Here is a 57,671-nt window from a genome sequence, read left to right as displayed (position 1 = left end):
GTGAAAACATAGTTGGACTTTCACCAAGAGATATTATTAAAAAAGGTATAAGCATGAGTTTTGTACCAGAGGATAGACTTGGTATGGGACTTATAGGTTCAATGGATATAGTGAATAATCTTCTCTTGAAATCCTACCATAAACAAAAAGGATTTTTACTTAGAAAAAAAGAAGCTGAAGAAAAGGCAATTAACATAAAAAAAGATTTTGATATAAAAACTCCTAGTATATATTACCCAGTGAAAAATCTTTCAGGAGGAAATATTCAAAAGATACTTTTAGGAAGAGAATTAGATTTGAAGCCAAAACTTCTTATAATGGCTTATCCAGTTAGAGGGCTTGACATAAATACATGTTATACCATATATAACTTAATTGATGAACAGAAAAAGAGCGGAGTATCTACGTTATATGTAGGTGAGGATATAGATGTTCTTATAAATTTATGCGATAGAATCATTGTACTTTGTAATGGAGAAGTTACAGGGGAGCTTAAAGGCACAGAAGCTACAAGGGAAAAGATAGGATATCTAATGGCAGGAAATAAAATAGAAGGCGAGGAATACGAAGTTGTTTAAAATAATTAAGGTAGAAGAAATTACAACTAAAAGAAGTATACTCATAACATGTATTTCTATAATATTAGCCTTTTTGGTAGTAGCTGCATTTATAAGCATTTTAGGGCTAAATCCTATTGAAGTATATGGAGCAATGATAAAAGGATCCTTTGGCTCTTTATATAGTACCAAAGAAACCATAGTAAAGGCTATTCCTCTTATAGTAACTGCCCTTGGAGTTTCTATAGCATTTAAAATGCAGTTTTGGAATATTGGAGGAGAAGGTCAAATAGTTATGGGAGCCCTCTTTTCATCATATTTTGCATTGAATTTTTCTGATATGAATAAGTTTTTACTATTAACCATTATGGCTATAGCAGGTATGGTAGGTGGAGCGATATGGGCATATATTCCTTCAATTCTGAAGTTTAAATTTAATACCAATGAAACAATAGTGACTCTCATGATGAATTATATAGCTTTAAAGTTTGTTACTTATCTTCAGTATGGACCATGGAAGGATCCTAAAGCTCAGGGCTTTCCTAAGATAGCTAGCTTTAGTGATAATGCAGTGCTTCCTGAAGTTATGGGAGTACATTTAGGATGGATTATAGCTTTAATACTAATTATAGCTGTGCATATTTTTATAAATCATACTAAAAAGGGCTATGAAATATCAGTTCTTGGAGAAAGTGAAAAGACAGCTATTTATGCAGGAATCAATATAAAACGAACACTTATTGTAGCAATGCTTTTAAGTGGAGGATTATGTGGGCTTACAGGGATGATTCAAGCTTCTGCAGTAAGTGGAACTTTATCCGTAGAAGTATCAGGGGGAGTTGGATATACTGCTATAATAGTAGCTTGGCTTTCAGCTTTAAAAGCGCCAGTTATACTAATCGTTGGTGTATTATTTGCGGCTCTTTTAGAAGGAGGAGCATTTATACAAACAGCCTTTGGAATACCTGAAGCTGCAGCGTTAATATTACAATCAACTATACTTTTCTTTGTTCTAGGAAGTGAATTTTTTATAAAGTATAAGGTGTTGAGAAAAAATACAGCGAAAGTACTTAAGGAGGCAGCTTAATATGGATATGATAATTTCTTTACTTCAAGCTTCCATAGTAGCTGGAACTCCACTCCTATTTGCAACTTTAGGAGAACTTATTTCAGAGAAATCTGGTAACTTAAACCTTGGAGTAGAAGGCATGATGCTAATGGGGTCGGTTATAGGATTTATGGTTGGAATTAAAACACAAAATCCTATAATTGCAATGCTAGGTGCAATGATGGCAGGAGCTTTAGGAGCACTTATATATTCATTTTTAACAGTATCTTTAAGAGCAAATCAAGTAGTATCAGGTCTTACATTAACCATATTTGGAACGGGATTTTCAAGTATGGTAGGAAAAAGCTTAATAGGCCAAGTAGCGCCAGATGCTATAAAAGATTTCTTTAAACCTGTATTTGTTCCAATACTAGGACATATTCCGGTTGTAGGTGAAGTGTTTTTTAGACAGGATTCATTTGTGTATTTAGGATATATATTAGCAGTTACAATGGGAATATATATGTATTGTACTTCAAAAGGATTAAATTTAAGAGCTGTAGGAGAAAATCCAAAGTCTGCTGATGCAGCAGGGATAAATATAAATTTATATAAATATATCCATCTGCTTATAGGAGGAGCTTTATGTGGTCTCGGGGGTGCATATTTATCATTAGTGTATGTACCAGCTTGGCAAGAAGGAATAACTGCGGGAAGAGGATGGATAGCTGTAGCCTTAGTTATATTTGTATCTTGGAATCCATATAAGGCATTACTAGGGGCGTATGTATTTGGAGCATTGGATATAGTAGGCTTTAGAATGCAGGGGTTAAATATAGCTATATCTCAATATCTAATAGATATGATGCCATATGTGGTTACGATAGTTGCTATGGTAGTGGTTTCTGCTAAAAAGTCGATTAACAGTTTACCCCCTAAAGGACTTGGTGTATCATATTTCAGAGAAGAAAGATAGAAATTATACTTGACTTTTAGTGAGACAAGTGATACTCTTTTTACAAAGATAATATAAATATTTTCCTTTAAGAAAGGTCCCGTGAGACCTGGAAGGAATGGTAATTAGTATGTATAAAATTAATTATGTTATAAATTAATTTTATATTATGTGCGGACTATACCTTCCTTTTGATAAAAGGAAGGTTTTTTTATGCCTTTAAGATAGTACAGTGATACTAAAAAGGAGGAGATTAATAATGATAAATGTAAGAAATTTAATTGACCCAACTGACTTTTCAACAGATGAAATAAATGAAATTTTAGTACTAGCTCAAGATATGGAAAAAAATCCAGAGAGGTATTCAAATCTATGTAGTGGCAAAATACTTGCCGCACTATTCTATGAACCAAGCACTAGAACAAGATTAAGTTTTGAAGCAGCAATGCTAAGATTAGGAGGAAGAATTATAGGTTTTTCAGAGCCTAATTCAACTTCCGTATCAAAGGGAGAAAGTCTTGAAGATACTATAAAAATTATATCTTGTTATTCGGATATTATTGCTATAAGACATCCAAAAGAAGGCTCTGCAGAGAGAGCTTCTCTATACTCTGATGTCCCTGTAATAAATGCAGGGGATGGAGCAAATCAACATCCTACTCAAACATTAACAGATTTATCAACTATTCAAAATCTAAAAGGAAGATTATCCAATCTTACAGTGGGGCTTTGTGGAGATTTGAAGTTCGGTAGAACAGTTCATTCTCTTATAAAGGCTTTATCTAGATATTCAAATAATAAAATTATTTTAATATCACCTGATGAATTAAAAATTCCAGATTATATCAAAATGGAGGTTTTGAAAAACACTTCCATGGAAATTCACGAAGTTAAATCTTTAGAAGAAGTCATAGATAATCTAGATATACTTTATATGACTAGAATACAAAAGGAAAGATTTGATAGTGAAGATGAATACTTAAGACTTAAAGACAGTTATATATTAACTAAAGAGAAATTAAGAAATGCTAAAGATGATATGCTCATACTTCATCCTCTACCAAGAGTTAATGAAATACACCCTGACGTAGATTTAGATAAAAGAGCCACGTATTTTAAGCAAGCTAGATATGGAATGTATGTAAGAATGGCTCTTATATCAAAGCTTTTGGGGGTGATATAGCATGGAACTTTTAATTAAGGGCGCAAGAGTTGTAGATTGGAGCAGCGATTTCATAGGAGATGTTTATATAAAAGATGGACTTATATATGAGATAGGATCAGATTTGATCAAAAACTGCAGAACTATAGATGCAACAGGGAAATTACTCATGCCAGCTTTTGTGGATTTACACACTCACTTTAGGGATCCGGGATTTACTCATAAAGAAGATATGTTAAGTGGAAGCAGGGCAGCGGTAAGAGGCGGATACACTGCAGTAAATCTTATGGCAAATACAAATCCAGTATGCAGCACAAAAGAGACTATAGAATATGTACTTGATAAGGGTAATGAAGTAGGTCTAGTAGATGTACATCAAGTAGCTTCTATAACTAAAGATTTTGATGGCAATACATTAACAAAGTTAGATGAACTAGGTAGCAAGGCTAGAATGATTTCAGAAGATGGGAAAGATGTGCTGAATAGCAAAGTTATGATGAATGCAATGATAAAGGCAAAGGAAAATGGTTTTACAGTGCTTTGCCATTCAGAAGATGAAACCCTAGCCTCCACGGATTCTAGGATGGCAGAAAATTTAATGACTTGGAGGAACATAACGTTATCCAGGTATACAGGGTGTAAAATGCATCTTTGTCATGTAAGCACAAAGGAAGCAATTGATTATATTAAAGAAGCAAAGAATAAAGGAACTAAGGTAACCTGTGAGGTGACACCTCATCATATAGCACTATGGGACTTAGATTACAGTGTAAATCCACCTATCAGATCTAAAGAAGATGTGGACTATATAGTAAGCGCTATAAGGAAAGGATATGTAGATGCTATAGCTACAGACCATGCTCCACATACCATAGAGGATAAGTTAAAGGGAAGTCCAGGTATTTCAGGAATAGAAACAGCATTTTCAGTGTGTTACACAAGGCTTGTACAAGAAGAAGGATTAAGCTTAAATAAGCTATCGGAAGTTATGTCTAAAAATCCATCAAAGATAATGGGTATAAATAAGGGAGAAATAGAAATTGGAAAAGATGGAGATTTAGTTTTAATAGATGTGAACAAAAAACCAACTATAGATGCTAGTAAATTTAAATCAAAGGGTAAGAATACACCTTTTGAAGGAATGAGTGTTTATGGGGAAATATTAAAGACTATAAGATATGGGGAAATAGTTTATGAAAAGGAGAATTCTGTATGTTAATAGATAGATTATATGAAGAAGTTGAATCCAAGGGAAATGTATGCGTAGGGCTTGATACTTGTATGGAGTATATACCGAAGGATTTTAAAGATAAATATTACTTTGAACAGGACGCATTATTTAGATTTAACCAAAGAATTATAGATGCAACAGCGGATATTGCGGCTTGCTTTAAGGTGCAGATAGCTTACTATGAGGCACTAGGAATTAAGGGGCTAATGGCATATAAGAAAACCTTAGAATATATAAGAAGTAGAGGGAATATAGCCATATCTGATATAAAAAGAGGAGACATTTCCTCAACTGCAAGCATGTATGCAAAGGGCCATTTTGAAGGAGATTTTGAAACGGATTTTATAACATTAAGTCCATACATGGGAATGGACAGTATAGAACCTTACTTAAATTATGTAAAAGAAAAAGAAAAGGGTATGTTTGTACTTGTAAGAACATCTAATGAAGGTGCAAAAGATATAGAATTTTTAGACACTAAAGATGGGAAAAAAGTGTATGAAACAGTTGGAGAAAAACTTGAAGTTTTAGGTGAAAGTTTTATGGGGGACTGTGGATACAGCTCTATAGGTGGGGTAGTCGGATGTACTCATAGGGAAGATGCGGTAGAGATTAGGGAAAAATTCAATAACACCTTCTTTTTAATACCAGGTTATGGGGCACAAGGTGGTACGGAAGATGATGTAAGTTTGTACCTTGATCAGGGAAATGGAGGGGTGGTAAATTCCTCAAGAGGAATTTTACTAGCCTATAAAAAATGTGAGGATTCTTCTTTAAGCTTTGAAGAATGTTCTAGAATAGAAGCTTTAAGCATGAGAGATAAGATAAGAAAAAGCTGCTCAAGATAGTGGGATGATTCACTAAAATATGAAATGTATATAGATAAGAAGGGGTGTAGGTTTTATATATGAAAAAGATGAAGGTTTTACAAAATGAAGTTATATCTGAAGATATATATAAATTAAAATTAGAGGGAAATTTTACTGGAAAACCAGGACAGTTTTTTATGCTAAGAGCTTGGGGTCAAGAACCTATACTTAACAGACCTATAAGTATATATGACATAGATGATGAGGGGATAAGCTTCTTATATCATGTATGTGGAAAAGGAACGGAAATATTTAAAAATCTAGAGGCTAACGATGAAGTAAAGGTTATGGGACCGCTTGGTAACGGCTTCCCATTAGAAAATATAAGTGGGAAAGTTGCAGTTATAACTGGAGGAATAGGAATGGCTCCTATGAATTACGTGGTAAAAAATCTTGAAGGTTGTGATATAGACTTGTATTCAGGATTTAGAGAAGAAATATACGCAGTAGAAAAATTGAAACCTTATGTAAAAAATTTATATATATCTACTGAAAATGGTGTGCAAGGACATAAGGGATATATAACAGAAATATTTAACCCTGATGAGTATGAAACTGTACTGTGTTGTGGACCAGAAATTATGATGAATAAGGTTATTGAAATGTGTAAGGAAAAGAAAGTGCCTTTATATGTGTCCTTAGAAAAGAAAATGGCTTGTGGAATAGGAGCATGCCTTGTATGTACTTGTAAGACAAAGGATGGAAACAAAAAAAGCTGTAAAGATGGCCCTGTATTCTTAGGGTCAGAGTTGGAGGAATAGATATGAAGGTTAATATATGTGGAATTGAGTTAAAGAATCCAGTTATAGCTGCGTCAGGAACCTATGGATTTGGAAAAGAATACGGTGAGTTTTATGATGCAAGTGAATTAGGAGGAATAAGTACAAAGGGACTTACGATAAACAAAAAAGAAGGAAATGAAGGAATTAGAATACATGAAACATCTTCAGGAATATTAAACAGCGTTGGATTACAAAACCCTGGGATAGATGGTTTTATAAAAGAAGAACTACCTGAAATGAGGGAAATTGATACTGTAATAATAGCCAACATAGGCGGAGGGACCATAGGAGATTATCTTGAAGCTGTGGATAGAATTAATCAAACTGATGTAGACATGATAGAACTAAATATATCTTGTCCTAATGTGAAGGATGGAGGTATGGCATTTGGGATAAAATCTAAAGTGGCTTATGAAGTGGTGAGCAAGGTGAGAAGTATATGCAAGAAACCTCTCATTGTAAAATTATCACCTAATGCTGAAGATATAGTAGATATGGCGGTGAAGTGTCAAGAAGCAGGAGCAAATTCTATATCAATGGTCAACACATTTAAGGGGATGGCAATAGATATAAAAGCTAAAAAGCCTGTATTCAACAATGTCACTGCAGGACTTTCTGGACCAGCTATAAAGCCTATAGCCTTAAGAATGGTATATGAGGTATGCAGAGAAGTTTCTATACCTGTAATCGGAATGGGTGGAATAGTAACATGGCAAGATGCGGTAGAGTTTATTATGGCAGGATCACATGCTATTCAAGTAGGAACTGCTAATTTTATGAATCCCTATGCAGCTTTAGAAATTGTGCATGGGATAGAAGCGTATATGAATAAAGAGGGAATAAAAAGTTTATCAGAAATAAGAGGAATTATTTAAAATTAAAGGAGCGATAATTTATGAAAAGAGATATAAATGTAATAGATATATTAAAGGAATGTGAAGCCTTATTAGAAGGACACTTTTTATTATCATCAGGAAGACATAGTAATAGATATTGTCAGTGTGCAAGGCTTCTACAATATCCAGATAAAGCAGAGCAAGTTTTAAGCATTGTAGCAGATAAGCTAAAGGATATTGAGTTTGATATGGTAGTTGGTCCAGCTATGGGAGGAGTAGTTGTAGCCTATGAGCTTGCAAGACAGTTAAATAAACCTGGAATATTTACAGAAAGACAAGAAGGAATAATGACACTCAGAAGAGGATTTGAAATTAAAAAGGGACAAAAGGTAATAATATCTGAAGATGTAATAACTACAGGAAAATCTTCCTTAGAGGTAGCTAAACTAATAGGAGAATTAGGCGGAGAAGTGGTTGCACTTTGTTCAATAGTAGATAGAAGAGAAGAAGGGATGAAAGTACCTTATCCTGTATATAGTGCTATAAAGTTAGAAGTTAATTCTTATGAAAAAGAAGAATGCCCACTTTGCGGTGCAAATATACCATATATAAAGCCAGGAAGCAGAAATATAAAATAAGGGGGATGTATTTATGAAGGGATATCTATATTTAGAAGATGGAAAGGTCTATGAAGGGAAAATAGCTGGAGAAGTTAAAGAAACCTTAGGAGAAATAGTATTTAACACTTCTATGACAGGATATGAAGAAATACTTACAGATCCATCTTATGCAGGGCAGATTATAAACATGACCTATCCCCTAATAGGAAACTACGGAATAAATAGCTTTGATATAGAAAGTAATAAGATTCATGCTAAAGGCTTAGTCGTAAAGGAATTAAGTAAAACTCCTTCCCATTATTTAAATGAACAGGACTTAAATAATTTTTTAAACAATATGGGGATAACTGCACTATATGATGTGGATACAAGAGCAATAACTAAGAGAATAAGAGAAAAAGGTACTATGAAGTGCATAATATCTAATGAAATATATAGTGGAGAAAAACTTAAGGAGTTATTTCAAAAGGATTTCGGAAGTGATTTTGTAAAACAAGTAAGTACTAAAGAAGTAGTTCATATAAAAGGTGATGGTTTTAAAGTTGCTTTAATGGATTTCGGAGCTAAAGCCAATATAATTAGAAGTTTAAAGGAAAGAAAATGTGATATAACAATATTTCCATACAGTACATCTGCGGAAGAAATATTAAGTATACAGCCAGATGGAGTGCTTTTAAGTAATGGACCGGGAGATCCAAAAGAGATGATTGAAGCTGTAGAAAGTGTAAAAGGGCTTATAGGCAAAGTACCTATATTCGGAATATGTTTAGGGCATCAGTTACTTTCATTAGCATTAGGAGGAGATACATATAAATTGAAATATGGACACAGAGGCGGAAATCATGGTGTTCATGATATAGAGAAAGATAAGGTTTATATAACTTCTCAAAATCATAGTTATGCAGTAGAAGAAGAAAGTATCAAGGATAAAGATGTAGTAATTACTCATGTGAATTTAAATGATGGAACTATAGAGGGAATAAGACACAAGCACTATAAGGTTTTTTCTGTACAATTTCATCCAGAGGGATGTCCAGGACCACAGGATTCAGCATATCTCTTTGAAAAATTTTTAGATAATATGGCAAGTGGTAATAAAACAATAAGTGCATAAATAGGAGGTAAAAATTATGGCATTAGATAAAAGTTTAAAGAAGGTTTTAATACTAGGGTCAGGTCCTATAATAATTGGTCAAGCTGCTGAGTTTGATTACTCAGGAACTCAGGCTTGTACTGCTGTAAGAGAAGAAGGAATTGAGGTAGTTCTAGTAAATAGTAATCCTGCTACTATAATGACTGATACTGAAATAGCAGATAAAGTATATATAGAGCCCCTTGATGTAGAATCTATAGAAGAGATAATAGAAAAGGAAAGACCTGAAGGTATTATGGCTGGATTTGGAGGACAAACAGCTTTAAATCTTGCTATGAAACTTAAAGAACAAGGGATACTCGATAAGTTTCAAGTTAAACTTCTTGGTATAAATAGTGATGCCATAAAAAAATCAGAGGATAGAGAAGAGTTTAAAAAGTTGATGTTAGAAACAGGCCAGCCTATTCCGGAAAGTATTATAGCTACAAATGTTGATCAGTGTAAAGAATTTGTAGGGAATCATGGATTTCCTGTAATAATAAGACCAGCTTATACATTAGGTGGAACTGGTGGTGGAATTGCTTCTAATATAGAAGAGCTTGTAGAAATATGCTCAAGAGGAATAAGCATGAGTCCTATAAATCAAATATTATTAGAGCAGAGTGTTGCAGGGTGGAAGGAAATAGAATACGAAGTTATAAGAGATAAAAAGGATAATTGTATTATAGTATGTAATATGGAGAATATGGACCCTGTTGGAATACATACTGGTGATAGTATAGTAGTTGCTCCATCACAAACCTTAAGAGATAAAGAGTATCAAATGCTTAGAAAAGCATCCACAGATATAGTAAGAAGTTTAAAAATAGAGGGAGGATGTAATGTACAGCTTGCATTAAATCCTAATGATAATAAATATGTAGTAATTGAAGTAAATCCAAGGGTAAGTAGATCAAGTGCACTTGCTTCTAAAGCTACAGGGTATCCAATAGCAAAAATAGCATCAAAGATTGCGCTAGGATATAGCTTGGATGAACTCAAGAACCCTGTTACTGGGAATTCTAGTGCGTGCTTTGAGCCAGCTATAGATTATGTAGTAACTAAGATACCTAGATGGCCTTTTGACAAATTTGAAAGAGCTGATAGAAAGCTTGGGACACAGATGAAGGCAACAGGAGAAGTTATGGCACTAGCAAGAAGTTTTGAGGCATCGCTTATGAAAGCTATAGCTTCTTTAGATGGAAATATAAATTCACTTTTGGTAGATGAAATTATGAGATTGTCTTTAGATGAAATAAAAGACGGAATAAGATGTCAAGATGATAGAAGGTTATTTTTTATAGCAGAGGCTATAAGACGAGATATGTCTTTAATAGAGATAAGTGAAATAACTAAAATTGATATGTGGTTTTTAAATGGGATAAATAACATAATAAATATGGAAAGAAAACTTCAGCGTGAAGGATTAAATATATATGATTTAAAGGAAGCTAAGAAGTTAGGATTTTCAGATAAGGATATAAGTAAGATTCTAGATCTTAGTGAAGAGTATATAGAGGAAATAAGAAAAGAAAATAGTATAATACCATCCTATAAAATAGTAGATACTTGCAGCGGAGAATTTGAAGCAAGCACTCCATATTACTATTCTACTTATGATGAAGAGGATGAAAATATAATAAGTAATGAAAGAAAAATATTAATAGTAGGATCAGGACCTATAAGAATAGGACAGGGGATAGAATTTGATTATTGCTCAGTGCATGGAATATGGGCAGTAAAAAAGAATGGATACTCACCTATAATAATAAATAGTAATCCTGAAACAGTTAGTACAGATTTTGATACAGCAGATAAATTATATTTTGAACCTATAACATTAGAAAATGTTGTGAATATAATAGAAAAGGAAAAAATAGAAGGAGTCATATTGGAATTTGGAGGACAGACTTCTATAAATTTAGCTAAGGAGCTTCATAAAAGAGGGGTAAAAATACTTGGAACTTCTTTTGAGTCTATTGATATAGCAGAAGACAGAGATAAATTTGGTAAATTCCTTAAGAGCTTAAATATATATGCACCAGAAGGGAAATGTGCAAGAAATAGAGAAGAAGCAATAGCAGCAGCAGAGGAACTTGGATATCCCCTTGTACTTAGACCTTCCTATGTTATAGGCGGAAGGGCTATGGAAATAATTCATAACAATGAAGGACTAATGAAATATATAACTGAAGCTGTAAAAGTATCTAAGGATCACCCTATTCTCATAGATAGATATATAATGGGAAAGGAAATAGAAGTAGATGCACTTTGTGATGGAGAAGAGATACTAATCCCAGGAATAATGGAGCATATAGAAAGAACTGGGGTGCATTCTGGAGATAGTATAACCGTATATCCACCAGTGAGTTTAAGTGAAGAAGTAATAGAGACTTTAGTACAGCATACAAAACAAATAGCGGTAGGATTAAATATAAAGGGGCTAGTAAATATACAATATGCTTTTGACGGAGAAAGGGTTTATGTTATAGAAGTTAACCCAAGAGCTTCAAGAACAGTGCCTATATTAAGTAAAGTGACAAAAGTACCTATGATTGATATTTCCTTGGAAATAAAGCTAGGAAAAAGTCTTAAAGAGTCTAATTATGGGATAGGAATTCTTCCAAATAAAAATTATTATGCAGTAAAAGCACCTGTATTTTCAGGGGAAAAGTTAAATAATGCAGATATATATTTAGGACCAGAAATGAAATCTACTGGAGAAGTATTAGGTATAGATGAGGATTATAATAAAGCAGTTTATAAAGCGTTTAGATCTACAGGAATCAATTTAAATGGAAATAATCATATTCATGTATCTTTAAATGAATTTGAAAAAAATCAGGAAACTTTAGAAATATTAAAAAGGTACACAAACTTAGGATTCTCAATTATGGCATCTGAAGGTACTGCAAGATTCTTAAGTTCTAATGGAATATCTTCTATAGAAGCATCTGTTAAGGAGATAGTAGATTATATAAGAAAAAATAAAATTTCACTGGTTATAAATACACCTAACAAGGGAAATGATTCAAGTAGGGAAGGTTTTAAATTAAGGAGTATTTGTACAGCTTGCAAAATCCCATTATTTACTTGCTTGGATACAGCAAAAATATTTGCAGACTCTTATATTGCAAAAAAATAAATTTTATAAAAAATATTACTAAATACCTCCTAATTGAGTTATAATAAATTGTATATGCCCTATTAGGCTAAATGCTAGAAAAAATCATTAGGAGGGATTTGGTGTGGGGAAACCAAGTATTTTTAGTAGCAATTATAAACGAAGAATGAGAAGACGAAGAATACTTATAGCTTTAATAACAGTTTGTGTTATATCTGCAGTAACAGCTACTTGGTTGCTTACGAAAAATGGTTTTAAGAAAAAGATAACGGATATTAAAACTGATTTTTTGACAAAGGAAAATGAAAGAAGTAAACAAATAAATGATGAAAGTAAAAATAAAGATAATTTAAATAAGAAACAAAGTGAAGCTAAAACGCCAGTTCAAAAAACTCCAGAACAGAAAAAAGAAGAAGGGTATGAATTAACTCTTGCAAATGGAACGAAGATAAAAGTTGTATATGAAGGGCAAAGAGAAGAAAAAAAGTTTAAACATATAGTACCTTTAGAAAGTAAAACACAATATGATATAAGTCCTAATGGAAAAGCGGTAGTTGTGTTTGATGATAAAATACAAAGAATAAAATACATGGATATATCCGGAAAAGTAACGGATATAACAAGAAATCAATATGTTTCAACTAGCGGTAATGTAGTAATAAATCATGATGAATGGCTTCAATCTAAACCAGATTACATATGGTGTACATCGCCTAAATTTATTGATGATAATAACATAGCATATATAAGTCAGCTTCCATGGTTAAATAAGTCTACTAAATATATATGGATAACAAATATTCAAGGAAGTAATCATGTTTATGTTCAAACCGTTAATGGAGAAAGCATAAAGTTTAATAATATTGATCCCAAAGGATTATCTACTGCAATAGATGGTAACATATTTTACCTGAAAAGTACCGGAGAGGTCGTAAAATAATGATGCATAATAAAGATGCCATGGAAATAGGTTTATCCTCAGCAAGTTTATGTAAGCTTTCAGGGAGAGCAAAAATTGATTTAAAAAGTTTATTTTTAAAGCTTAAAGATATGAATTATAAAGGTCCAGGTATAATAGAAGTTTATAGTGAAAATTATAACAAGTATGATGAAATAATAGAATCAAGAGATTTTTTGAAAAAATATATAATATAACAGAAAATTTATTTGTAAAACTTGAAGTATTTGTATATAATTATTTAAAGGATAAGGCTAAAATCCAGGATTGAAGTAAAATGATTGTAAACATATATAAATAATTTAAAATATATGTTATAATATTGTGGTTTAAAACATAGAGGTAACTAGGAGGAATAAGATGATGAACGTTAATATGGAAAAAATAGAAAAGAACGTTGTTCAATTAGAAATAACGGTAGAAGCAGCAAAGTTTAGTGAAGCTATTAAAAAGGCATATTTAAAAAATGTTAAGCAATTTAACATCCCAGGCTTTAGAAAAGGTAAAGCTCCTATGAATATAATCAAAAAGCATTATGGAGAAGGCGTATTTTATGAAGATGCTATAAACTTCTGTTGTGATGAAACTTACCCAGAAGCATTGAAGCAATATGATATAAAGCCAGTTGATTACCCAGCTATAGAAATACTTGAGATAGGCGAAGGAAAGGATTTCAAATATTCTGCTAAAGTTACAGTAGTTCCAGAAGTAGAATTAGGCGAATATAAAGGAATAGAAGTTAAGAAAAATACATATGAAGCAAATGATGAAGAAATAGAAAATGAATTAAAAACTATGCAAGAAAGAAATGCAAGGGTTGAAGTTAAAGCAGAAGATGCTGTAGTAGAAAATGGTAACATAGCTACTGTAGATTTTAAAGGATATGTAGATGAAGTTCCATTTGAAGGTGGAGAAGGTTTTGATTACCCACTGGAAATAGGATCAGGCACATTTATTGATACTTTTGAAGAACAATTAGTGGGCATGAAAGTTGGAGAAACAAAAGACGTTAATGTTAATTTCCCAGAACAGTATGGTAGAGACGATTTAAATGGTAAGCCAGCTAAATTTGTAGTTACTATAAAAGAAATAAAAGCTAAGGAACTTCCAACATTAGATGATGAGTTTGCTAAAGAAGTTTCAGAGTTTGATACATTAGAAGAAATGAAGGCAGATTTGAAAAAGAAAAAAGAAGAAGAAAACAGCTTAAGATCTCAAAGAGAATACGAAGAAGCAGTTATAGATGCAGTTTGTGAAAATGCAACTGTTGAAATACCAGAAGTTATGGTAGCTAACGAAACAGATAATATGTTAAAGGATCTTGAAATGAGATTAAAATATCAAGGATTAGATCTTCAAACATACTATCAGTATACTAACAGCAGCGAAGAAAAAGTTAGAGAATATATGAAAGATACTGCTGTAAAAAGAGTTAAAACTGATTTAGTTTTAAACGAAATTTCAAAAGCAGAAAACATAGAAGCAACTGATGAAGAAATAATGGAAAAAGCTAAAGAAATGGCAGAGCAATATGGCGGAAATGAAGTTGAAAAGACTGCTAAGTTAATAGCTACTTCTCAAAAGTCAGCTCTTAAAATGGATATAGTTAATGAAAAAGTTATAAAATTATTAGTTGACAATAGCAAAACTATAGCTTAATATGTATTTACAATTAATTGCCAGGAAGGATTTCTGGCAATTAATTTTAATTTATTAAATAAGGGGAATAATCAAAATATACTATAATACTTATAATAAGGAGGAGAATGTTTATGAGTTTAGTTCCAGTTGTTGTAGAACAAACAAATAGAGGGGAAAGATCCTATGACATTTATTCTAGACTTTTAAAGGATAGAATAATAATGCTAAGTGATGAAGTAAATGATGTTACTGCAAGTTTAGTAGTAGCACAGCTATTATTTTTAGAAGCAGAAGATCCAGACAAGGATATATATTTGTACATAAATAGTCCAGGAGGTTCTATTACTTCTGGTATGGCAATTTATGATACTATGCAATATATTAAACCTGATGTATGTACTATCTGTGTTGGTATGGCAGCTTCAATGGGAGCGTTTTTACTTGCAGCAGGAGCAAAGGGAAAAAGATATGCGCTGCCTAACAGTGAAATAATGATACATCAACCACTTGGAGGATTCCAAGGGCAAGCTACAGATATAGGCATACATGCAAATAGAATTTTAAATATTAAGAAAAAGTTAAATACAATACTAAGTGAAAGAACTGGTCAGCCACTAGAAATAGTTGAGAGAGATACTGAAAGAGATAACTTTATGGAAGCTCATGAAGCTAAAGAGTATGGATTGATAGATGAAGTTATGACCAAGAAAAAATAACCTTATTGTGAGGTGTAAACATGGCCAAATTAGATGACAAGAAACAATTAAAATGTTCCTTTTGTGGTAAAACACAAGATCAAGTGAGAAGACTTATTGCAGGGCCAGGAGTATATATTTGTGATGAATGTATAGAACTTTGTTCTGAAATAATAACTGATGAGTTTGAAGAAGATGTAAATGTAGAAATGGGTGCGCTTCCAAAGCCTATGGAGATAAAGAACTATTTAGATCAGTATGTCATAGGGCAGGACCAAGCAAAAAAAGCACTTGCAGTAGCAGTGTATAATCATTATAAAAGAATAAATTCTAATGCTAATAATGATGATGTAGAATTACAAAAGAGTAATATACTATTATTAGGGCCTACAGGTTCAGGTAAAACACTACTTGCTCAAACTTTAGCAAAGTTCTTAAACGTCCCTTTTGCTATAGCAGATGCAACTACTTTAACTGAAGCAGGATATGTAGGTGAAGATGTTGAAAATATACTTTTGAAGCTCATACAAAATTCAGATTATGATATAGAAAGAGCAGAAAGAGGCATAATATATATAGACGAAATAGATAAGATAGCTAGAAAATCAGAAAATCCGTCTATTACTAGAGATGTATCAGGTGAAGGTGTTCAACAGGCACTTTTAAAGATTTTAGAAGGAACTATAGCATCTGTACCACCTCAAGGAGGAAGGAAGCACCCTCATCAAGAATTCATACAGATAAATACTACAAATATATTATTTATTTGTGGAGGAGCTTTTGATGGAGTTGAAAAGATAATAGAAAAAAGAACTACAAATAGTTCTTTAGGATTTGGGGCAGATGTAAAATCTAAAAAAGAAAACGAAGCAGGAAAGCTTTTAAAAGATATAATGCCAGGAGATTTATTAAAGTTTGGGTTAATTCCAGAGTTTGTAGGAAGATTACCAATTATAGTTACCTTAAATGCTTTGGATAAAGAAGCTTTAATAAATATACTTTCTAAGCCTAAAAATGCTTTAGTAAAACAGTATAGAAAACTTTTTGAATTAGATGACGTAGAATTAGAATTTAATAATGATGCGTTAGAGGCTATAGCTGAGGAAGCTATAAAAAGAAATACTGGAGCTAGAGGACTTAGAGCTATAATGGAAGATGTAATGCAAAATATCATGTTTGACATACCTTCCGAAGAAAGTATAACTAAGGTTATAATAACAAAGGACACAATTGAAAATAAGAATCCTGAAGTTATTAAATCTGAAGATGGAAAAAGAGCCCCTGTAAAAGTGAAAAAACCTAGAACTAAAAAGGGACCTGAAACAGCTTAAATAGCAAAAAAGGAATGGAGAATAACTCTATTCCTTTTTTTTGATTCCTTGGGAATATTAAAAAGAAATTAGCACATAATAAAAAAAGAAAAGTTATGAATGGGAGGAAGCTTTTATGAATAATGTGCTGTGGATGGTTCAATTTGCAATAACTATAATAATGGGGCTTTATTTTTTTAATGCCCTTAAAGGACAACAAACTAATAAAGTAGTAGTTGATAAGGAAAACAGAAAAGAAACGGAAAATTTAAAGAAACTAAGAGATATTAATCTTACTGTACCATTAAGCGAAAAAAGTAGACCTACCTCATTTGAGGATATAGTAGGACAGGAAAAGGGAATAAAAGCACTACAAGCAGCTTTATGTGGACCTAATCCACAACATGTAATAATATATGGCCCCCCAGGAATAGGGAAGACCGCCGCGGCAAGATTGGTTCTAGAAGATGCAAAAAAGAGGGCTTATTCTCCTTTTAAGCCAGAATCAAAATTTATAGAAATAGATGCTACAACTGTAAGATTTGATGACAGGGGAATAGCGGATCCACTTATAGGTTCAGTACACGATCCTATATATCAAGGTGCAGGTCCATTAGGAGTTGCAGGAGTTCCTCAGCCAAAGCCAGGAGCTGTAACTAAGGCGCATGGAGGAGTATTGTTTATAGATGAAATAGGAGAATTACATCCTATAGAAATGAACAAACTCTTAAAAGTTTTAGAAGATAGAAAGGTATTCTTGGATAGTGCATATTATAATGCATCAGATCCCAATGTGCCTAATTATATAAAAGATATATTTGATAACGGACTTCCAGCAGATTTTAGACTGGTGGGAGCAACAACTAGAAGTCCAGAGGAAATAGCTCCAGCTATAAGATCTAGATGTGTAGAAATATTTTTCAGACCTCTTCTTCCAGAAGAAATAGAAAAGATTGCATTAAATGCATCGTTAAAGGTGGATTATGAATTAGAGGAAAAGGCATTGAAAACTATAGGGAGATATGGAAGTAATGGAAGAGAAGCAGTAAATTTAGTACAGCTAGCTGCAGGTATTGCATTAAGTGATAATAGAAAAAATATTACAGTAGAAGATGTAGAATGGATAATAGAAAATGGTCATTATAGCCCTAGGCCAGAAATAAAGATACAAGATGAGCCAAGAGTAGGATATGTAAATGGGTTGGCAGTATATGGAGCCAATCTAGGAACAGTTATGGAGATTGAAGTAGCTGCTGTAAAAAATAGATTTGCAAAAGGTAAGATAAATATAACAGGGATAGTAGAAGAAGAACAGATAAGTAGTTATGGAAAGAAAATAACAAGAAAAAGCATGGCAAGATGCTCAGTTGAAAATGTAATGACAGCTTTAGAAAATATATTTAACTTTAATTTTGAGGATTACAATATACATATAAATTTCCCAGGAGGAGTGCCTGTAGATGGTCCTTCTGCAGGTATAAGTATGGCAACAGCGTTATACAGTGCCATAACTAATAGCTATGTAGATAACAAAGTAGCTATGACAGGAGAAATATCCCTTCATGGAGAAGTGAAACCTGTCGGAGGGGTAAATAGCAAAATACAAGCAGCCATTAAAGCAGGAGCAAAAAAGATTATAATTCCAGAGGATAATTGGCAAGATAGCTTTGGCAGTATAAAAGAAGCAACTGTAATAGGAGTAAAAAGTATTAAGCAAGTGCTAGATATGTCATTAATTAAAGAAGGTAGCAACAACTCTTCAATATATATTGAAACTACAGGAGAAGTGCTCTCTGCTAAACCATTAAATAATGTAATAAATAGCTAATGAGTAGAATAACTGATTAGTATAAATAGCTATGCTTTAAGGTATATTATTAAGGCATAGCTTGATTTACATTTTAATTGAAAAAACTTTCTTTTATAGGTATAATATATTAGTCTAATTATATTTAGGTAATTGTTACATATTATAATTTTAAGAAGTGAGGGGAGAAATATGGAAAAGGAATTGATAATTCTTCCTCTAATTCCTCTAAGAGGTATAACTATATTTCCATATATGGTTATGCATTTTGATGTAGGTAGGGAAAAATCAGTTTTGGCTTTAGAAGAGGCTATGTTAAATGGGCAAAAGATCTTTTTGGCTACTCAAAAGGAAGCAAAAATAGAAGAGCCAGGAGAAGAAGATATATCTAAGGTTGGTACATTTTGCAATATAAAGCAGATACTAAAGCTGCCGGGCGATACAGTAAGAGTATTGGTTGAAGGAGAAAAAAGAGCTACTATAAAAAATATAGTACAAATGGATCCTTTCTTTAAGGCGGAAATAAATATACTAGAAGAAGAAGAGTGTGCAGAAGATAGTAAGTGCGAAGCACTTATGAGAACAGTTAGAAAATCCTTTGAAGAATACATAAAATTATCAGGAAATATTCCAACAGAAGTAATACTTTCTTTAGAGGATATAGAAAGCCCTGGAAGATTGTCTGATGTTATAAGTTCTTATATGATATTAAAACAAAGTAAGAAGCAGGAGCTTCTAGAAGCTTTTGATGTCACAAAAAGATTAGAAGGACTTCTAGTTGTGCTAAAAAATGAAATAGATATTTTAAAGGTAGAAAAGAAGATAGGAATAAAAGTAAAAAATAAGATTGATAAAGTTCAAAAAGAATATTACCTTAGAGAACAATTAAAAGCTATACAAGAAGAATTAGGGGAAGAAGACGAAGATAAAAAGGAAATAAAAAAATATAAAAATAAAATAAGTAAGGGGAAGTTACCTAAAGCTGTTAAAGAGAAAGCACTTTATGAGTTAGATAGACTGAAAAATAGTGGTACATATTCAGCTGAAGGTGGGGTTATAAGAACATATTTAGACTGGATATTAGAACTTCCATGGAATAATGAAACAGAGGATGATATTGATATAAAAGTTGCTAGGGAAACTTTAGAAGCTGAACATCATGGATTAGAAGATGTAAAGACTAGAATAATTGAATATTTAGCTGTTAAAAAGATGAGTAATACCCTAAAGGGACCTATATTATGTCTTGTAGGACCTCCTGGAGTTGGAAAAACCTCGATAGGTAAATCCATTGCTAATGCACTAAATAGAAACTTTGTAAGAATGTCTTTAGGTGGAGTAAGGGATGAGGCTGAAATAAGAGGTCATAGAAAGACTTATGTAGGGGCTATACCAGGTCGTATTATATATGGAATGAGACAGGCAAAGTCTAAAAATCCATTATTTCTTTTAGATGAAATTGATAAAATGAGTAATGATTTTAGAGGTGATCCATCAGGGGCACTTTTAGAAGTTTTAGATAGTGAACAAAATAGCACTTTCAGAGACCATTACTTAGAGCTAGAGTTTGACCTTTCTAATGTTTTATTTATAACTACAGCAAATACATTAGATACTATTCCAAGACCTTTATTAGATAGAATGGAAGTTATAGAGGTATCAGGATATACAACTGAAGAAAAGTTTTATATAGCTAAGGATCATTTAATAAGTAAAATTATTAAAGAACATAATTTAGGAGAAGATATAATAAAGTTTTCCGAATCAGCTATATATTACATCATAGAAAATTATACAAGAGAATCAGGCGTTAGAAATCTTGAAAGAAAGATTTCTGCTGTAATAAGAAAATCTATTGCAGAAATGGTTGAAAAGGATAAAGACAACATAAATATAACAATAAATAATGTTAAGAAATATCTAGGACCTGAAATTTATAGCTACGAAAAAGCAAATAAAGAAGATCAAGTAGGAGTAGTTATGGGAATGGCATGGACTGGATATGGTGGAGATACACTTCCAATAGAAGTTACAGTTATGTCAGGTAGTGGAAAGTTAGAACTTACAGGACAATTGGGAGATGTAATGAAGGAATCTGCTAGAGCTGGATACAGCTATGTTAGAGCACATGCAGAAAAGTATAATATAAATCCGGATTTTTACAAAGAAAAGGATATACATATACACGTTCCTGAAGGAGCAGTTCCTAAAGACGGACCTTCAGCAGGAGTAACTATGATAACAGCTATGGTATCTGCATTAGGTGGCAGAAAGGTTAAGCATAATGTTGCTATGACTGGAGAAATTACATTAACAGGTAAGGTTCTAGCAATAGGTGGATTGAAAGAAAAGACACTTGCTGCCTTTAGAGCTGGTATCGATACTATTATAGTTCCTAAAGAAAATGAAAAGGACTTGCTAAAAATTCCAAAGAGCATAAAAGGTAAAATAAATATAATTCTAGCTGAGTATATTGATGAAGTTTTAGATAATGCTCTTTTAGAAGAAAGTAGTAAGGAGTGAAAGTGATATGGAAATAAAGCAGTCAGAATTTGTAACATCGGCTGTGAATATAAATCAATATCCTATAGATAGTATGTTAGAAATAGCTTTCGTAGGTAGATCTAATGTAGGAAAATCTTCATTAATAAATAACTTAACAAATAGAAGAAAGCTAGTAAAGGTGAGTGGTACACCAGGAAAAACTAGATTAGTTAATTTCTTCATGATAAATAATAGTTTTTATTTTGTAGACTTACCAGGGTATGGTTATGCTAAAGTATCTAAGGTAGAGCAGGCTACGTGGGGCAAAACTATAGAAACATATCTTTTAAATAGACCACAGTTAAAGAAGATTATGTTGCTTGTAGATTCAAGACATAAGCCTACTGAAGATGATATAATTATGTATAATTGGATAAAGCACTATGGATATGAGTCTACAATAATAGCTACTAAGTGCGATAAGATAAAAAAGAGTGAAATGGCTAAGAGTATTAAGACAATTAGAGAAACTTTAGGAATGAGTCAAGACGAAAAGATAATTTTTTATTCTACTTTGAAGAAGATAGGTAAAGAACAAGTATTAGATGATATAGAAATTTCATTAAATGGCCAAATATGTAAGTAGATTGATGATATAGGTTAAACATCAAAAAATAATAAGGTATGCTGGAAGCATACCTTATTATTTTTTTATTTATTAATATTTATCAAATACATAAAGGGAAAGTGATTTTTATGATAAAATAACAATATAATATAAAGTAAATTTCAATTTCAAGGAGGGAAAAAGGTGAATCTAAATCTTGCTAAAGATATTATAGTATTCGTGGTGGTTTGTTTACCTCCTTTGCTTATACTATGGAAAGTTTTTAGAGAAAAAGGAACGAATAAGTTTTTGTTATTGTTTTTGGGGTTAATATATGTAGCGATTAGCTTGTTTACCCAAAATTTTCTTCCTTTTATGGCAACAACGATATGTATAGTTAGTTTTAGAAGAAGTGAAATTTATTATAAGGATTACAGAAAATATAGTTTTTCACTAAGAGAATTTAATTTATTTAAGGGATTGAAATATGCTATGCTGTCTTATATTATAGTAATAATACTTGGGGCAGTCGGGATGCAAGTATTTAATTACTTTAAGTTACCTGTAAAAGAGCAAGAAATTGTATCAATTATGGTAAAGGTCCCTCTTAGAACATTTATCATACTTATTCCTGTTACTGTAATCTTTGCTCCGATAGTAGAAGAATTTGTATTTAGATGGCTGTTTTTTGAAAGAATTTGTAAAAAAAGAATTGGTGTAATACTAGGAGCTATAATTACAAGCTTGATGTTTAGTGCTACTCACTTTAACTTAAAATCATCCTTTGTTATTTTTGGAATAGGTCTGTTTAACTGCTATCTAATTCATAAGAAGGGATATTGGTATTCTGTATTTAATCACATGGTATTTAATTCGGTTTCTACTTTTCTGATATTATTTCAAAAGCTAGGATATATAAATTTAGGATAAACATTTAAAGGTATATTGAAAGTTTAATACTTTCAATATACCTTTTTTAAAATGTTTATTAACAGATATTATTTTAATCACAACTTCTTGACATATTCATAATATATACTATGAATGATTTATAAGAAATCTACCCAAGGGGTTAAGATTTAATGGTTTATAAGAAAATCAAGGATTTCATAAATCATGCATAAATCATTTCATAAAACTATAAGAGAAAATAAAGTATATGCACAAAAAAATGTTTTTAGAACAGTAGCAAAAATAAAAAAGCAGAATAGTATATATTAGAAGTACAAAAGAATAGAAGAAACTTCTGAAAGGAGGAAGTAAAGTGGATTTCAACAGCTTGCTAAACTCTTTAATGAGTGAAGACGGCAACTTCTCAGCAAAGTCATTGCTCGGAGGAGGAGGCGGAGGATCCAACAACTTATTTCTATGGCTTATAGTACTATTAATACTATGCGGCTATGGGAATATAGGAAACAAGAATTCTGGCTATATATGCTGCCCTTGCGACGATGATGATGATTGCTGTAGCAGAAGACGTAGACATCGCAAACATAAGAGGAAATGCTGCTGTGATGATTATGAAGGCTGCTACTATTGCTGTCCAACTAACAACTATAGTAGCTGTGGATGTGATAACTATGGTGGAGGCTGTGGCAATGGCTATGGAAGTAGCTGCGGTTGTGGTTATGGAAATGGTAATGGCTACGGAGGAGGAAACTTCATATTCATAATAGCTATATTTATACTTCTCTGCTTATGCGGAGGAGGTAGAGATGGCTTAGGCGGTATAATGAACTTAAGTGGAGCAAATACAAGAACACAAGCCGAAGAATAGATTACAATAAAATCAAAGACCAATGCCCATAGAAAGGGGGGTTTAACATGTCAAAAAGATGTTGTTGCAGAAACCGTAGAGATTACGGCGTAGCAGGTGCTTATGCAGGCAACAGTTGCGGAGGCAACGGCCTATTAATATTAATATTAATAGCACTTCAATTCAAATGCAGAAGAGGCCACCACGATGACGATGAATGTGGTACTGGATGCATAGACAACAGTATATTGTATCTTATTACTCTATACTATTTAATATGCTACAGCAACAGATTTAGCTTAGGTTGTGGTAACAACTTAGGAAGTTCATGCTGTGGATTCTAATATTAGCTAATTAGGGGGGGCTTTTTTAGCCCTCCTTATTAATAAAGAAAGGTTTATTAATTTTATATAGGAGGATTATAATGTCTAAACATAGAAGACATAGACGTGATAGAGATAGAGATGCAGACATTGAAAGAGGCAGAAGCAGACGCAGAGGTAGCAATGATAATATAGAAAATTTACAGAGCCCTAATAATATTAATAGCGCTATCAATAATATGAGCAATATGAATGGCAATAATATTATGGATATGTTAAATAATATAGACCAAGAACAATTAAATAGCATTATGCAAAGCTTAGGAGCAAACAATCCACTTATGGGAAATTTGGAAAATAGAGGGGATACAGGTAACATGCCTAATATACCCCCAGTGCAAGATAAAACTCTTCAACTACTTTATACTCTAAAGCCTATGTTAACTCCAGACAAAGCAATACTTATAGATAGAATAATACAAATTTATTCCTTAAGCAGGACAATGAATGGGTAATAAAAAATAATAGAAAGACAGATGTCTTTCTATTATTTTTTATGCTATTCCAAGCTATTAAAATCATCTGCATTACATATTGAACAATTGCCCTGAAAAATTCCACCATCTTTTATTATAATATTTTTTACATTAATATCGCCTGTTATTTTTCCATAAGACTCAACACAGAGGGTTTCTTCGCAGGTTATATTTCCATCTATTTTACCATTTACATAGGCTGTTTTACAGTATATATTTCCTTTGCAATATCCTGTGGACCCAAAGATTATATCATTTTGCCATGTTATATTACCTTCTATATATCCATCAATTTTAAGCAAATCATCACCTTTTAAAGATCCGATAATACTACATCCTTCACCAATAAGTGTTTCAATTTTATTTATGGGAGTTTCTTTTTCATTGGATTTAAACATATAAATACCTCCTTTAACTTATCTGTACAATTAAGATATTTATATTTTATAAATCATAAAATTATGAATAAAATATAATTTTATTTATCTTTTATAATAAATTTACTAAAATTTATTAGTTAAAGGACGATAGTCTATATATAAGTAGGTAGGAGGAGAAGTTCATGTCTAAGATTTCCCATTTGATGCAGCTTTTATTAACTTTACAACATAAAAAATTTACAACAGCTTCGGAACTAGCCGAAACCTTAAATGTAGATAAAAAAACTATTTATAGATATATAAGTAATTTAAATCTAGCTAATATACCTATCCATACTAAAAAGGGGAGATATGGTGGTTTTTATATAGATGAAGAATTTTATATGAAAACTCCCAAATTAACTTTAGAGGAATTACATGCAATTTTAGTAGCAGAAGAAATAATAAATTGTAATGACGAATTCCCATTAAGGAAAGATTTGAAAAATGCAGTTATAAAAATAAAGACTACTTGCATAGGAGAGCATGAAGATTTAGATAATATCTATAAAAGCCATAAGTTTGATTTAAATAAAGTGGGCTGTAAATTAAATTTAGATGAAAAGATAGAATACATAAATACTTCTATGGATAAGGGAAGATCTCTTAATATAAAATATGTTTGTGAAAACAAAAATGAAATAGGAGAAAATACAATAGACCCATATAACTTAATTTACAAGGATGGAGAATGGTTTATAATTTGCTATTGTCATGAAAATAATAAAGTAGAGGCCTTAAGGTTATCTAAAATCTATGAATTTAAAATAGTAAATTTTATATTCATAAAACCTCGTGATTTTTCATTAAATAAGTATTTGAAAGAGCAGTGGGGAGTGTTTTCAGGAGAAAAGATCTTAGTAAAAATAAGATTTAATAGTTCGATAAGTAAATTCATAAAAGGAATAAAGTGGTCCCCAAATCAAATTATAGAAGATGAAAGGGATGGAAGAATAATATTAAGTTTATTCTTAGATGACATAGGAGATATAAAATCCTGGATACTAGGTTTCGGTGGAGAAGCAGAAGTTTTGGAACCTGGAAGCTTAAGAAAAGAAATAGGGCAAGAAATAGATAAGTTAATAAATTTTTATAAATAAAAATTTTAATGGATGTATAAAAGATAGGAAACGGGATATCATAATAATTGTAAAGGAGATAAAATCTCCTAAGCATTAAGCAAACTTATAAAATTTTGTTTAATGCAAGAACCCCCCATCCCCCTTTGGGACCGTATAACGGTCCCGTTTCTTTTTTTTGATATAATAAAAATCATAATTAATGCACACAATATACTTTAGATAATGCTTTATATAAAGTTAAAGTTGAGGTGATATAATGGCTAAGTTCTTTCGAAAGAAGAAGTTTTTAACTGTACTCGTATTACTTGTGTGTATTTCAATAGCTTTTATAAGCTGCAATAGAGGAAAGAAGGAAGAAAATAAAAATAAGGACTTAGTAATGCAAGTGGAAATTAAAGATAACCATTCTCTTAGTATATTAAGAGCTATAATTGATGAATATAAGAAAGAAAATAAGGACGTTAATATTATTATTAATAGCTCACTTGGAGAAAGCATAATGAACGATGGAGATAAACAAGAAGGAGATATAATATTTACCTCTAGAAATAAAATGATAGAAATGCAAAATAAAGGACTTCTCCAAGATGTACAGTCTTATCATGATAAGATAAAATTAAATGAAAAGTATTATAAGGTAGTTAGTTCTTATGGAAGATATTTAGATAAATCCTATGGAATATCACTAATTCCGTATACTTTAGAAGTTGCATACAATAAGGATGCGCTAAAGAAGTATAATGTAAATCCTCCAAAAACATTAGGTGAAGCATATGAAGTGATGAAAAAGGTAAATAAGGAGTCTATTAAAATTCCAGTATTGGTTACAGAAGATGTTGATGTAAACAATGTAATTGCAGCACTTATAGCTGGTAATACAAGTAATATGTATGATATAGACAACATATACAATAGTTCAAAGGGAAAATATCTAGAAAAAAAAGAAATTCAAAATATGTTTAATTATTTGGACAGTTTAGCTAAACAGGGAGTAGTTACTCAGAGTACTTTTGAAATGGGAAATAAGGCTTCAATAAATAAGCTTACTGAAGGAGAAATACCTATGCTCATAACTATATCATATTATATGAAGGAACTTGAAAAGAAAAATATAGGGTTAATAACTAGCTATGCTCAATCAACATCTATTAAAGAAAATGTACCTGTTATTGTAAATAGTTTATTGTGTATACCTCTTAAATCAAAAAATGCTAACGAAGTAGGTAAATTTATAGAATTTGTATACGGTAAGAAGATGCAGGAAAAGTTAGCTAAGCAAGGATTTGTAACAGGAAATATAGAAGCAAATAAGGTGTTTAAGGGAAATTCTGCTTTAGTGGTAAAGCATTTAGAGGAAAGTAATGAAAACAGTATACTATTTATGTACAATTTGCCTGAAAAAATTCAGAAGGGATTCTCAAATAAAGTAAAAGGAGTATTAAATAAAAAGCATACGGGAAATGAATGGAAAGAACTAATAGAAGAAGCAGGCTAATATTAGTCTGCTTCTGTTAATGTATCTTTATTTTGCTTACACTCATTACAAAGACCATAAAAATAAATTTGATTTGTAAGAACCTCATAATTTGTATAAGGTGCAATTTTTTCATTTAAATCTGAAAAACATACATCTTTAATATCTTCTACTCTTCCGCATTGTAAACATTGTATGTGGGAGTGAGGACAAGTGTTTCCATCATATCTAAAATTACCTTCTCCAACATTCAGCTCTTGCACTAAATCTACTTCCACAAGAGTTTTTAAGGCTTTATATACCGTTGCTAAACTCATTGTAGGATACTCAGGCTGTAATGCCTTATAAATAGTTTCTGCAGAAGGGTGTTCCACTGTGGATTTAAGATATTTATATACTGCAATACGTTGAGGAGTAAGTTTTAATTTTTTTTCTTTAAAAATAGCAGTAATATTATTCATAAACACCATCCTTCTTATAGATTAAGTATATTATATAATAAACATTATTAACTGTCAATTTGTATTAACTAAAGTATGTTATGGTAATTTATGTAATGACAAAGTATTAGTTTGTACATTTTATTTTTGAGAAGGTTATAGTAATTATAAGTATTACAACTGAAGTAATGGCAATGGTTCCACCAGGGGCACAATCTATGTAAAATGAGGTGAATAGTCCAACCATTATATCTAAAAGTCCAAATATTAAAGAATATATAAATGTAAGCCTAAATCCTTTGTTTAATTGCATTGCTGTAGCTACTGGCACCGCTATCATAGAAGAGACTACAAGTATCCCCATTATTCTCATGGAAACAGCAATGGTAGTTCCTACTAAAAGAGCAAAAATATAATTTATTAGTTTAATATTTAGCCCTGCTATTTTTGCGCCATCCTCATCAAATGTAACATAGGCAATTTTATTAAATAAAGATATTAACAAACAAATACATACTATACTTAATATTAATATAGTATATAAATCTTCACGAGTAACAGTAAGTATACTTCCAAATAAAAATGAATTAACATTTGCAGAAGCTTTTCCTGTACTTATCAGCGTTATAGCAATTCCTAAACATAATGTCATTACAATTACAAGTATAAGCTCTGAATATTTTTTGTAATAATTTCTTAATACTTCTATAAATATAGCGCATATAGAAGTGAATATAAAGGCACTTAATATGGGATTAAAGCCTGCCACAAGACCTATGGCTACCCCTGCAAAGGAAGCATGAGATAGGGTGTCTCCCATCATAGAATATCTCTTAAGCACTAAAAATGTTCCTACAGAAGGACAAAGCAGTGCAATTAAGAAGGCTGCTATAAGTGCATTTTGTATAAATGTATATTGAAGCATAGTAACCTCCTAAAAATTATTTGTTTACAAGTTTTAAGCAATCACAGTTAGGGGAATGGTTTTTAGAATCATTTAAATACTTTTTATAATCGGATATGTCATAAAAATAAGCGCTCCCTCTATCCATTCTAATTACATGAGTTGAATACTTCAGTACTGCATCTATATTGTGCTCAACAGACAATATAGTTGTACCCAATTTGGTATTTAAGTTTTTTAAAAATGAATATATATCTCCTTGACTTTTGGTGTCAATTCCAGTTGAAGGTTCATCAAGTATTATAATGTCAGGATTGCCCATAATAGCTCTTGCTATAAACACCTTTTGCTGTTGGCCTCCAGAGAGATTTCCTATTAGGTGTTTTTTAAAATTTTCCATTCCAACAAGGGATAGCGAATCTTGTATAAGATTTTTTTCTTTTCTTTTTAGGACCCTTTGATGAAGCTTCAATATTTCCTCTACAGTTATAGGAAACTCTGAATTAAAGTTTTCTCCGCGCTGAGGAACATATCCTATTTTATTTGTATGCAAATTTATATTACCACTGCATGGTTTCAATAAAGTTAAAATGAGCTTAACAAGGGTACTTTTGCTACTGCCATTTTCTCCAACTACGGAAATATAATCCCCTTGGTGTATATTCAAATTTACATTTTCTAAAATATAAGGCTGCTTTCCGCTATAGGAAAAATGTAAATTATTTATCTCAATCATAGATTAACTCCTTTCTTGAAAGTATCATAAATATTATATACCTATTTGCAAATTATTTGCAACATCCTTAAAAAATATACTTGACATCAGTAAAATTGTGGAATAATATTATTAAGATGCAAATCATTTGCAAGTAATGATTTTAAGGAGAGGAAAGTTATGAAGAAAAAACTATTATATTTGATTACTGTTATATTATTAATGATGTCTTTGGTGGCATGTAATAAGAATACTGATACAAAACAAACTACTAAGATAGAATCAAATGGAAATGAAAAAATAAAAATTGCTGTTACATTTAATCCTCTAAAGGAATTTGCAGAAGCTGTAGGAGGAGATAAAGTTCAAGTGGAGACGATTATTCCAAACGGTAGTGAACCACATGATTTCGATCCGAGAGCAAAGGATTTAATAAATATAGAAAATGCGGATATATTTGTTTATAATGGACTTAATATGGAGCCATGGGTAGACAAAGTAATTTCTAATCTTCAAAATAAAGATTTAGTAAAAGTGGAATCATCCAAAAATGTTGAGGCTATAGAAGTTGAAGAACATGAGAGTGAAGAAGATCAGGAGCATGGAGATTATGATCCACATACATGGTTAGGACTTACTAGCGCAAAAGTTCAAGCTAAAAATATAGCGGATGTATTAATAAAGATTGATGAAAAAAACAAAGACTTTTATGAAAAAAATTATAAACAATTTGAAGGTGAACTAGATAAGTTATTAAATGAGTATCAACCTAAATTTCAGGCTTTAAAAAATAAAAATTTTGTTACTGGGCATGCTGCTTTTGCATATTTTTGTAGAGATTTTGGATTAAAGCAAAATAGTGTAGAAGGAGTATTTGCAGAGGGAGAACCAACCCCTAAAAAACTTAAGACACTTACAGATTACTGCAAAGAAAATAAGGTAAAAACAATATTTGTAGAAGATATGGTAAGCCCCAAAGTATCTGAAACTTTAGCAAAGGAAGTTGGCGCAGATATAAAAACTATATATACTGTGGAATCCAGTGAAGATAATAAAAACTACATACAAAGTATGGAGAGTAATTTAAAGGAAGTATATGAAAGTCTTAAGTAATTTATTTTTAAAATCCTCTCACCAGAAAAAGGATTTTGGAATTTATAAAAAAAAATAGTATAATTAATATAAGTAAATTAATATAAATAACTATGATTTATAAATTACAAAAATAAATTATAAAAAAGGAGTGAACTTGTTGCTTAAGTGTGAAGTATGCGGCAAGAAGGCCGAAATACACCACATAATCAACCGATGCCAGGGTGGATTGGATTGTGAAGTAAATTATAAGTATCTTTGTTCGGAGCATCACAGAGGTAAAAATAGTCCTCATAAGGACTCTAAAGTTGATCTTGAGTATAAACTAGAACTTCAAGAAAAGTTAAATGAGCTTTTTTGTAAGGACTTTTATACTTTAGAAGAAATTGAAGAAATACTTCACTTAAATAAAAGTAAGGCTAAGAAGATAATTAAGCAGTTGAAGTTGTATAAGGAAGGCTACAAAAGAGAAGATATAATTTTAAAATTTATGGGCAATAGGATGTATGATGAATACATGATGGATGAATATGATGATTTTATACCCTTAATAGTAGTATAAGAAAGCAGTGGCGGAAGTTTGCCACTGCTTTTTTACATATTACAAACTATAATGTGAAAATATATGCATTGTTTGGTTATTATATATAAAAAGAGTATTAATTTTCCTTGAAATTAATGGTATTATTAAATTATGAATAATTTTTATAATATTAAGATAAAGGTGATAAAATGACAAATATAAAAGTAAATCTTTTTGCATATCCCGAGATATTTAAGAATGGAGAAAAAATAAATTTTCCATTTAAAAAGGCAGAAGCATTAATTTTTTATATGGTTCTTTATAAACAAGCTTCTAGAGATACAATTGTAAATCTTTTATGGGGTGATTTGGAAGAAGCAGTAGCTAAGAAAAATTTAAGAAATGCTGTTTATTCTATAAAAAGGATATTTAATGAAGAAGTTCTTGTTTCACCAAAAAGATCTGTGATTATGTTAAATCCAGAAATAAATGTAGAAGTAGATATAGAAAGATTTTTATCATCAAATTTTGAAGAGAGTATAGAGGTTTATAAAGGAGATTTTTTAGAAGGATTTTATTTGAAATATGAAGAGCATTTTGAGGAATGGGTACTGGAGCTTAGAGAGTATTATAAAGATTTATATATTCATAAGCTTCAAGAGATAATTGAAGTTTATGAGAGTAGCAGAAATATAACAAAATTAAAGAAATACTGTAAAGCTCTTATACTAGTAGATGAATATAATGAAAAAGCATATAGAACAATTATGTATTCATATAAAGAAGAGGGGAAATATGATAAAGCAATATATATATATAATAAACTATTAGATTTATTAAAAAAGGAATTAGAAGTTTCACCAGATGAAAAAACCATAAATTTATATAAAGAAATAATAAACATAAAAAGTTCTGGAAAGGTTTCTGAAGAATGTGATGAATTTAGTTTTTTTTATGGAAGAAATAAAGAATTAAATTTACTTAAGAATAATTATAATAATTTTATATTAAATAAGCCTGTAAGAGCACCTATTGTAATTGGGGAAGCGGGTATAGGGAAAAGTAGCTTAATATGTAAATTTTTAAGCACAATAAATACTAATAAAATAAATGTTATAAGTACTGTATGTTATCAAGCAGAGGAAGAATATCTTTTGAAACCATGGAATAACGTATTTAATCAAATTTCTAATATAATAAACTCTGAAAATGTAAAAGTATCACAAGAACTTATAGAAATAATAAGCTGTATCTTCCCAACATTTCAGTTTGATAAGGGTAATCATGCAAATATTTATAAAAGTATGGATATGATAAAATATCAAGCAGCGGAGGAAGCGGCTATAAAAATATTAAATGAGTGTACTAAAAATAAAAAGCTAATACTATTTTTTGATGATATACAGTGGATAGATAAGCTGAGTATAACTATGCTGAAAAATTTAATACTACAAAATAGAAATGGCAATATACTTCCTATATTAGTATCAAGGGAAGAATATAATAATAAAATTATAAATTTCTTAAATCAGCTTAAAGTTAAAAATCTTATAAGTGAAATTCAGCTGCATAGGCTGAATAAGGAACAGACCGTTGAATTTATATCGAAATATATACCAAATTTCAATTTGGATAATGAAAAAATAGAAGCTATATATGAAGAAACTGAAGGTAATATATTTTTTATAACGGAAGTGTTAAATAATATAAAAGAAAGTAAAGATTTTAATTTGATTTCGCCTAAAATGGAAAACATACTTCAAACTAGATTATATAGTTTAAATAAGGACGAGAGAAAAATTTTAAATATAATATCTGTATTTTTTGATAAGGTAAATTTTCAGAACTTAAAAGAGTTATGTAATTATGATGATTTTGAACTTATTGACATAATAGGAGAATTGAAAAATAAATGCATTATAAAAGAAAGCTTTGAAAATGAAAATATAAATATTCAATTTACACATCAAAAGATGAGGGAATTTGTGTATTCTAAAGCAGGATTATTTGAAAAAAAGATATTGCATGAAAAAATAGGACAATTAATTGAAGAGAATTTAAAACATAACCTAGCAGATAACATATTTAATTCTAAACTTATATACCATTTTGAAAGAAGCGGAAATAAGCTCAAATCCTTAAAATATATGATAAAGGAACTAAATATGTACCTTCAAAGTCATCATGAGTTATTCCCTGTAGTAAATGAGGAATTACAAAATACAACTTTAGGATTTTTAACCGATGTAGAAGCCTATGATAAATTTAAAAGATTTAATAATATACTCTATGAAATAAAAGAAACTTCTGACAACAGGAAGGAATTGAAGGAGCTCAAAATTACTCTGCAGTATATGATTGGAAGAGACTATATTAGAAGAGGAAGATATACTGAGGGTGTGAAAATAATGGAGAATATAATAAATGAAGGGTCTTCAGAGGTTGATGTATCACATATACTTAATTCATATAAGCAGCTGATATATTATTCAATGAATATATATAATTCAGTTGAAATGGACAAGTATTTAAAAAGAGCACTAGATATTGCAATTGAAAATAATTTAAAAGAAGAAATACCTATTTTGTATAGGCTTACAGGGTTCCAAAAGATAATGCAAAGCAAGTATGAAGAAGCTGAAGATATCTTGAAAAAATCCATAGATAGATTTAATGAATTGCGAGATAGAAATAAATATGTATTAAATATAGCAGCGGCTTATGACTTTTTAGGTGAGGTTAAAAAAAGAGAAAATAAATTTGAGGAAGCTTTAAAAAGCTATGAGACGGCAATAACTATGTGTGAAGAGAACCATATAAAACAAGGGCTGCCTATATTTTATACCCATGCAGCTTATGCAGCTTGTGAACTTAATATAGCTGATACATCAAAGGTATATATAGAAAAGGCATTAAATATGTATGAAAAAATGGATGTAATATGGGAAAAGGCCTCTGCTTATGGAATACTTGCATTAATTTTATCAAAGTCTAAAGATAATACAGAAGCTTTAAAGGCTTTTGTAAAAGCTGAGACATATTATAAGTTACTAAAGAATCCACAAGAATATGACATATTAGAAGGCATAAAACAAAGGATAAATATTATAAAAATAAGCCTTTAATTTTATTAAAGGCTTATTTTTATAATAACTTTTTGACTTTTTTTTGACTAAAGCCTGATAAACTATAAATGAAATTTTAAATCTTTAGAAAATTAAAATAATAAATAATGTAAGGGGGAAAAGGGCATGGAAAAATCAAAGGTCAAAGCTCATATTAGATGGTCTATATTTATACCGATGAGCGTAATACTTTTAATTGCAATTATTACAGGGGTAGTGGCACCAGAGCAATTTTATAATGCACAAAATAAAATAGTTCAGTTTGCGTTTGAAGATTTCGGATGGTTGTTCCAAATATCTGGTAACTTATTTTTGTTTATTTGTATTTTTTTTATGTTTTCTAAGTATGGCGATATAAAATTTGGAGGACCTGATGCAAAACCCACGCTTAAGTATTGGGATTGGTTTGCAATAACACTTTGCGCAGGTATAGCTACTGGAATATGCTTTTGGGGAATTGCAGAACCAATAACTCACTTTATGAACCCTCCAAAGGAATTGGGACTAAAACCAGGAAGTGAAGCTGCTGCAAATTTCGCTATGACCACATCATTTATTCACTGGACGTTTATTCCATATGCCATGTATGCAATAGCAGGTTTAGGTATAGCTTTTTGTGTGCACAATATGAAACTTCCATATCAAATAAGTTCATTGCTTTACCCTATTTTTGGGAAAAAGGTTTATGGAACTGTAGGAGCAGTAGTAGATAATATTTGTATGTTTGCAATGGTAGGTGCCGTAGCAGCAGTACTTGGAGTTGGAGCTATGCAAATGGGAAGTGGGCTTAATGTACTTACAGGTATACAAACAGGAAAAACTCTATGGGTTATATTGTTAGCACTTTTAGTAGTAGCATATATATTCTGTAGCTGGACAGGCCTTACAAAGGGTATAAGATGGTTATCAGATAAAAACTCAAAAATATATCTATTCTTAATGGTATTTATATTAGTTGTTGGACCAACTACATTTATATTAAAAATGGGAACACAAGGAGTAGGGGATTTTATTCAAAATTACTTTACAAGAACTCATTACTTAAGTCCCATTGAAGGTTCAGAATGGCCAAGATGGTGGCCTATATACTATTGGGCAATATGGCTTGCATATGCTCCAATGGAAGGAATGTTCTTTGCTTCGCTATGTAAAGGAAGAACTATAAGAGAATTTGTAATTGTAAACCTAGTTTGTCCTGCAATATTTGGTATAGTTTGGTTTGCTGTATTTGGAGGAGCTGCAATAAATGTTCAATTAACTGGTGGTGGATTATGGGAAGCTATACAAAAGGGTGGACTAGAAGCCTCAGTATTTGCGTTCTTAAGCCATTATCCACTTTCTAAGGTTATTTCTTGGATTTTTGTAATAACTATATTTATTTCAATAGTAACACTTTGTGATTCTATGACTTCAACAGTTGCATCTTTAACAAGTACTGCATACAATGACGAGAACCAAGAAGCACCAGGATCACTTAAGATATACTGGGGGATCGCAATGGCTTCTATGGCTATAATAAACATTCTATGTACAGGTGGAGGAAAAATAACAGGAATAGATGCCACAAAGCAAATATCAACAGTTGCAGGATTTCCAATACTATTTTTGATGTTAATTATGGCTTATTGTACAGTTAGAATAATAGTTAAAAGTGAGAAGTATGATGTAGTTTGTCATCCTGAAACTGCTCAAGTAGAAGAAATTGTATTAGAATCAAAATCTAATGGAGAAACATTGTAGTAGATAAACAATAAATGATTTAGTTAAAAGTCGGCTAAGGCCGACTTTTAACTAATACTTTATTTTATAAAAGAGGTAATGACCCTGGGCTGTATTAAAAGATTGAAGGGAGAGTTTTAACTATGAGGGAAAAGACAATAGTGTTGAATGGTAAAGATTTAACTATAGATGATCTTAGTAAGGTTGCAAGGGAAGGTTACAAAGTAGAGATAAGTGAAGAAGGAAAAAATAAGTTGCTCCAGTCAAGAAAGCTTGTATTTGAGCTAGCAGACAGCAATATTCCGGTATATGGATTTAATACAGGGGTGGGCTGGAACAAGGATAAAAGAGTGTTCAAGGACTTCTTCCAAGAGTACAACACAAATTTAATACGTGCTCATTGTGTAGCAGTAGAGCCTGAGGCAAGTATTGAAGAAGTTAGGGCAGTAATGCTTACAAGGCTTAATACCTTGCTTTGTGGTTGTACGGGAATTCAGCCAGAAGTGGCTTTCATGTATGGAGAAATGCTAAATAGAACTGTGACACCAGTTATGCCAGAAAGAGGATCCGTAGGAGAAGCAGATATAGCATGTTTATCCCATATAGGGCTTACAATGCTTGGTGAAGGAAATGCCTACTATAATGGAGTTAAAATGCCAGCAAAGGAAGCACTAGAAAGAGCAGGGCTAAATTCTGTAACATTAGGGCCTAAAGATGGACTTGCAATTGTAAGTTCAAATGCCCTAGCAGCAGGAGAAGGTGCATTAGTAGTAAAAGATGTAGAGGATTTACTGGACATTGCAGATATAGTATATTCATTATCTCTTGAAGGGCTTAATGGAAATACTTCACCACTTGATCCTAAAACTCATGAAGCTAGACCATTTCCAGGACAAAGATATAGTGCAGAAAAAATAACAAAATATCTTGAGGGTAGTTATATTTGGGAACCAGATTGGAAAAAGCCAGTACAAGATCCTCTAAGCTTTAGAGGCTCCGCACATGTGCATGGATCTGTAAGAGATGCGCTTGAATACGTAACAAAATATTTAACGATACAAATGAATTCATCAGATGATAATCCTTGTGTAATATTAGATGAAAGAAGAATGATATCTTGTTCAAATTTTGAACCAACTACTTGGGTACTTGGTTTTGAAATGTTAGGAATTGCATTAAGCCACTTGTCAAAAGTCAGCTGTTATAGAACTATTAAATTAAGTACTCCTGATTTTACAAAGCTTCCAAGATTTTTATCTCCAGCAGATAATGTAATATGCTATGGAACCATACAAAAGGCATTTACATCATTAGATGCTGAGATAAGACATTTATCAAATCCATCAACTAGTGACTTCTTTTCTGTTGCAGGGGATATAGAAGATCATGCTAATAACTCACCATATGTGGTACAAAAGACTAGAAAAATTGTTGATAATTTAAGATATATATTAGGAATAGAAATGCTTCATGCAGCTCAAGCAATTGACTTAAGAAATGACATTCATCAAGGAAGAGGTACCAAAGTTGCATATGAAACTATAAGAGAAGTTATTCCATTTTATGATAAGGATAGAAATCTAACAGAAGATATAAGGAAAGCCTATGAACTTATAAAATCAAATGAGATTTTAAATAGAGTAAGGGAAGAAATGAACAAAAATAATTAGATAAACATGGATGCAAATATATCGAAAGTTTCTCAATAAAGTACTAAAGTAAAAAGTATGTATTTTAGGCTGACATTAATAATATCTAACTAAATATATTTTTGGGGAGGAATATTAAATGTTAAAGGAAAATAAGATGCCAGTTAAGAGAAAGTTTCAAATGCCAGATGGATTTGTTGTGCTATTCATTTTGGTAGCTATAGTAGCTGTTATGACTTATTTAGTTCCAGCTGGTGAATTTAAGAGAATAACGGTAAATGGAAAAACTATAGTAGATGCAAGTAGCTTTAAATATATAAATCAAACTCCAATAAGTTTTTTCAACTTTTTCAAGGCTATTCCATTAGGAATTCAAGCAGCTTCTCAGTTAATTATAATGATTCTAATAATAGGGGGAGCTATCAGGGTATTTGATGGAACAGGTGCTATAAAAGCATCATTATTCAAACTAAGGCAAGCCATGGGTGAGGAAAAAGGTTCAGTAGTTTTAGTAGCTATAATGATATTCTTTGGTTGTCTTGGGGCATTTCCAGGAATGCTTGAGGCAGCCATACCATTTGCACCTTTGTGTGTAGCTATATCATTAGAACTTGGGTATGATGTTTTGGTTGGAATATACATTGCCCTTGTATCGATTGTAATGGGATGGTCAGCAGGATGTACTAATCCTTGGACTACAGGTATAGGTCAAAGCTTGGCACAGCTACCTATGTTTTCTGGATTAGGTTATAGGTTGATAGTATTTATAGTATTTATGGCAGTGGCTATTTTGTTTATCGTAAGATATGCATCTAAAATAAAAAAGGATCCAACAAAAAGTATAGTATACGGGATGGATTTAGGACATTTAAGTGCAGGTCAAAAGGATGAAAAAATAAAACTTACATCAAGACATAAGATAGTATTATTAATTTTTGCTGCAACTATAGGAATTATAGTATATGGCTCTATACAGTGGAAATGGGGAATGACTGAAATGTCAGCGGTGTATATTATAGGAGCTATAATTGGAGGAATAGTTGCAGGATATAATGCTAATAAAATAGCTAGCGAAATTTTAGAAGGTGGAAGAGCTATATTTGTTGGAGCAATGGCTGTAGGATTAGCAAGGTCAATTCAAGTTATAATGGAACAGGGACATATATCAGATACTATAGTTCACGGTTTAGCTTCGCTATTAAGTGGTATGTCACCAACAGTAAATGCAATAGGGATGTTTATAATTCAAACAATAATAAATTTCTTTGTACCTTCAGGAAGTGGTCAGGCAGTTGTAACATTACCTATAATGCTTCCTGTTGCAGATTTAATACATCTTAATAGACAAATAGCTATTTTAGCCTTCCAATTTGGAGATGGATTATCAAATTTATGCTATCCTACGGTAGGTGGATTAATAGCATTCTTGGCATATACAAAAGTTCCATTTAATAAGTGGTTTAAATTTATAATGCCATTTATGGCATTGATATGGATTACAACTGCAATAATACTTGTTGGAGCAGTAGCTATAAATTTTGGGCCGATGTAGGTAAAGTCTAAATAAAAGGCGATGTTTTAATATTATAAACATCGCCTTTTACTAAAAATACAAATATGAAGTGATTTTATGACTTTTTTTAGACTTTTAAATGATAACATTAATTTAAAGAATGAATATGAAGGAGCTGAAAAGAAATGCTAATAAACTTAAAAGTAAATGGAATTAATTATAAATTAGATATAGATCCAGCTAAAAGGCTACTTGATATATTAAGAGAAGATTTAGAACTCACAGGCACAAAAGAGGGATGTAGTGAAGGAGAATGTGGTGCTTGTACAGTTATAATGAACGGTAAAGCAGTAAATTCTTGTATGGTGCTTGGGATACAAGCAAGAGATAAAGAAATACTTACTATAGAATACTTAGAGAAGGATGGAGAACTTGATCAGTTGCAAAAGTCCTTTATAAAAAAAGGAGCAGTACAATGTGGATTCTGCACACCAGGAATGCTCATGTCCTGTAAGGCTCTTCTTATGAAAAATCCAAATCCTACATCTGAAGATATAAAAAGAGCTATAGAAGGAAACTTATGCAGATGTACAGGATATACCAAAATAATTGAAGCAGTTATAGATGCCATTACTGTAGAAAAATAATAAAGATTTATGGGAGGTAAAATTATGACTATGAAAGCAGAAACTCCAAAGAACTTAAAAGAGCTTAAATCTTTACTTAAAAACATAGATGATAATACTTACTTTATAGCTGGGGGTACAGATTTTATTATAAAGATGAGAGAAAAAGGACTATACAATATTAACATAATAGATGTTTCGGGGATAGAAGAACTTAAATATATAAAAGAAGAAGATAATTTTTTAAAGATAGGTGCAAATACTACTTTTTTAGAAATAGAATATAGTCCTATAACAAATAAATACTTCAAATGTTTAAAGGAATCTGCAGAAAAAGTTGGCTCTACCCAAATAAGGAATACTGCAACTATAGCTGGAAATATAGCGAATGCATCTCCTGCAGCAGATTCCATCCCAGCACTTTTATCATTGGATGCTAAAGTGAAAACCATAAATAAATTTGGACAAGAGAATATTAGGGAACTGGATGATGTAGTAATAGGATTAGAAAAGAATAATTTAAAACTTGGAGAAATTATTACTGAAATATTAGTTCCTTTAAAATATAAAGAATATAAAACTTCATTTGCAAAGATAGGAAGCAGAAGTACTGTAACAATTTCAAAATTAAGTATTTCAGTATCATTGAAATATGAGGATAAAATTAAAGATGTAAAAGTATCAATAGGGTCATTAGGGCCTAAGGCTTTCAGGTCTAAAATAGCTGAGGAATTATTAGAAGGCAGAGCTTTTACAAATAATCTTTTAGAAGAATTTAAAAATGTTCTTCAAAAACAAGTAGACCTGTCTATACCTACAAGACAATCGAGACCTTATAAAAGAGAAGCAATAAGGGGACTTGCCGAGAACGTCTTTAGAAATATATTTGAATAACGGGATGGTGATAATATGGCAGAGGAATTTAGATATATAGGAAACTATGTTCCAGTACATGATGTAAATGAAAAGGTGACAGGGAAACTGAAATATGTAAGTGATATGAAACTTGAAGGTATGCTTTATGGAAAACTTTTATTAAGTGATGTAGCTCATGCAATAATAAAAAGTATAGATACAGATGAAGCGGAAAAGCTGCCTGGGGTTGTAAAGATATACACACATAAAAATACGCCTAAAAATTATTATAATTCACATAGATGGTATGAAGCTTTAGAAACAATAAAAGACGAGTTGATGTTTGATAGTGAAGTAAGATTTGTGGGAGATAGAGTAGCGCTTGTAGTTGCTAAAGATAATCTAACTGCTGAAAGAGCAGTTAAGCTCATAAAAGTGGAATATGAGAGACTTCCTGTAGTTGTAGACCCTAGGGAAGCTCTTAATAAAAATTCCTTTAAAATTCATGAAGAAAATAATAATCATGTAATGGATAAGGAAATCGAATATGGAGATAGCAGAAGAGCTTTTGAAAAAGCTGATTTAATAATTGAGGACACTATAATTACACCTAAAATACATCATGCAGCTATGGAAACTCATTTGGCAATAGCTAAAATAGATGAATTTAATAATATAATAATTTATTCTCCATGCCAGGAGGTTTTTCAAAGCCAGCTTGTAGTGTCTGATGCACTTAATATACCTAAAAGAAAGATAAGGGTAATAAAGTCACCTATGGGAGGTTCCTTTGGTGGAAAAACTCATCCTATAGTAGAACCAATATGTGCCTATGTAGCTTTAGACTTAAAAAGACCTATTAAAATTCAAATGGATAGAAATCAAACTATAGTAGGCAGCAGAACAAGACATAATGTTATAGGAAATGTGAAAACTGCTGTGACAAAGGATGGAGATATTTTAGGAAGAGAAATTGAAGTGATAGTAGATACTGGAGCATATTTTACAAATGGAGATGCACTTTGTATGTCTATGGGTAAAAAACTATCTAGGCTTTATAGAATAGAAAATCAAAAATACACAGCACACGTAGTTTATACAAACACCCCTATAGGAGGAGCCTGCAGAGGATATGGAGCACCTCAAATACATGCTATTACTGAAATAAATATAGATAATACAGCGAGGAAATTAAACATGGATCCTACAGAATTCAGACTTAAAAATCTAGTACATCCCTATGATAAAGATTTAGCTAAGGGAGTGGATTTAGGTAACGCTAGAGTAGTTGATTGTGTAAGTAGAGGGGTAGAAAAGTTTAACTGGAAGAAAAGATGGAGTAACACACATTTTGATGGAAGATATGCCACAGGAGTTGGAATGGCTTGTGTTACCCATGGAAATGGATATTATGGAGCATACCCAGATTTTACTACAGCTACAATACAAATGGATACTGATGGAAGTGTACTTTTGAAGGAAACAGTACATGACTTAGGATGTGGAACTGTAACTGTTATGAGGCAAATAGTAGCGGAAACCTTAGATATGGATATTGAAAAAGTAACAGCACTGGAGGGAGATACTTTTGTAACTCCTTATGATTCAGCAGGAACCCAAGCAAGTAGGGTCACCTATGTAAATGGAGGAGCAGCTAAAAAAGTTTCAGAATTACTTAAGGAAAGAATAAAAAGTTATGCTACTAAAATACTCGAATGCAGTGAAGAAGATATAGTTATAAAAAATGAAAGGGTATGGAATAAAAACGATGAAGATAAGATTTTAAGTTATGGAGAAATAGTGGTTTTAGCTGAGAAAAAGTTTAGTGATGATATGTCTGTAACTTACACTTATCATTCCCCAGCAAATCCAGGGGTATATGCAGCGGTATTTGCAGAGATTACAGTGGATACTTTGACTGGAATGACTAAAGTTAATGAGATATTAGCTGTACATGATATAGGAAGAGCTATAAATAAAACCTTTGTAGAGGGGCAAATACAAGGAGCGGCACAAATGGGCATAGGTTATGCTTTGACAGAAGAAATAGAAATAGATAACAATGGAAGAATTAAAAGTAACAGCTTTAGTAAATACCATTTAATAAATGCTCCAGATATGCCTAAGGTAAATATGGATTTAATTGAATATCCAGATGAATACGGCCCCTATGGTGCAAAGAGTGTTGGTGAAATTGCAACAAATGGAATAGCTCCAGCTATTATAAATGCCATAAATAATGCTCTTAAGTTAAATATAACTGAATTTCCAGCAACCCCAGAGAGAATAATATCTGCTTTAAGAAATAGAAAATAAAGGATATAATTATAATATAAGTAATATTATAACTAAAAAACTGGGGGTTAATTAACATGGAAGCAAGGATAATGGAAGAAGTACTAAAGAAAGTCCATGAAAATAAAAAATGTTCCTTGGCAATGATAACTGAAGTTCAAGGATCCTCTCCGGGGAAAATTAACGCAATGATGGCTGTATTTGAAGATGGTACAACTTACGGAACTATAGGTGGAGGAAAACTTGAATATACAGCTATCAAAGATTCCTTAGAGTGTATGGAAAAGGGTACAAGTAAGGAATTTACTTATGCATTGCAAACCGGTGAGGGGGGCTTGCAAATGGATTGTGGAGGACAAACTAAAGTATTTGTAAAATCCTTTTTACCCACACCTAAACTTTTAATAGTTGGGGGTGGACATGTAGGTATGGAGCTTGCAAAAGTTAGTAAGTTTTTAAATTACTATACAGTAGTATTTGATGATAGAGAAGAATATGCAAATAAAGAAAGATTTAAAGATGTAGAAGAAACCATTGCAGGAGATTTTAAGGAAAACTTAAGTAAATATCCCATTGATGAAAACACCTATATAATAATAGTAACCAGGGGACATTTATGTGATGAAATAGCTTTAGAGAGTGTAATTAATTCAAAGGCTAAATATATAGGTATGATAGGAAGTAAGGGAAAAGTTATAAATATGATGAATAGGCTTAAAGAAAAAGGAGTAGATAAAGAGGCCTTAGAGAGGGTATATGCTCCTATAGGGCTAAAGCTTGGAGGCAATGAACCAAATGAAATTGCTATAAGCATATTTGCAGAAATTTTAATGATTAAAAATGGCGGAAGCTTAAAACATATGAAACTTTAAAAATGTCTTCATCCCACTGCTGAAGGAGGGAATTTCGCTTTTGCGAAATTCCTTTAAATTAATACTTATCAAAGAGCTGACAAGCCCGCAGACCGATAGGTCATAAAATATTAATCACCTACTATAATAAGCTTCTTTTTAAACAGCTTCTTAAATTTATCTGAAGCTATTAAGGCTTCATTAATTTCTAAGGAAGAATGATTTTTAGAGTGAAGCTTTAATGTTACGGAGCTTTCATTAATAATAACATCTGCCCGCCCTACATTGCCATTCAAACCTCTATCCAGACTTTCTGATATTTGAAGAAGCACTCCTAATTTTTCAATTATTTGTAGTTCTTCTCTTTTTATAAGTTTTTTATGGTAGGGTTCAGTTAAGGCAAAATCCTGTTTTCTGTGAAGCGCTGCAATATATGCAGAAATCAAAATGTCTTTATGGCAAAGCCCATATAAACTGGAATTTAAAATCATGTAAAAAGAATGTTTATGATGATTATGATAATCTAAGGTAATACCACAATCATGCAACAGGGAAGAAACCTTTAGTATTTTTGAAAAATCTCTTGGAGCTTTAATTAAACTTTTTAATTGAGTATATAGAGATAAACACATATTAAATACTCTCTCGGCATGAACTATATTAACGTTATAATTTATCATAATATTTCTTAAGGAGAAATCTAATACATCGTCTAATATAGAATTATCTTTTAAAATATAGCTATACAAAATTCCATCTCTTAAGCCTTTTGAGCTTACATATATTTCAGAAATATTACAGTATTCCATTACAGCATTTACAACAGAGACTGCATTTGGAAATATATCTATTCTATCTATAGAAAGTCCTTTTACCTTCTTTCTAGAGCTTATGGTTTTGCAAACAACAAAATTATATATTTCCTTTACTTGTTCTGGAGTCATTTGATAGTTATGAATTGTATCAAATGGATATTTGATTTTTCTTCTATGTATTTTTGCTATATTTCTTACAGTACCACCAATTCCAACTAACGGAATACCTCTTATATTCTTTATCCATGGAGCTTTAATAAAAAACTCCTTAATATAATCTTTAAGATGGCTTTCGTTAATCATACACCCCTTGCCAGACAGTTTAAACTTTTCTGCTAGACTTAGTGCTCCAAAAGGAAAGCTTATAGAATTCTTAATTTGTTTATTTCTAACCTCTATAAGTTCAGTGCTTGCACCACCTATATCAATCATAAGACAATCACTAATATTTAAGCTATTTATACCACCTAGGAAATCATAGTAAGCCTCCATATTACCATCAATTATTTCTATATTTATTTGGGTTTCCCTATAAACATTTCGTATAAACTCTTCTCTGTTAGATGCTTTCCTTACAGCTTCAGTGGCTACAGCTATTATTTCATCAACACTTAATTCATCACAAAGCTTCTTGAAAAAACCTAAAGTGTCTATGGCCTTTTTCATTCTTTTAGAACATAAGCTACCATTTTTATTTATATCTTTACCAAGTCTCACTGTTTCTTTAAACTCATCTATAACTTTAAAATATTCATTATTTATATCCACGATAACAAGTCTTATTGAATTAGAACCTATATCTATAACACTAATTCTTTTCATAATTAGTCTCCTCTCACTAGATATTATTTATATATTATTTGAAAAGATATCACAGTTCAATTCATTTTTATACAAGAAGGAAAAAATTTTAAATTTATTTTAAAAAAGCTATTGATAATTAATAGTAATTATTATATAATAATAATTGTAAACAAGAGAATGCAAAAATGAATTAATAATTAAAAATGATAATAACCCCATAAGATGGGATTAGAAATAAAAAAATAAGTAATTTTAGGGAGGATTTTTATTATGAAAAAATTTGTATGTACAGTATGTGGATATATTTATGAAGGAGAAGCAGCACCAGAAAAGTGTCCACAGTGTGGAGTGCCAGCTGATAAGTTTATAGAAAAAGTTGAAGGAGAGTTTGCTTGGGCAGATGAGCATAAAATAGGAGTGGCAGAAGGTGTTGATCCAGAAGTTATAGAAGGATTAAGAGCAAACTTCACAGGAGAATGCACAGAAGTTGGAATGTATCTTGCAATGTCAAGACAGGCTGATAGAGAAGGATACCCAGAAATCGCTGAAGCGTATAAGAGAATAGCTTTTGAAGAAGCAGAACATGCAGCAAAATTTGCTGAACTTTTAGGAGAAGTAGTAACAATTAGTACTGAAAAGAACTTACAGTTAAGAGTTGAAGCAGAGCACGGAGCTTGCCAAGGCAAAAAAGACTTAGCAACACTTGCTAAAAAATTAAACTTAGATGCAATTCATGACACAGTGCATGAAATGTGTAAAGATGAAGCTAGACATGGCTCAGCATTTAAGGGGCTTTTAAGCAGATACTTTGGAAAATAATTAATATAAAATAAAAAACAAGCATAATAAAAATGCTTGTTTTTTTATTTTATAAAAACGTCACAATTTCCTTATATTATGCAACATAAAAGTATCTATTGTTGGAGAAATTAATAGAGTAAGCAGCATATAAATGTTTCTCTACAAAAGGAGGAGTTTTTATGTCACACAAAGGTAATAAAAATAGTAAAGATAATAAAAAATCAAAACAAAAAACTAAAAAACAACTAGATAAAATGAAAATGGAAACATCTAATGAAATAGGGTATTCTAATGAATCTAAAAAATTAGGCAAAAATAAATTAAGACCTGAAATGAAAGATGGAAAATTTAATAGTATGTAGGATTTTAAGTAAAATAAGGACATTTATCAAAATGTCCTTATTTTACTTTTAATGATATATACACTTAGACAATAAACTTTTCTAGAGTGTTTTGAAGATCTTTTGAGAGTTCTGTAAGTTCATTTATAGAAGAAGATATTTCTACCATGGATGCCGTTTGTTCTTCAGTTATAGATGCAGCTTCTTCTGTAAAGGAGGCACTTTCAGTAACTAGATTTTCAATATTATTTATTGAGTTTTCTACAGATAATATATTATTGTTTACAATTTGAGTTTCATGAGAAACTGCATTGATTTTATTTACTACTTCAGAAACAGAAAGTTTTATATCGTTAAATGCATTTTCTGTTGATTGAAGAGAAGATGATTGCTCATCTATTGAGATTTTAGTGTTGTTCATCTCAATAACAGCCTTTTCAATATCCCTTTGAACTTCTAGTATCAGGTTATTAATTTTTTCAGTTGACTCCTTAGACAATTCAGCGAGTTTTTTTACTTCATTAGCAACTACTGAAAAACCACGCCCTGCCTCGCCAGCCCTAGCAGCCTCAATCGAAGCATTTAAAGCTAATAGGTTGGTTTGTCCTGTGATTCCATTAATAAATCCTATAATTTGCCCAATTTCAGAAGACTTAATAGATAACTCTGAAATTACTTCAGATACGTTTTGTGAAGCCTTTTGACTATGGGACATTTTATTCCTTTGGTACTCAAGAATTCTAGTACCATTATTTACGATTTTCATAGATTTATTTGCAAGATCACTTATATTTAGAGTATTATCAGCTATACTATGTAAACTAATTGAAACATCTTTTACTAAATTATTGCCTTCATGAGCTAATTTTGACTGTTCTAAAGCACCTTCTGATATACTTGTAACAGTTGCAGAAATTTCTTCAGATGCTTTACTAGTTTCTTCAGAAGACTTCAATATTTCATGAGAAGAAGATAATACAACAACACTCGTTTCCCTTGCTTTAGAAATTAAGAATCTAATTTCACTCAAAAACTTATTAAATTGTTTGGTAAGCATTCCTAATTCATCTTTGGAATAAACCCTACCTTCAACAGTGAGATCACCTTGTTCTGCTTTATTAATAACTCTTTCAAGTTCTGAGATGAAGTTTTTAATCCCTTTATAAGTAGATAAGATGAGGATAGTTAAAAACACAATTACACAGATACTAAAAAGTAATATTCCGATTAAGGTCTTTCTAAAATTAAGGGACTCCTTATTAGCTTCATTTATCATATCTTCTGCTTTAAGTTTTGCGGTAACTTCAATTTGCTTTACTAATGAATCCATATCATCTGTAGGGGCTCTATCGATACCTTTTACTAAGGCATCTACTATCTTAAAGCTTTCCTTATTATTAGAATCGTATTTTTTTATTGCTATAGTATATTTATCATATAATTCTTTATGAGAGGATAATAAGTTATCAATCAATGAAGTGTCTAAATCCTTTAAAGACATATCTGTCTTAAGTGTTATTAAATCTTCCTGAATAGCTTTATGTTTGTTCAAAAATGCATCATAGTATTTTTTAAATGATGCAGGATCATTTCCTCTTAATAAAGTATTTTTCCACTCTTGTACTTGTTCTTTAAAGTCAACTTCAATTTTTCGTGAAGAATTAACCAGATCAATATAGTCAATAGTATTATGAAGTCTGGAATGAGATTTTTCGTTTGAATTATTAAACGAAGTCCATGAAAAAAAACTAATGCCAATTGTTAATATTATGGTGAATGCTACCATCATATATAATCTAAGTTTTATGCCGCTATTATTATTCATTTTATGCCCCCTTTTGAGTTTATTTTTATTTAATAATTGTTATAGCAACTATATTATAACATGCTATTGGTGAAAAATGGAATAATATATTTTTAATATAAACAATATGACGAAATGTAGAAAATTAAGACGTTAGTTTTACTAAGTTTATTTATTGATAAAAAATAATATAACGGGAAAATTAATAACTATAATAGTTTTAATATTGATCTTGGAGGTAAGTATGAGGAGATTAATTACTGCGTTTGGATTAAGTAATGAAGCGATATTATTTGACTCAAAGCTTTATATAATAAAAGCGATTTTAGCAATAGGAACAGGATATATTGTTGGAAAAATATCCATTGTTGCAAGGTTGGATATGATCTCCGTATTACTAGGAGTTATGTACAATTTAGAGCCTATTAATATAGTAGGGGTTAAAAGCGGCGTAAGTCAACTTATTTCATCCACATTAGGAGCAATATGTACATCAATTTTAATAGTATTTTTAGGCATAAATGTTTTCACTATTGCAATTTCCATGGGATTAACCTTATATTTATCTCTTAAAATAAATTGGAGAATGATTTCTCCTGTGGCAATATTTACGTGCATTTATATGACTCAATATATTCAAAAAAATTCCTTAGGCAATCCCAGTATATGGCTTACATTCAAACTTAGAATTGTAGCACTAGGCATTGGAGTGATAATAGCTATTTTATATAATTATTTATTTTCTTTTATATATTATAGAGAAATAGCATACAAAAGACTAGAATTTGCAAAACTTAGACTTTTAAATGGATTAGAATATACAAAAACACAGCTAAAAAATAAGTGCATAAATAGAGGAAAGGAATATATAACTCTTTTTCCATATATATTTAATGATCTAGATTTAGTACACTCAAATATTGAATTAGTGATAAGTGAGTCAAAGTATTTATCTACAGGAGAAAAGCGAAAAAAGCTTCAAGTTATGCAGAAGATCTTAGAGCACTTTTGGCAAATTAATCATTTAGCTTATGATATCAATTTTGAAATTTGTAAGGAAGAAAAATATGATGAATTTGATAAAAATAGTTTTAGATTAATTAATAAAGCTATAGAAAATTTGAGAATTATAAACTTTATTTCTAACAATAAAACACATGAATTACTAATAGATGATATAGAATATAAAAGTATAGTTAACTCAAATGATAGAATATACTCTAATATAAGTGCAATAGAGCTATATACAAAGCTAGTTGTGAAAGAAGTTAGAAAATTAGACTCTACTTTATAAAAGCTATTTTATTTGATAAACTTATTAATGGGGTATTAAAAGATGATGGAGGGATTGTATGTATAAATTTTCTGCAGCGTTTATAGGCGTTTTAATTGCTATAATGGTTGCATTTAACGGAGTATTAGACATTGAGGTTGGTACGTATTTAGCAACAGTTATAATACACATAGTAGGATTAATCACGATAGTACTTTTACTAGTACTTAAAAAACAAAGGTTCTTGATTAAAGAAAAGCTTCCTACATATTTGTTTAGTGCAGGGGCCATGGGAGTATTCGTAGTCTCTTTTAACAATATCTGCTTTAATAATTTAGGAGCTTCATTAACTTTATCATTGGGCATTATTGGACAGCTACTATTATCATGTATTGTTGATCATTTTGGATTGTTAGGGATGAAAACTTATAAGTTTAAAAAGAAAAAACTTATAGGTTTTGCAATAATATTTATAGGAATTGTCGTTATGACTATGTATTAAGGGGGAGTAGAAATGTATATAATACTAGCAGCCATAACTGGGGGACTAGTTATATTATCAATGATAATAAATTCTAGGTTAGCTAATAAAATAGGAGTGCTTCAAGGAACTCTTGTGAATTATATAGTTGGATTGGCATTTACTCTAGTTTTAGTAATGATACTAAAAGGACCTGAAGAGTTTATCACTAATAACTTAAGTAATGTTCCGTTCTACGGATTTTTGGGCGGATTTATCGGAGTTATGGTAGTAGCTACTTCAAATGTAATAATTCCAAAGATACCAGCCATATACAGCACACTTCTTATTTTTATAGGTCAAGTTTTTACAGGAATAATAATAGATTATATAAGACTTAGTTCTGTTTCAAAGGGGAAAATAATTGGTGGATTGATTATTATCTTAGGACTTCTGTATAATACTAATTTGGATAAAAATCAGATGGAAAAGGAAGAACATGAAATTTTAGAAGAAACTATTATAGATAATGACTAATAGCTAAAGTAATATTTTTATAGTGATGAGTTCTTAATTATAATTAAGAACTCATCATTGTTTTAAATGAAAATTCAACAAATAAGAACAATTGTTTGTTAATAATATATGAATATATAAATTAATATTTATAACAATATTGAAAATAATGGTATTATGTATTTGTGGGTTAATTTAATGGAATGGGGAGGGTTAAAAATGAATATGACTTATAGCGGTGAGCACGATTTACAAGACGTAAGAAAAAGTGTTATATTTAAGTCTTTGTTTTACATAGTGGCATGCATAAGTATTGCAATATTTATGCACAATACTTGGATAAAAAACTTAAACCTGTATCATACAATATTAGAGGCAACTTGTGTTTTTTTTGCATTGGCAATATTTGTATCAATATGGTATAACTATGAAAGAAATTCTTCAAGAAATTGTATACTAGCTTTAGGCTTTTTAGTTATAGCAAATTTTGATATAATGCATGCTATTTATTTTTTGAAATTAAATTTAAATGTTAATTCATATTTTGATCTATCCACAAGGTATTGGATGATTGGAAGGCTAACAGAAGCTATAATTATACTTTTATGTACGTATAAGTTTAAGTATAGACTCAATAAATGGAAAGGCCTCGGAATCGCACTTAGTATAGTTTTAATAGTGTATTATTGCACAATTAGTTATCATGATTATTTCCCAATACTATTAACAACTAAGGGAGTTACACCCGTAAAAATAGTTTTAGAGTATATAATTATAGCTTTATATTGTACAAGCTTATATATAATTAATGGTAAAATGCTTAATGAAAACTATGAAGAAAATAATGTGGAATATAATTATATATTAGTAGCTCTTCTTATGATGATTCCATCAGAAATATGCTTTACATTATATAGTTCAGTTGAAGGAATTTCTTGGACCATTGGACATATGTTAAAAATAACATCCTATTATTTTTTATTTAGAGGAATTTTTATTAGTACAATTACTTACGCCTATGAGAAGCTTGAAATAAAACATAAGCAGTTAGAGGATGCTTATAAAAAAATTGAGAAAGCGAATATGCAAATTAGGCAAGAAAAATTAATAATACAGCAGCAGGATAAGCTTGCAGTACTAGGACAATTAGGAGCAGGAATAGTACATGAAACCAGAAATTATTTAACAACCATAAAAGGGCGCTGCCAATTAATAGAAGCTGTATCACAAGCAGAAAGGGTTAAGGAATATGCAAAAAAAATTAATAATGATGTAAACGAAGTCAATGCAATTATAAGTGAGTTTTTATTTTTATCAAAGCCTAGGGAAACAAGACTAGAGGAAGTTTCCATGTATGATATATTTGAAAGTACAAAAAACCTAGTTGAAACATCATCACTAGTACAAGGTATAAATGTTAATATGAAAATATCAAAGGAAGAACGGTACTTATTATGTGATGAGGTACAAATAAAGCAAGTTATATTAAATATTTGTAGAAATGCAGTAGATGCAATGACTGAAACAGCAGCTCCTACGTTAGATATAAAAACGGGATATAATGAAGAAAGAAATGAGATGTTTATAAGAATTGAAGATAATGGGAAAGGAATGTCTAGTGAAGATTTAGAAAAGGTAGGAACACTATTTTATACTACTAAAAAAAATGGTACAGGATTAGGATTAAGTGTATGTTATGAAATAATAAAACAGCATAATGGAAGAATAGACATACAAAGTAATCCGGGGAAAGGAACCTCTTTTACAATTATTTTACCTTGCATAAAAGATGATGAATTTCAAGAAGTAATGGTAAGTGTATAATTTTAAAGAAGACGTAACTAGAGAGTATTTTAAATAATAATCTCTAGTTTTTTATTTTGATACAGTTTTCTGTAAATAACATATACTAATATTATAGATTAATTTTTATAGGGGAATAAAATAATGCAAATACATGTAGTTCAGTCAGGTCAAACTTTATATGGTATAGCTAACGCCTATAACACTACTATTTCGCAAATCGTAGTAGCAAATGAAATTGAAAACCCAGATCAGTTGGTTGTTGGTCAAACTTTAGTAATTCCAGTATGGGGGAATTTTTACACTATACGGTCAGGGGACACGTTGTCTGCTATTGGACAAAGATTTAATATTAATTATAAAGAGCTTGCACGAATTAACAATATTTCTGTTGATAGACCTCTGCAAGTTGGATTTAGGTTATTCATTCCACCGAAGCCTAAAAAAAGAGCTGAAATAAATGCATATGTTGAACCTATGGGAAACTCTGTAACTCCTGCTCTTGAAGCAGCAGCAGAGGAGGCAACTCCGTATTTAACTTATCTTGCCCCATTTAGTTATAGAATTCAAAGAGATGGAAATCTAATAGAACCACTGTTGAATAATTTTTCACAAATTGCAGCGCAAAACGATGTTGGCTTAATGATGGTGTTAAGTAATTTGGAAGAAGGCCAATTCAGCACAGAGCTTGCTAGAATAATTTTAACAAGTGAAGAGGTGCAAAATAGATTATTGGATAATATTGTACGAATAGCAAATAATATAGGATTCATAGATGTTCATTTTGACTTAGAATTTATATCACCTGGGAACAGAGAAGATTATAATAATTTTTTAAGAAGAGCAAAGGCAAGACTTTCTCAGGAAGGAATAACTTTATCTACAGCGCTTGCTCCAAAAACCAGTTCAAGTCAAAAAGGGTTATTGTATGAAGCTCATGACTATAAGGCACATGGAGAAATTGTGGATTTTGTAGTTTTAATGACTTATGAATGGGGATATAGTGCAGGCCCTCCAATGCCTGTATCACCTATTGGCCCAGTAAGACAAGTGATTGAATATGCACTTACAGAAATGCCTTCATCTAAAATTATGATGGGACAAAACTTATATGGATATGATTGGACTCTTCCCTATGTTCAAGGTGGACAGTATGCAAGAGCTGTTAGTCCTCAGCAGGCTATTGAAATAGCAAGGGTAAATAATGCTCCAATTAAATATGATTATACAGCACAAGCTCCTTATATTGATTATGTTGATAATCAAGGAAGATCACATAAAGTATGGTTTGAAGATGCTAGATCCATTCAAGCAAAGTTTAATCTTATAAAAGAACTGAACTTAAGAGGAATAAGCTACTGGAAACTGGGACTTTCATTTCCTCAAAATTGGCTGCTTATTGAAGAAAATTTTAATGTTGTTAAATTAGTATAAATTTTTAAAATAGCTTTATTATAAATCATCATAAGTATTATTACTGTACTAAATTAAATTTAGTGCAGTTTTTTTATTCATATGCAATAGTATGTTTGATATAAGGAACTTTTTGTTGACTATATACAACATTAGGCGTATGCTAAATTCAGGAGGGTTAATATGGTAAAGAGAAAAAAGTTATTTAATACTAAAATAAAGGTTCTTAGAGTTGAAAGGAATTTAACTCAAGAGGATTTAGCTATAGATCTAGGAGTAAATAGGGGGACTATTTTAGAAATTGAAAGAGGTACTTTTAATCCATCTTTAAAATTAGCTTTTTCTATAGCAAAATACTTTGATAAAACTGTTGATGAAGTTTTTGAAATCTTAGAGGAGGATGAGGAATGGCAAACATAGCAAATTTATTACTATCATCACATACCCTATATGTTGCTATTATAAGTTCAATTTTCTTTATAAAATTATTAGAGCATAAAGATGAATTAGAGGAATTTGCATTTAATAATGCATTAAAAAATTCTATACTTATAGATGTTTTAGCATTATTAGGATATAGCCTTTATATGGTGACTATAGGAAATAAGGATGTCAGTATTCATATTATTTTCCTAGGCATAGAAGTTCTAGCTACTTTAACATTAATATTTAACTTTTTAGAGTTAAAAGGATTTAGTTTATCTATGAAAATAACCAATGAAAAATTAGGTAAGGCGTTATTAACACTTTCAACTACTATAAGCTTCTTATCATCAATAAGTTTGATTTTTAAATTTGGCTGTTTAAATAATAATTTTGGAATAATAAGATATGATGAATTGATATTATATGTAAATGTAATTATGCTGGGGATTATAATCCCATTGTTTCCTAACATCAGAAAAAAGTTAACTAGAGAAGAATATAAAAATCACCAAAGGAAAATAAATAAAAAATTTAATATTTTTATTATAGTGTATGTATTATATATGATAGGATTAATAGGTTATGTTATTTATAGGGTAACTAAATAAAAATAATATAGTATGTAGCGTTAAATAATTTAGCTTCATACAACATAACACTATAACACTGAAAAAGAGATTATTAGGTCTGACAAAGGCCTAATAATCTCCTTTTTTTGTTTTGCCACTTCGTATTAAGTATAGATGAAGTAAAGCCTCCAGTACAGAAAGTATAAGTGCAATGGACATTGCTGCCCCATAAGTTACAAAGGAATTATAAAGAATAAATTGGCTAAAATATACAATGAAAAATGTTATTGTAAAATCTAAGGCGTTATTTACCCAAAATGCACCTCTGTCAAGGAATGATAGTTCTGTCACATGACCTACAATTGCAAGAACTAATCCCACAATTATGATTTGATATAGAGAATCATAGCGAACATATGGTGACAATAAATCAAATATATAAATAAGTAAAGGACAAGTGATCATTTTAATAATAAGACCTGTCATTTTTAAAACTCCCTTCAGTAGTTTATAATACTAGAGTTTCCAAAATAGCATTGATTCATTCAGAATACTAGTAAACTTATCAATTTATTAAGAACATATTTTTAATTAATCATATACTATTATTGAGAACAATTAATTACTAGTGGGTGATTTTTATTAAGAAATATGGTGGATATGATATTTCTAAGCTTGAATTATTAGGCAGAGGAACTCAAGGGAAGGTTTATAGGATAGACGCTGGAAAATGTATTAAAGTTTTTAAAAGCAAAAGTGTGTGCAAAGGTGAAGCGGATACTCTTAAAATGGCTCAAGGAGATAAGCATTTTGCCAAACTATATGATAGTGGAGAGCATTATATTGTAAGAGAATGTATTGCCGGCATAGAACTTAATAAATACTTAAAGACTGATCCCTTAAGTATAGATATCTCAGCTAAAATTCTTGATGTATATGAAGCTTTAGGAAGAGTGGGCTACGCTAGGCAAGATATAGCACTATTCCATATATTTGTAACACCTGGAGGAGAGTTTAAAATAATAGACACAGGAAGAGTTATGAAGAAAAAAAGCACATATCCTAAAATAATGCTTACAGGATTAAAGACACTTGGATGCAGAGAAGAATTTTTAATTCATGTAAAAATGTTAAGGCCAGAACTTTATAAAAGGTGGAGTAAATAGTCCACTTGATAAGTAAGTCCATTTAGTCACTAGTTCATTATCTCTAATCGCTAAAAGCTTGATTTGGTGTTATAGCGGTTAGAGAATATTTTTTTAAATGGGGAAAACAAATTACAGAATTACAGAATTACAAAAAATTATATAGAGCTTATAAGTTCTCATAATAAAATCCAATGGAAAAACTCATTATAGAAATTATGATAGGGATATTATGCTATTATTTAAATGTCTCTTTTCTTCCTTAAATTACAAATATAAACTATTAAAATCCTGTGCTATACTAAATGAGATATTAGATAAAAATACTTTTAAATAGGAGAATCACCATGACTAAAACACTAAAATTTTTCTGGACAACCCTTTTAGCACTTGTTTTAATTTTTAACAACTTATTTAGTTTTCTTACATTAGGCAGCGGGAATTCACTAAATAAAGTACATGCAGCAGACTTAAAAGTAAATATTCCTTTAAATTTTACTCCCACTCATTCTATTATTCATCCAAGTAAACCCATTTTATATTTTACGGATATAGCAGGTAAGAAAGTTTATTCAATCAATTATGAAACCGGTGAAACTAAGAGCATACAGTTTGATTTACCTGCAGAGAGAATTGCTTTTCATAATGATGAAGTTTATGTAACTCTTTTAAAAAGTGGACATCATTATTATGACACATCATCAGAGGATGGAACTGGTGCTGTGGCCATAATTGATGCTAATAATTTTACATTGAAGGATAGATTTGATGTGGATATAGACCCTTTTGATATTGTAGTAGATGCACAGGGATTTATCTATTTGTTTGGTGGTTCAAATCAGCATACGGTAACAAAAAGCTACTCTAGAGAGACACATTTACACGTATCTACTGATTGGGGTTATATGAAGAGATATGCAGAGTTTAATCCGAAAGAAGATAAAATATATACAATAGAGAGTACGGACTCTCCAACAGATATGATTGTACATAAAACAAATAACGGAGTTTATACAGAAAGATACGATTCTCCTTATCATGGAGATTATAAATTGTTTCCAAGGTTTAGAATATCTCCAGATGGAAAATACATATTCAATGCTTCAGGGGTTATTTTCAAAGCAACAGATAGTAAGTACGATGATATGACATATGTTACTTCGTTAAATACTGAATTTTTTGATATAGCTTTTGATATTAAAAACAATAAATTTTACACTGCTGTAAAAGGTAATAAAATTGCTGTATATAGTTATAACGACTTTAATGTGTTGAAATATTATTATGCACCAGGTACAGTGGACAGATTGTTTTTTCAAGATGATGATCTTATAGCTGTTTTTAAGGATAGTAAGAATAGATATTTTATTCAAAGTGTATCCCTGTATTCACCAGTAACTATTAGTGATACAGATAAATCCTATAATGAAAACAAATACGCTGTTACAACTGCAAAATATGATAGCAACAGAAATAAGGTGTATGCTTTAAATAAAACCTTAGATAACCTATTCGTTATGGATGCAGAAACAAATAAATTAGAAAAAACAATTAAGCTTCCATATAAATCGTCAAATTTAACTATATCGGAAGACTTTAGCAAATTATACATTGTAAATGAAGACGAAGATTATTTAGTGAGTGAATATGATTTAAATAATTTTTCAAATACTAGAAATTTATCTTATAAAATTGCTAGAAATTTAGATTTGGAAAATGGACATAGACATATATATGAAAAAAATAATAAACTTTATATAGTAGATGGAAGTTATCCCAAATTATT

Annotated in this window: 53 protein-coding genes (2 of these 53 cut by a window edge); 46 read left to right on the top strand and 7 right to left on the bottom strand. The window is 30.9% G+C overall.

Annotated features, from left to right (window positions below; translation table 11 throughout):
• From BSD9I1_RS16800 to BSD9I1_RS18970, 23 genes are all read left to right on the top strand, one after another.
• Positions 1-578, top strand: the final stretch of a protein-coding gene (locus BSD9I1_RS16800; protein WP_186431304.1) for an ABC transporter ATP-binding protein. 955 nt of this gene lie to the left of the window's left edge; the window shows 578 of its 1,533 coding nt (coding positions 956-1,533); its start codon lies beyond the left edge, outside the window; it ends in the stop codon at positions 576-578.
• On the top strand, positions 571-1,644 hold the full coding sequence (locus BSD9I1_RS16795; RefSeq protein WP_035311737.1) for an ABC transporter permease: 1,074 nt from the start codon (positions 571-573) through the stop codon (positions 1,642-1,644). The genes BSD9I1_RS16800 and BSD9I1_RS16795 overlap by 8 nt, the downstream gene beginning before the upstream one ends.
• A gap of 1 nt (position 1,645) precedes the next feature.
• Positions 1,646-2,581, top strand: coding sequence for an ABC transporter permease (locus BSD9I1_RS16790; RefSeq protein ID WP_035311738.1), 936 nt, complete (start codon positions 1,646-1,648; stop codon positions 2,579-2,581).
• A gap of 238 nt (positions 2,582-2,819) precedes the next feature.
• Positions 2,820-3,743, top strand: coding sequence for an aspartate carbamoyltransferase (pyrB, locus tag BSD9I1_RS16785; protein WP_035311739.1), 924 nt, complete (start codon positions 2,820-2,822; stop codon positions 3,741-3,743).
• A 1-nt stretch (position 3,744) separates the two neighbouring features.
• Positions 3,745-4,941 (top strand): dihydroorotase family protein, encoded by a 1,197-nt coding sequence (locus tag BSD9I1_RS16780; RefSeq protein WP_186431303.1) that lies wholly within the window; start codon positions 3,745-3,747, stop codon positions 4,939-4,941.
• Positions 4,935-5,801, top strand: a complete 867-nt coding sequence (gene pyrF / locus BSD9I1_RS16775) for an orotidine-5'-phosphate decarboxylase (protein WP_186431302.1) — start codon at positions 4,935-4,937, stop codon at positions 5,799-5,801. Before BSD9I1_RS16780 ends, pyrF begins: the two co-directional genes overlap by 7 nt.
• A 59-nt stretch (positions 5,802-5,860) precedes the next feature.
• Positions 5,861-6,583 (top strand): dihydroorotate dehydrogenase electron transfer subunit, encoded by a 723-nt coding sequence (locus BSD9I1_RS16770; RefSeq protein WP_186431301.1) that lies wholly within the window; start codon positions 5,861-5,863, stop codon positions 6,581-6,583.
• A gap of 2 nt (positions 6,584-6,585) precedes the next feature.
• Positions 6,586-7,479 carry a dihydroorotate dehydrogenase gene (locus BSD9I1_RS16765; RefSeq protein WP_186431300.1) on the top strand — a complete coding sequence of 298 codons (894 nt, stop codon included), beginning with the start codon at positions 6,586-6,588 and terminating at the stop codon, positions 7,477-7,479.
• Positions 7,480-7,499: 20 nt separating this feature from the next.
• The gene (pyrE, locus tag BSD9I1_RS16760) at positions 7,500-8,078 is read left to right on the top strand and encodes an orotate phosphoribosyltransferase (protein WP_186431299.1); all 579 of its coding nucleotides are present in this window, start codon (positions 7,500-7,502) and stop codon (positions 8,076-8,078) included.
• A 13-nt stretch (positions 8,079-8,091) separates the two neighbouring features.
• Positions 8,092-9,174 (top strand): glutamine-hydrolyzing carbamoyl-phosphate synthase small subunit, encoded by a 1,083-nt coding sequence (gene carA / locus BSD9I1_RS16755; RefSeq protein WP_186431298.1) that lies wholly within the window; start codon positions 8,092-8,094, stop codon positions 9,172-9,174.
• A 16-nt stretch (positions 9,175-9,190) separates the two neighbouring features.
• On the top strand, positions 9,191-12,337 hold the full coding sequence (carB, locus tag BSD9I1_RS16750) for a carbamoyl-phosphate synthase (glutamine-hydrolyzing) large subunit (protein WP_186431297.1): 3,147 nt from the start codon (positions 9,191-9,193) through the stop codon (positions 12,335-12,337).
• A 103-nt stretch (positions 12,338-12,440) separates the two neighbouring features.
• Positions 12,441-13,256 carry a hypothetical protein gene (locus BSD9I1_RS16745; RefSeq protein ID WP_186431296.1) on the top strand — a complete coding sequence of 272 codons (816 nt, stop codon included), beginning with the start codon at positions 12,441-12,443 and terminating at the stop codon, positions 13,254-13,256.
• The gene (locus tag BSD9I1_RS16740; RefSeq protein ID WP_186431295.1) at positions 13,256-13,471 is read left to right on the top strand and encodes a hypothetical protein; all 216 of its coding nucleotides are present in this window, start codon (positions 13,256-13,258) and stop codon (positions 13,469-13,471) included. The genes BSD9I1_RS16745 and BSD9I1_RS16740 overlap by 1 nt, the downstream gene beginning before the upstream one ends.
• 166 nt (positions 13,472-13,637) lie before the next feature.
• A complete protein-coding gene (tig, locus tag BSD9I1_RS16735; protein WP_035311765.1) occupies positions 13,638-14,933 on the top strand; it encodes a trigger factor in 1,296 nt (431 codons plus the stop codon).
• A 113-nt stretch (positions 14,934-15,046) separates the two neighbouring features.
• Positions 15,047-15,631 (top strand): ATP-dependent Clp endopeptidase proteolytic subunit ClpP, encoded by a 585-nt coding sequence (clpP, locus tag BSD9I1_RS16730; RefSeq protein WP_035311747.1) that lies wholly within the window; start codon positions 15,047-15,049, stop codon positions 15,629-15,631.
• 20 nt (positions 15,632-15,651) lie between these two features.
• Positions 15,652-16,941 (top strand): ATP-dependent Clp protease ATP-binding subunit ClpX, encoded by a 1,290-nt coding sequence (clpX, locus tag BSD9I1_RS16725; RefSeq protein WP_186431294.1) that lies wholly within the window; start codon positions 15,652-15,654, stop codon positions 16,939-16,941.
• A gap of 115 nt (positions 16,942-17,056) precedes the next feature.
• On the top strand, positions 17,057-18,748 hold the full coding sequence (gene lonB, locus BSD9I1_RS16720; protein ID WP_186431293.1) for an ATP-dependent protease LonB: 1,692 nt from the start codon (positions 17,057-17,059) through the stop codon (positions 18,746-18,748).
• Positions 18,749-18,919: 171 nt separating this feature from the next.
• Positions 18,920-21,250, top strand: coding sequence for an endopeptidase La (gene lon, locus BSD9I1_RS16715; protein ID WP_186431292.1), 2,331 nt, complete (start codon positions 18,920-18,922; stop codon positions 21,248-21,250).
• 7 nt (positions 21,251-21,257) lie between these two features.
• A complete protein-coding gene (gene yihA, locus BSD9I1_RS16710) occupies positions 21,258-21,857 on the top strand; it encodes a ribosome biogenesis GTP-binding protein YihA/YsxC (protein ID WP_186431291.1) in 600 nt (199 codons plus the stop codon).
• Between the two features lie 165 nt (positions 21,858-22,022).
• Complete coding sequence (locus BSD9I1_RS16705) at positions 22,023-22,748, top strand: CPBP family intramembrane glutamic endopeptidase (protein WP_186431290.1); 726 nt, start codon at positions 22,023-22,025, stop codon at positions 22,746-22,748.
• 334 nt (positions 22,749-23,082) lie between these two features.
• Positions 23,083-23,595, top strand: coding sequence for a hypothetical protein (locus BSD9I1_RS16700; protein ID WP_186431289.1), 513 nt, complete (start codon positions 23,083-23,085; stop codon positions 23,593-23,595).
• Positions 23,596-23,642: 47 nt separating this feature from the next.
• Positions 23,643-23,918 carry a hypothetical protein gene (locus tag BSD9I1_RS16695; RefSeq protein ID WP_052085895.1) on the top strand — a complete coding sequence of 92 codons (276 nt, stop codon included), beginning with the start codon at positions 23,643-23,645 and terminating at the stop codon, positions 23,916-23,918.
• Positions 23,919-23,998: 80 nt separating this feature from the next.
• Positions 23,999-24,412: a hypothetical protein gene (locus tag BSD9I1_RS18970; RefSeq protein WP_242966538.1), complete on the top strand. Its 414-nt coding sequence runs from the start codon at positions 23,999-24,001 to the stop codon at positions 24,410-24,412.
• 44 nt (positions 24,413-24,456) lie between these two features.
• On the opposite strand, the gene BSD9I1_RS16685 is transcribed toward BSD9I1_RS18970, so the two are convergent.
• Positions 24,457-24,831, bottom strand: a complete 375-nt coding sequence (locus tag BSD9I1_RS16685; RefSeq protein WP_035311753.1) for a polymer-forming cytoskeletal protein — start codon at positions 24,829-24,831, stop codon at positions 24,457-24,459.
• Positions 24,832-24,995: 164 nt separating this feature from the next.
• Here BSD9I1_RS16685 and BSD9I1_RS16680 point away from each other — a divergent pair, with 164 nt between their 5' ends.
• Together BSD9I1_RS16680 and BSD9I1_RS16675 are read left to right on the top strand one after the other, a co-directional pair.
• Positions 24,996-25,952 (top strand): YafY family protein, encoded by a 957-nt coding sequence (locus tag BSD9I1_RS16680; RefSeq protein WP_186431288.1) that lies wholly within the window; start codon positions 24,996-24,998, stop codon positions 25,950-25,952.
• Between the two features lie 238 nt (positions 25,953-26,190).
• Positions 26,191-27,429: an ABC transporter substrate-binding protein gene (locus BSD9I1_RS16675; protein WP_186431287.1), complete on the top strand. Its 1,239-nt coding sequence runs from the start codon at positions 26,191-26,193 to the stop codon at positions 27,427-27,429.
• Between the two features lie 2 nt (positions 27,430-27,431).
• Here BSD9I1_RS16675 and BSD9I1_RS16670 read toward each other — a convergent pair whose 3' ends face one another.
• The 3 genes from BSD9I1_RS16670 to BSD9I1_RS16660 form a co-directional block, all read right to left on the bottom strand.
• Complete coding sequence (locus BSD9I1_RS16670) at positions 27,432-27,869, bottom strand: Fur family transcriptional regulator (protein ID WP_035311757.1); 438 nt, start codon at positions 27,867-27,869, stop codon at positions 27,432-27,434.
• 106 nt (positions 27,870-27,975) lie between these two features.
• Positions 27,976-28,773 carry a metal ABC transporter permease gene (locus BSD9I1_RS16665; protein WP_186431286.1) on the bottom strand — a complete coding sequence of 266 codons (798 nt, stop codon included), beginning with the start codon at positions 28,771-28,773 and terminating at the stop codon, positions 27,976-27,978.
• Positions 28,774-28,789: 16 nt separating this feature from the next.
• Positions 28,790-29,488 (bottom strand): metal ABC transporter ATP-binding protein, encoded by a 699-nt coding sequence (locus tag BSD9I1_RS16660; RefSeq protein ID WP_186431285.1) that lies wholly within the window; start codon positions 29,486-29,488, stop codon positions 28,790-28,792.
• 159 nt (positions 29,489-29,647) lie between these two features.
• On the opposite strand from BSD9I1_RS16660, the gene BSD9I1_RS16655 reads away from it, so the two are divergent.
• From BSD9I1_RS16655 to BSD9I1_RS16610, 10 genes are all read left to right on the top strand, one after another.
• On the top strand, positions 29,648-30,580 hold the full coding sequence (locus tag BSD9I1_RS16655) for a metal ABC transporter substrate-binding protein (protein ID WP_186431284.1): 933 nt from the start codon (positions 29,648-29,650) through the stop codon (positions 30,578-30,580).
• 139 nt (positions 30,581-30,719) lie between these two features.
• Positions 30,720-31,121 (top strand): HNH endonuclease, encoded by a 402-nt coding sequence (locus tag BSD9I1_RS16650; protein ID WP_186431283.1) that lies wholly within the window; start codon positions 30,720-30,722, stop codon positions 31,119-31,121.
• A gap of 170 nt (positions 31,122-31,291) precedes the next feature.
• The gene (locus tag BSD9I1_RS16645; RefSeq protein ID WP_186431282.1) at positions 31,292-34,207 is read left to right on the top strand and encodes an AAA family ATPase; all 2,916 of its coding nucleotides are present in this window, start codon (positions 31,292-31,294) and stop codon (positions 34,205-34,207) included.
• 126 nt (positions 34,208-34,333) lie between these two features.
• Positions 34,334-35,947 carry a BCCT family transporter gene (locus BSD9I1_RS16640; protein WP_186431281.1) on the top strand — a complete coding sequence of 538 codons (1,614 nt, stop codon included), beginning with the start codon at positions 34,334-34,336 and terminating at the stop codon, positions 35,945-35,947.
• Between the two features lie 122 nt (positions 35,948-36,069).
• Positions 36,070-37,596 carry a histidine ammonia-lyase gene (gene hutH / locus BSD9I1_RS16635; RefSeq protein WP_186431280.1) on the top strand — a complete coding sequence of 509 codons (1,527 nt, stop codon included), beginning with the start codon at positions 36,070-36,072 and terminating at the stop codon, positions 37,594-37,596.
• A 118-nt stretch (positions 37,597-37,714) separates the two neighbouring features.
• Positions 37,715-39,127, top strand: a complete 1,413-nt coding sequence (locus tag BSD9I1_RS16630; protein ID WP_186431279.1) for a YfcC family protein — start codon at positions 37,715-37,717, stop codon at positions 39,125-39,127.
• 146 nt (positions 39,128-39,273) lie between these two features.
• Positions 39,274-39,735, top strand: a complete 462-nt coding sequence (locus BSD9I1_RS16625; protein WP_186431278.1) for a (2Fe-2S)-binding protein — start codon at positions 39,274-39,276, stop codon at positions 39,733-39,735.
• 24 nt (positions 39,736-39,759) lie between these two features.
• A complete protein-coding gene (locus BSD9I1_RS16620; protein ID WP_186431277.1) occupies positions 39,760-40,608 on the top strand; it encodes a xanthine dehydrogenase family protein subunit M in 849 nt (282 codons plus the stop codon).
• Positions 40,609-40,623: 15 nt separating this feature from the next.
• The gene (locus tag BSD9I1_RS16615; RefSeq protein WP_186431276.1) at positions 40,624-42,885 is read left to right on the top strand and encodes a xanthine dehydrogenase family protein molybdopterin-binding subunit; all 2,262 of its coding nucleotides are present in this window, start codon (positions 40,624-40,626) and stop codon (positions 42,883-42,885) included.
• Between the two features lie 56 nt (positions 42,886-42,941).
• A complete protein-coding gene (locus BSD9I1_RS16610) occupies positions 42,942-43,736 on the top strand; it encodes an XdhC family protein (RefSeq protein ID WP_186431275.1) in 795 nt (264 codons plus the stop codon).
• 110 nt (positions 43,737-43,846) lie between these two features.
• Here the strand turns inward: BSD9I1_RS16610 and ppx are convergent, their stop codons facing one another.
• A complete protein-coding gene (ppx, locus tag BSD9I1_RS16605) occupies positions 43,847-45,352 on the bottom strand; it encodes an exopolyphosphatase (protein ID WP_186431274.1) in 1,506 nt (501 codons plus the stop codon).
• A gap of 252 nt (positions 45,353-45,604) precedes the next feature.
• Here ppx and BSD9I1_RS16600 point away from each other — a divergent pair, with 252 nt between their 5' ends.
• Positions 45,605-46,153 carry an NADH peroxidase gene (locus BSD9I1_RS16600; protein WP_186431273.1) on the top strand — a complete coding sequence of 183 codons (549 nt, stop codon included), beginning with the start codon at positions 45,605-45,607 and terminating at the stop codon, positions 46,151-46,153.
• A gap of 161 nt (positions 46,154-46,314) precedes the next feature.
• On the top strand, positions 46,315-46,497 hold the full coding sequence (locus tag BSD9I1_RS16595; RefSeq protein ID WP_035311151.1) for a small, acid-soluble spore protein, alpha/beta type: 183 nt from the start codon (positions 46,315-46,317) through the stop codon (positions 46,495-46,497).
• Positions 46,498-46,561: 64 nt separating this feature from the next.
• Here BSD9I1_RS16595 and BSD9I1_RS16590 read toward each other — a convergent pair whose 3' ends face one another.
• Complete coding sequence (locus BSD9I1_RS16590) at positions 46,562-48,301, bottom strand: methyl-accepting chemotaxis protein (RefSeq protein WP_186431272.1); 1,740 nt, start codon at positions 48,299-48,301, stop codon at positions 46,562-46,564.
• A 223-nt stretch (positions 48,302-48,524) separates the two neighbouring features.
• Between BSD9I1_RS16590 and BSD9I1_RS16585 the strand changes: the two genes are divergently transcribed.
• The 7 genes from BSD9I1_RS16585 to BSD9I1_RS16555 all read left to right on the top strand — a co-directional run bounded on the left by BSD9I1_RS16585 (position 48,525) and on the right by BSD9I1_RS16555 (position 54,779).
• Positions 48,525-49,574 carry a hypothetical protein gene (locus tag BSD9I1_RS16585; RefSeq protein ID WP_186431271.1) on the top strand — a complete coding sequence of 350 codons (1,050 nt, stop codon included), beginning with the start codon at positions 48,525-48,527 and terminating at the stop codon, positions 49,572-49,574.
• A 58-nt stretch (positions 49,575-49,632) separates the two neighbouring features.
• Positions 49,633-50,055, top strand: coding sequence for a DMT family transporter (locus tag BSD9I1_RS16580; RefSeq protein ID WP_186431270.1), 423 nt, complete (start codon positions 49,633-49,635; stop codon positions 50,053-50,055).
• Between the two features lie 12 nt (positions 50,056-50,067).
• Positions 50,068-50,550, top strand: coding sequence for a DMT family transporter (locus BSD9I1_RS16575; protein WP_186431269.1), 483 nt, complete (start codon positions 50,068-50,070; stop codon positions 50,548-50,550).
• 198 nt (positions 50,551-50,748) lie between these two features.
• On the top strand, positions 50,749-52,353 hold the full coding sequence (locus tag BSD9I1_RS16570) for an MASE3 domain-containing protein (protein WP_186431268.1): 1,605 nt from the start codon (positions 50,749-50,751) through the stop codon (positions 52,351-52,353).
• 123 nt (positions 52,354-52,476) lie between these two features.
• Positions 52,477-53,766, top strand: a complete 1,290-nt coding sequence (locus tag BSD9I1_RS16565) for a glycoside hydrolase family 18 protein (protein WP_186431267.1) — start codon at positions 52,477-52,479, stop codon at positions 53,764-53,766.
• Between the two features lie 162 nt (positions 53,767-53,928).
• Positions 53,929-54,165, top strand: a complete 237-nt coding sequence (locus BSD9I1_RS16560; RefSeq protein WP_186431266.1) for a helix-turn-helix transcriptional regulator — start codon at positions 53,929-53,931, stop codon at positions 54,163-54,165.
• Positions 54,153-54,779 carry a hypothetical protein gene (locus tag BSD9I1_RS16555; protein ID WP_186431265.1) on the top strand — a complete coding sequence of 209 codons (627 nt, stop codon included), beginning with the start codon at positions 54,153-54,155 and terminating at the stop codon, positions 54,777-54,779. Before BSD9I1_RS16560 ends, BSD9I1_RS16555 begins: the two co-directional genes overlap by 13 nt.
• A 90-nt stretch (positions 54,780-54,869) precedes the next feature.
• Here BSD9I1_RS16555 and BSD9I1_RS16550 read toward each other — a convergent pair whose 3' ends face one another.
• Positions 54,870-55,226: a DUF2512 family protein gene (locus BSD9I1_RS16550; protein WP_186431264.1), complete on the bottom strand. Its 357-nt coding sequence runs from the start codon at positions 55,224-55,226 to the stop codon at positions 54,870-54,872.
• Positions 55,227-55,372: 146 nt separating this feature from the next.
• Here BSD9I1_RS16550 and BSD9I1_RS16545 point away from each other — a divergent pair, with 146 nt between their 5' ends.
• The gene (locus BSD9I1_RS16545) at positions 55,373-55,906 is read left to right on the top strand and encodes a hypothetical protein (RefSeq protein ID WP_186431263.1); all 534 of its coding nucleotides are present in this window, start codon (positions 55,373-55,375) and stop codon (positions 55,904-55,906) included.
• Between the two features lie 326 nt (positions 55,907-56,232).
• Positions 56,233-57,671: the 5' portion of a cell wall-binding repeat-containing protein gene (locus tag BSD9I1_RS16540; RefSeq protein WP_186431262.1), read on the top strand. Its footprint extends 1,705 nt past the window's final position; the window shows 1,439 of its 3,144 coding nt (coding positions 1-1,439); the start codon lies at positions 56,233-56,235; its stop codon lies off the right edge, out of view.

It is taken from the genome of Clostridium sp. BSD9I1, from assembly GCF_900185645.1.
Classification (GTDB): Bacteria; Bacillota; Clostridia; order Clostridiales; family Clostridiaceae; genus Clostridium_AK.
This window is presented reverse-complemented; position numbering and strand designations above follow the sequence as displayed.

What these genes read in the sequence shown, in the direction of transcription:
- BSD9I1_RS16665 (WP_186431286.1), bottom strand. Translation starts at nt 28,773, where the DNA reads ATGCTTCAATATACATTTATACAAAATGCACTTATAGCAGCCTTCTTA.
- BSD9I1_RS16565 (WP_186431267.1), top strand. Translation starts at nt 52,477, where the DNA reads ATGCAAATACATGTAGTTCAGTCAGGTCAAACTTTATATGGTATAGCT.
- BSD9I1_RS16790 (WP_035311738.1), top strand. Translation starts at nt 1,646, where the DNA reads ATGGATATGATAATTTCTTTACTTCAAGCTTCCATAGTAGCTGGAACT.
- lon (WP_186431292.1), top strand. Translation starts at nt 18,920, where the DNA reads ATGGAAAAGGAATTGATAATTCTTCCTCTAATTCCTCTAAGAGGTATA.
- BSD9I1_RS16695 (WP_052085895.1), top strand. Translation starts at nt 23,643, where the DNA reads ATGTCAAAAAGATGTTGTTGCAGAAACCGTAGAGATTACGGCGTAGCA.
- BSD9I1_RS16645 (WP_186431282.1), top strand. Translation starts at nt 31,292, where the DNA reads ATGACAAATATAAAAGTAAATCTTTTTGCATATCCCGAGATATTTAAG.
- BSD9I1_RS16660 (WP_186431285.1), bottom strand. Translation starts at nt 29,488, where the DNA reads ATGATTGAGATAAATAATTTACATTTTTCCTATAGCGGAAAGCAGCCT.
- BSD9I1_RS16630 (WP_186431279.1), top strand. Translation starts at nt 37,715, where the DNA reads ATGTTAAAGGAAAATAAGATGCCAGTTAAGAGAAAGTTTCAAATGCCA.
- clpP (WP_035311747.1), top strand. Translation starts at nt 15,047, where the DNA reads ATGAGTTTAGTTCCAGTTGTTGTAGAACAAACAAATAGAGGGGAAAGA.
- BSD9I1_RS16685 (WP_035311753.1), bottom strand. Translation starts at nt 24,831, where the DNA reads ATGTTTAAATCCAATGAAAAAGAAACTCCCATAAATAAAATTGAAACA.
- BSD9I1_RS16615 (WP_186431276.1), top strand. Translation starts at nt 40,624, where the DNA reads ATGGCAGAGGAATTTAGATATATAGGAAACTATGTTCCAGTACATGAT.
- BSD9I1_RS16770 (WP_186431301.1), top strand. Translation starts at nt 5,861, where the DNA reads ATGAAAAAGATGAAGGTTTTACAAAATGAAGTTATATCTGAAGATATA.
- BSD9I1_RS16580 (WP_186431270.1), top strand. Translation starts at nt 49,633, where the DNA reads ATGTATAAATTTTCTGCAGCGTTTATAGGCGTTTTAATTGCTATAATG.
- BSD9I1_RS16585 (WP_186431271.1), top strand. Translation starts at nt 48,525, where the DNA reads ATGAGGAGATTAATTACTGCGTTTGGATTAAGTAATGAAGCGATATTA.
- BSD9I1_RS16555 (WP_186431265.1), top strand. Translation starts at nt 54,153, where the DNA reads ATGGCAAACATAGCAAATTTATTACTATCATCACATACCCTATATGTT.
- lonB (WP_186431293.1), top strand. Translation starts at nt 17,057, where the DNA reads ATGAATAATGTGCTGTGGATGGTTCAATTTGCAATAACTATAATAATG.
- BSD9I1_RS16570 (WP_186431268.1), top strand. Translation starts at nt 50,749, where the DNA reads ATGAATATGACTTATAGCGGTGAGCACGATTTACAAGACGTAAGAAAA.
- ppx (WP_186431274.1), bottom strand. Translation starts at nt 45,352, where the DNA reads ATGAAAAGAATTAGTGTTATAGATATAGGTTCTAATTCAATAAGACTT.
- BSD9I1_RS16620 (WP_186431277.1), top strand. Translation starts at nt 39,760, where the DNA reads ATGACTATGAAAGCAGAAACTCCAAAGAACTTAAAAGAGCTTAAATCT.
- BSD9I1_RS16655 (WP_186431284.1), top strand. Translation starts at nt 29,648, where the DNA reads ATGAAGAAAAAACTATTATATTTGATTACTGTTATATTATTAATGATG.
- clpX (WP_186431294.1), top strand. Translation starts at nt 15,652, where the DNA reads ATGGCCAAATTAGATGACAAGAAACAATTAAAATGTTCCTTTTGTGGT.
- BSD9I1_RS16625 (WP_186431278.1), top strand. Translation starts at nt 39,274, where the DNA reads ATGCTAATAAACTTAAAAGTAAATGGAATTAATTATAAATTAGATATA.
- BSD9I1_RS16575 (WP_186431269.1), top strand. Translation starts at nt 50,068, where the DNA reads ATGTATATAATACTAGCAGCCATAACTGGGGGACTAGTTATATTATCA.
- yihA (WP_186431291.1), top strand. Translation starts at nt 21,258, where the DNA reads ATGGAAATAAAGCAGTCAGAATTTGTAACATCGGCTGTGAATATAAAT.
- carA (WP_186431298.1), top strand. Translation starts at nt 8,092, where the DNA reads ATGAAGGGATATCTATATTTAGAAGATGGAAAGGTCTATGAAGGGAAA.
- BSD9I1_RS16640 (WP_186431281.1), top strand. Translation starts at nt 34,334, where the DNA reads ATGGAAAAATCAAAGGTCAAAGCTCATATTAGATGGTCTATATTTATA.
- BSD9I1_RS16610 (WP_186431275.1), top strand. Translation starts at nt 42,942, where the DNA reads ATGGAAGCAAGGATAATGGAAGAAGTACTAAAGAAAGTCCATGAAAAT.
- BSD9I1_RS18970 (WP_242966538.1), top strand. Translation starts at nt 23,999, where the DNA reads ATGTCTAAACATAGAAGACATAGACGTGATAGAGATAGAGATGCAGAC.
- BSD9I1_RS16740 (WP_186431295.1), top strand. Translation starts at nt 13,256, where the DNA reads ATGATGCATAATAAAGATGCCATGGAAATAGGTTTATCCTCAGCAAGT.
- BSD9I1_RS16595 (WP_035311151.1), top strand. Translation starts at nt 46,315, where the DNA reads ATGTCACACAAAGGTAATAAAAATAGTAAAGATAATAAAAAATCAAAA.
- BSD9I1_RS16600 (WP_186431273.1), top strand. Translation starts at nt 45,605, where the DNA reads ATGAAAAAATTTGTATGTACAGTATGTGGATATATTTATGAAGGAGAA.
- pyrB (WP_035311739.1), top strand. Translation starts at nt 2,820, where the DNA reads ATGATAAATGTAAGAAATTTAATTGACCCAACTGACTTTTCAACAGAT.
- BSD9I1_RS16560 (WP_186431266.1), top strand. Translation starts at nt 53,929, where the DNA reads ATGGTAAAGAGAAAAAAGTTATTTAATACTAAAATAAAGGTTCTTAGA.
- BSD9I1_RS16670 (WP_035311757.1), bottom strand. Translation starts at nt 27,869, where the DNA reads ATGAATAATATTACTGCTATTTTTAAAGAAAAAAAATTAAAACTTACT.
- BSD9I1_RS16780 (WP_186431303.1), top strand. Translation starts at nt 3,745, where the DNA reads ATGGAACTTTTAATTAAGGGCGCAAGAGTTGTAGATTGGAGCAGCGAT.
- carB (WP_186431297.1), top strand. Translation starts at nt 9,191, where the DNA reads ATGGCATTAGATAAAAGTTTAAAGAAGGTTTTAATACTAGGGTCAGGT.
- pyrE (WP_186431299.1), top strand. Translation starts at nt 7,500, where the DNA reads ATGAAAAGAGATATAAATGTAATAGATATATTAAAGGAATGTGAAGCC.
- pyrF (WP_186431302.1), top strand. Translation starts at nt 4,935, where the DNA reads ATGTTAATAGATAGATTATATGAAGAAGTTGAATCCAAGGGAAATGTA.
- BSD9I1_RS16675 (WP_186431287.1), top strand. Translation starts at nt 26,191, where the DNA reads ATGGCTAAGTTCTTTCGAAAGAAGAAGTTTTTAACTGTACTCGTATTA.
- BSD9I1_RS16765 (WP_186431300.1), top strand. Translation starts at nt 6,586, where the DNA reads ATGAAGGTTAATATATGTGGAATTGAGTTAAAGAATCCAGTTATAGCT.
- BSD9I1_RS16590 (WP_186431272.1), bottom strand. Translation starts at nt 48,301, where the DNA reads ATGAATAATAATAGCGGCATAAAACTTAGATTATATATGATGGTAGCA.
- BSD9I1_RS16550 (WP_186431264.1), bottom strand. Translation starts at nt 55,226, where the DNA reads ATGACAGGTCTTATTATTAAAATGATCACTTGTCCTTTACTTATTTAT.
- hutH (WP_186431280.1), top strand. Translation starts at nt 36,070, where the DNA reads ATGAGGGAAAAGACAATAGTGTTGAATGGTAAAGATTTAACTATAGAT.
- BSD9I1_RS16680 (WP_186431288.1), top strand. Translation starts at nt 24,996, where the DNA reads ATGTCTAAGATTTCCCATTTGATGCAGCTTTTATTAACTTTACAACAT.
- tig (WP_035311765.1), top strand. Translation starts at nt 13,638, where the DNA reads ATGAACGTTAATATGGAAAAAATAGAAAAGAACGTTGTTCAATTAGAA.